Here is a 49,094-nt window from a genome sequence, read left to right as displayed (position 1 = left end):
TATGCGCTGCTGGTCGCGGAGACGATCAGGCACCCGATACCAACGAGCGACAAACCAAGGGCGAGCGTTGCTCGCACGCCATGCCGATCAACCAGACGACCGGCGAAAGGGGCAACTGCCGCCATGACCAGCAGTGCTGCCGCCGCCGATCCCGAAACGAAGCTGCGCGACCAGCCCAATTCCTGTGACCAGATCGGCATGACGAGGCCGAGCGTAGCGCGGGCTGAGAAGGCCAGCGAAAGGGCTAGAAAGCCGAAGGCGACGACCGTCCATTGCAGAATTGATGTGGGTGATGGCTTCGCGCTCATGAAATTCTCCGGATTGCTCGGAGGAACACTCCGTGAGCGCGCGCAGTCCGGCAAACGATGGTTCTACCTCTTATGTTTAGCTGTGCTAAACATGGTCATGGCCATACCGTTGACCTTGCTGGAAACCTTCGTCGCCGTTGCCCGATCAGGACGGATGCGTGAGGCTGCGCTCACGCTGTCGCTAACGCCGGGAGCGATCAGCCAGCGCGTACGCGAGTTGGAAGAGCTGGCAGGATACCGACTGTTTCTCCGAACATCGACAGGAGTGACGTTGAGCGACGCAGGGCAATCGCTGTTCGCCACGCTGGACGAGCCGTTCCGCCAGATCGAAGATGCACGGCGCAAACTGGAAAGACCATCGACCCGTCGCGTCAGGGTGAGCACGATGGCATCCTTCGCCGCCAACTGGCTGGTGCCGCGCTTGCCCCGCTTTACGAAGCTGCATCCCCATGTCGATATCGAGTTGGAAACGGACAGCCGCGTTGTCGATCTGAAACGCGAGCCGGTTGATATGGCGATCCGGCACGGGCTTGGAGATTACCCCGGTCTCGCCGCCGTGCCACTAATCGCGCCGGAGCTGATCGTCGTTGCCAGCCCGTCATTGCTCCATGGGCGTGCCGTGATCGAAACCCCGGCCGATTGCCTTGCGTTTCCGCTGCTGCATGACATGGACCGGGCTGACTGGCGGTTGTGGTTCGAGGCGCATGGAGTGAAGGTCTCCGCACAGCTCTCCGGCCCATCCTTCTCCGACGACCATCTGATAGTAAAAGCGGCCTCTACAGGGCAAGGGCTTGCGCTGGTGCGAGACACCTATGCGGACGACGATTTGCGCACCGGCCGTCTCGTGCGGCCCATCTCGATCCAGTGGCCGACAAACTTCGCCTACTACGCGGTCAGCACGGCCGAAGCATTGCAGCGATCGACAGTCACCCACTTTCGGAATTGGCTGGTTTCCGAAGCTGCCGCAGATTCGCAGAAATCCTAACTTTCCGACAGCCGAAAAATCTTTGCAACAGAGCCCCTCCGCGAAGATGCCGATCGCTTTTTTTAGCACGTCGCGCTCCATGCGCGTTCGATCGAGCTCACGCTTCAGCCGCGAGATCTCCGAGGCCTGGTCCCCCAGTGAGGGCATCGCCGAAGGCAGCGGCGCCACCCCCGGCGTCGCCGACCTCGCTCGCGGCGGGCCGCCATGAACCACCCGGCGCCAGGTCCGCAACATCGAGGGCGAAATGCCCAACTCCGTCGCCACCTGCATCAACGGCCGATCGCCGCGGTCGAGAAGCGCCACCGCCTCCCGTTTGAACTCGGGAGATAACTCCCGCCTCGTCTTCGTCATTCAACACCTCATCGCCTTCACAGGCTTATCAAAGGTGTCCACCAAAACGAGGAACCATCATTTCTTCTGTTGGCCTGAAAACGAAGAGAGGACGGCGCGGCGACGCCGTCCTCTCTCCCCCCGAGCCGGGGGAGGAGGAAGCTCGGGGATTGATCGACCGGAGGCAGGCTCGCTCCGGAAGGAGATCAGGACGTCCATCGCTCGACGAAGAGCTTGGACGGTCCGCCGGATCGCAGATCGAGCGATCCGGCCTCGAGGTCCTATGGAACTCGCGTCAGAGATCGTTCAGCACTTCGTCGACGCGGGTTTGAGCGGTGGCGAGGGCCTCGTCGGTCGACTTGTAGCCTTTGACGGCCGCTCCGACTTCCTCGCCGATGATGCTTTGAATGGCGAACTGCCGGCGGATTTCGGGTGGCAGCGGCTGGCCGGTCGTGGCGATCTTCGCGATGTTGTCGCGATACGGCAGCGACTTGAACTCCGCCATGTCGAACACCGCCTTGGCAGCCGGCAGGTGTCCCGTGCGGGCCCACTGGAAATCGTTCTCGTAGAGATATTTGAGGAGCTTGCCGATCGCGGCGGCCTGCTCGGGCGTGCGCTCCTTGTGCGGCAGGACCCAGCCGTGCCCGTCGACATAGGAGGCGTCGCGGCCGGGGAAGAGCTGCGGCACGGGATAGACGGTGTAGCCGCTCTCCAGCGGGGAGCCCTTCTTCTCGGATTCCGCGACGTAGTCGCCGATCAGCCAGGTGCCGTTCACCGCGATGCCGCCATCGCCATGGGGAAAGGCGGTGACGGCCGCCGTGTAGTCGATGTCGTCCGTCGTCAGGCCCTCGTCGCGCAGGCTCTTCATCAATTCGACGACGGCTTTGGCCTCCGGCGTGACGAGATTGGCCTTGGTCGCGCCGTCGAAGGCGCTGACATTCTGTTGCTGGAGCAACGTGTAGAAAAGCCGTGTGTAGTTCTCGACATTGGTCCCGAGACCCTGAATGAGATAGGGCTTCCCCGTCTTCTCCTTGAACTGTCTGGCCTGTGCGAGAAGCTCGTCGGTCGATCGCGGCAGGACCGGCGTTCCATCCGCGTTGACGAGCCCGGCCTGCTTCATGAGATTGAGATTGACGTGGAACAGGAGCGTCCAGTTGTCGAAGGGCAGACCGAAGAGCTGGCCGTCGCGGGTGACGCCGGCGCGGGACGCGTCGCTGAACTTGTCCGGGGTGACGCCTTCCTTGGCGAGAAATTCGTCGATCGGGTCGAGAAGACCGCGCGACTGGTAGTCCGAGATCACGGAATAATGCATGGACACCACGTCCGGCGCGGCATTCGAGGCGAGCTGGGCGTTGAGCTGGTCGTAGCCCGGCCATTCCACGGTCACGACCTCGACGTCGATGTCGGGATTGGATTTTTCGAAGGCGTTGACGAGCGACGTCATGATGCCGCATTCGCCGACGGCGGCGGTGACGTCCGTCGACGTTCCATACTCCGCCTCGCAGGCGCCGAAGAAGCGCTGGAGGTTGATCGTGGTCTGCGCCTGCGCGGCGCCGCCGATCGACATCGCGAGAACGGCAGTGGTGCTGAGCAACCAGTTACGCATGGAATATACCCTCCCTTTCAGGGCAGGATTGCCCCGGTTCGACCCGAAGCGGCCAAGTCCTCCCAGGCCGCTCGCGTGACTACTTGACGGCGCCGCCCGAAACGGCGGTGACGATATTGCGTTGGAAGACGAGGTAGACGATGAGGACCGGCAGGCTGGCGAAGACGGCCTGGGCAGCCAAGAAGCCGAGCCCCTCGCTCTGTGCGAAGTTGACCTGGGTCGAAGCGATGCCGATCGTCACCGTGTACATTTCCGGCTTGGTGGCGGAGATCAGCGGCCACCAATAGTCGTTCCATCCCTGGAGGAAGGTGAAGATCCCGAGCGTCGCCTGCGCCGGCAACGTCAGCGGCAGCATGATCTTCCAGAAGATCTTGAACGGCGATGCGTTGTCGAGCAGCGCCGCCTCGTCGATCTCCTTGGGGATCGCCCGGAAGAACTGCGTCATGAGGAAGACGCCGAAGGCGGAGGACATGCCCGGCAGCATGAGGCCGAGATAGGTGTTGTGCAGGCTCATCCAGTTGAACATCTGGTGGCGGGCGATGATCACAGCCTGCTCGGGCACGGCGAGGCCGAAAAGCACGATGACGAAGAGCGCCCGCCGGAACGGAAATTCCAGCCGCGCGAAGGCGTAGCCGGCAAGCGAGGACAGCGTGAGGACGCCGATCGTCTGTCCGACCGCCACCACGAAGCTGTTGAGGAGCCAGCCGAAGACGGCCGAGGAGCGAAGGATGTTGGCGAAGTTGACGACCGTGTAGGGCGCCTGGAAGACCGCTTCCGTTCCCAGCATCAGCTCGCCATTGTCCTTGATCGACAGGCCGACGAGCCAGAGCAGCGGCACCATCATCAGGATGGCCAGGACGATGGCGATGCCGAGCAAGGTGCGGTTCGGCGCCGTGACGGGAGAGGAGTCGGATAAGGGAGCCGACATCGAGGGAGCGGCCATCTCAGCTCTCCTGCTTTCGCATGGATACAACGTACTGAATCAGCGCCGCGCAGAGGATGATGAGGAAGAGGAACTGCGAGGCGGCCGCTCCCTTGCCGACGTCCCAGCGAACGAAGCCGGTCTCGTAGATGTACATGACGAGCGGACGCGAGGTGCCATTGGGCCCGCCCTTGGTCATCAGCTGCGCCTGGCCGAAAAGCTGGAACTGCAGCACGATCTGAATCACCGCGACGAGCATGATCGTGCGGGCGATCGACGGCAGCGTGATCTTGACCAGCACGCGCCACGGGCTGGCATTGTCCAAGGCGGCGGCCTCGTAGAGATCGTCCGGGATCTGCTGCAGAGCCGCCAGGAACAGCATCATCGGCAGGCCGAGGCACCACCAGACGGTCGCCACGCCGACGGCGAAGAGCGACCAGCCGCTCGTGGACAGGAAGTTCGCTGGCTCGATCCCGATCTGGCGCATGACCACCGCCAGAAGCCCGTCGCCCGGAATGAAGACGAAACGCCAGAGCAGCGTGACGATCGTGACCGACAGGACCGAGGAGGAAAAGAAGACGCCGCGCAGGAACGCGGTGAGGCGGGTCGTCCGGTTGAGCGCCAGGGCGAGAAAGAGGCCGAGCGCGACGAGGGCTGGAACACTCAGCGCGACGAAGACGATGGTGTTCCAGAGCGCCTGGAGGAAGATCGGGTCGGACAGGACGCGGGCGTAGTTGGCAAGGCCGACGAAGCGGCCGGGGCCGAACAGATCCACCTTGTGAAGACTCAGCCAGATGCTCCACCCCAGCGGAAACACCAGAAGCGCCGAGAAGACGAGGAGGTAGGGAAGGGTGAAGAGCCCGTTCGTCCAGCGGCTGCGGCTATAGCTTTCGGCCATCTCAACGACCATCCGCGTGATAGGCCAAGCCGGACGCATCGAAGATATGCACCGCCGAAGGGTCGAAGACCACCTCGACGCGGTCCCCACCCTTCACGGGGTTTCGTCCGTCGGTCTCCACCGTCAGCTTTTCGCCATTGGAGAGATTGCCGTAGAGCAATGTGCGATCGCCCAGCCGCTCGACGATATCGATGTCGAGCGCGATCCCGGGCTCGTCCTTCCCCGCGATCCGAACGTTTTCGGTGCGAATGCCGAGCACCGCGCCCTTGACGTCGAAGTCTTCGGGTAGATGGATGTCGGTGGCGATCGGGCCGATGCCGGCGAGGCGTGCGACGGTTCCCTTCGCGTCGGAAACCAGTTCGTCCACCGCGAGGACGTTCATAGGCGGCGAGCCGACGAAGGAGGCGACGAAACGGGTCGCGGGGCGATGGTAGATCTCCATCGGGGTGCCGACCTGTTCGATCCTGCGATCGTGCATGACGACGATCCGGTCGGCCAGCGTCATCGCCTCGACCTGGTCGTGCGTGACGAAGATCATCGTGCTGCGCAGCCGCTTGTGCAGCTGTGCGAGTTCCAGCCGCGTGCGACCGCGCAAGGCTGCGTCCAGATTGGACAAGGGCTCGTCGAACAGGAAGGCTTTCGGCTCCTTGACGATCGCCCGGCCGATCGCGACGCGCTGACGCTGGCCGCCGGAAAGCTTGGCCGGCTTGCGATCGAGGAGATGCGCGATCTCCAGCGTCTCGGCCGCATACCGGACGCGGCGGGCGATCTCCTCCCGCGGAACCTTCACGTTCTGAAGGCCGAAGGACATGTTTTCGGCGACCGTCATGTGCGGATAAAGAGCGTAGGACTGGAACACCATGGCGACGCCCCGCTGGCCGGGCGGTCGATCGTCGACGCGCGCGCCGTCGACCGCGATGGTGCCTTCGCTCACGTCCTCCAGCCCGGCGATCATCCGCAGCAGCGTCGACTTCCCGCACCCCGAGGGTCCGAGGAAGACGACGAACTCCCCGGCCGCGATGGACAGCGAGATGTCGTCGAGCACCGTCAGCGCCGCATAGCGCTTGGTGACGTTGGCGATTTCGATCGAAGCCGACATGGTCTCCCTTTCCTGCCGTATCTCGGCCTTTACGCGCCGAGCCGGATCATCCGGTAGCTCAGCGGCGCGATCGAGCCCTGGAGACGGCCGTCCGTCACGCCGACGCCCGTGCCGTCGGCGGGCTCCACCGGCTGTCCGTCGGGGCCGTTGACGGCGCGCAGATCGTGCCCGGCGATCACCTTGTCGGCGACGACCCGCCGCTCGCCGAACCCTTGCACCGAGAGGTCGAGATCGATCGTCTCCGTCGGGTGACGGTTGACGATGAAGAAGGTGAGCGCGCCGTCGCTGTCGCTCTCGACCGCCGCGACGTCGAGATAGGGAACCGTTTCGGCGAAGTCGGTCGCATAGGCCGGGACGTCGACGACGAGCCGCAGCGCTTTGCCGCGCCCGAACTTCGAGGCGTAGAGATAGGGATAGAAGGTCGTCTGACGCCAGGCCGGCCCGCCGGGGACGGTCATGATCGGGGCGATGACGTTCACGAGCTGCGCCAGGCAGGCGACCTTTACGACATCGCAGCGTCGGATGAACGTGTTGATGATGCAGCCGACCTGCAGCACGTCCTCGAAATTGTAGACGTCCTCCAGAAGCGCGGGTGCATGCGGCCAGCCGTCATGCCCTTCCAGGATGGTCTTGTCGGCTTCCTTCGAATGGTACCAGACGTTCCATTCATCGAAGCTGATGTAGATGTCCTTCTTGGAGCGCTTCTTGGCCTTAGTGTAGGTGATGACGCCGGCGACGGTCTGGATATAATCGTCGAGGCGGGCGTTCTGCGCGAGATACCGAGCCGTGTCTCCGGCATGATTCTCGAAATACATATGCAGGCTGATGTAATCGACGGAATCGTACGTGTAGTCGAGAACGGTGGCTTCCCAGGCGGGATAGGTCGGCATGTTCGGCGTCGAGGAACCGCAGACGACGAGCTCCAGCGAGTTGTCGAAGGCGCGCATGGCTTTGGCCGTTTCGAAGGCGATGCGGCCATATTCCTCGGCGGTCTTCTGGCCGATCTGCCAGGGTCCGTCCATCTCGTTGCCGAGGCACCACATCTTGACGTTCCAGGGCTCTTCGCGCCCGTTCGTGCGCCGCAGGTCCGACCAATGGGTGCCGCCGGGATGATTGACGTATTCGAGAAGGGCTCGGGCCTCATCGAGGCCGCGCGAGCCGAGGTTGACCGCCAGCATCATCTCCGTGTTCGCCGCCGTCGCCCAATCCGCGAATTCGTGGATGCCGACCTGGTTCGATTCCGCCGTGTGCCAGGCGAGATCGAGGCGCACCGGGCGGTCTTCCCGGGGGCCGATGCCGTCTTCCCAATTGTAGGCCGAGACGAAGTTCCCGCCGGGATATCGCACGATCGGCACCTCGAGTTCGCGCACGAGATCGATGACGTCCTGGCGCATGCCGTTGGCATTGGCCGTCGGGTGATCTGGCTCGTAGATGCCGGTGTAGACCGCCCGGCCGAGATGCTCCACGAACGAGCCGTAGAGGCGGGCGTCCACGGTTCCGATGACGTGAGCGCTGTCGGCGCTTCCGGTAGCCTGCATCTGTCACTCCCAAGACAATCCATTTTACGGATATATATCCGCTTTGTGGGTATGATACATGGCTATGGTTCGGCGTCAATGGAAGATCGCGTCAGGCGCTAATAGCGCACCCTGCGTCTCAGGTGGTCAGGCGCAGCACGATGTCCTGGTCGTAATTGCCGAAGCCGCGGCCGAAGATGTTGATGCCGCCGGGATGCTCGGCTTTTTCTTCCACCTCAATGCGAAGCCGGATCGACCGGTGCTCGAAGAGGGCGAGATCGCCGAGCCCGACATCGGAGACCTGGACGCCGTCCACGAAGGTGCCTTTTGCGCCGACGCGGAAGTCCTTGAGCACGCCGTACTGGCTGCCGCGCAGCTTCCACCAGTCGGGCGTGTACTTGCCGCGCCGATCGCCGAAGTCGCCGGGCGAGGTCCAGGCCGCGATCTTCGTGTCGTTGATCGAGAGCGTGATGTCGGAGGGCCAGTTGTCGGAGGTTCCGGGCACCTCCGACGAGAGCTCCAAGATCACCTCAAGCTCCTGAATCTCTTCGCCTAGGAGTCTGGCATTGTTCGGAAACTGGTAATCGACATGGCCCGTGGTGAACCAGAGCAGTCCGGCCTTCATGCGGTCGGGAGACAGGAACGTGTCGGGATTGTCGAGAAAGCCGATGATGCCGTCGCTGGAGCATAGCCCGCAAGGGGCGGAAACCTCGAAGCCGCTGTAGAGGCCGACCGGCATCGCCACCTCGATGGCCTTATCGGCGCGTCTGGCGGCGTTGGCGAAGGACAGGACGATCTCGTCGTGGATGGGATGGCAGATCTTCTGGCTTCCCTTTCGCGCCTTCTGCACTTCGGTCCGGATGAGCCCTGCCGCCTCCAGCATGTTCAGGTGGGTCGACGTGGTGGATTGCGGCAGGCCGAGCGTATCCGCGATCTCGTTGACGTTGAGCGAGCCGCGGGAATGCAGGAGTTCCAGCATGGACAGGCGCGCGGGCGCCGAGAGGCATCTGAGGACCTCCTGCCCATCCGCCGGCGTGATCATCAGAAACCTGCTGCTCATCGAGCCATCCTCACCGTTTCATACTCGTAAATCAGATATACAAGGCAGACGCGATAGTCACGGAAAGGCTTTCGTCTCGAACGGCCGAAGCGGCCGCCACCCGAGTAGCCGGTTCCAACTCGACATCGGGATCCCATCACATGCTGCGCGACGTCACCGGCGTCGTCGCAAATTCGGACGCTTGTCGGCGCGTTGGCCGTCGGTCCCAAAGGTCGCAAAATCCAGGTAAACCCTCAACGGTCCGCATCGGTGTTGAGCGGGTCAGCTGTCAGCCTTCTGAAGGTCAGCCGAAACGATGCTGAGGTCGCAGGATGATTGCGGCGACGGGATTTCGGGCGCGCGCATCCGCTTCAAAAGGCATGTCCGAGATCGGGAGGACGTCATACTTCCGGCAACCCGTTGCTCCTTTCGTATCCCCAAGACCCTCGAGCGGGTGTCTCGAGGTGTCGGTCGCACGTTGGGCAAAACGTTGCCTGCTCTTCCACCGGCCACAGCCTCATCCCGCGCCCTTTGAATCGTCAACCGGCTGACGGCGAACTCGCGGCGAGCGCGGAAATCGAGGTGCCCTCGCACATCTCCGCAAACAGCTCAACGGTAGCCCGCACGTCCATGTTCGATCCAAGGCTTTGATGGTGCAATCCTTTCGCATGAGTGGAAGGAGGCACGATGGGCCGGGTTCACCACGCAAACGCCGCGACGACTGCGGCAGTCCGTCGAGCGATACAGCATAGTCATGTCTGGACGGCGCCCGCTCATCAAGAGTTCTTTTCCAGTGCTGGGATGGTCGCGAGTACGGTCATGTACAGGGTCACCGCGATCGGTTCCGTGCTGCTCAAAATGCTGTCGAAATGGATGGGCCATGCCGCGATCGAGACAACGGCAATCTATGCCAACGTCTTGGGCGAGGAGCAGCGTTCTATCGCCGAGCGGATGTGGCGCTGACGCACGTTTAGCTCGGGAGCACTCGCCGCCTTTCCAGAATTATACGGACGACCCGTATAAGGGCCTTGCAAAAGTACGGTCAGTCCGTATTCTTCGCTGATGCAAACGGTTGTCGAGACACCTGCATACCTCTCTGCCGCAAAAGCATCCGGGGTCTCGGAAGAGCTTCGCATGGCGATCGTGAGTGCTGTTGGGGCGGACCCGCTGACGGGTGATGAGCTGCGGGGAACGGGCGGTTGCCGGAAATTCCGGTTTGCCGGTCGTGGAAGAGGCAAAAGTGGTGGGTTTCGCGTCGTCCACTTCTACACCGGACCCGATATTCCAGTCTTCCTGCTCACCGTTTTCGGCAAGGGTGAGAAGGACAACATAAGCGATGCCGAAGCCGCCGCCCTTTCGGCTCTGACGAAGCGTCTTGCAGACGCTTATCGGACCAAGGTCGTGAAGCTGGAGACAAAACGATGAGTGCTTTCGAGAAGATCGCCGCTGGGCTTGAAGAGGCGATTGCCTTCGCCGAAGGCAGCGTCAACCCCACCGAGTACGTCCTTCATATTCCCTCGACCATCGATGTGAAGGCTGTACGCAAGAGCCGACGCATGTCTCAGAGCGCCTTTGCTGCTCGCTATGGGTTTACGATCGGCCGTCTGCGGGATTGGGAGCAGGGGCGCTCAACACCCGACATGCCGTCACGCCTGCTGTTGAAGGTGATCGAGCAGGAACCCGAGGCGGTCGAACGCGCCGTTTCTGCGGCTTGAATGGCTGCCTGGATCAAGACGCATCACGAGCAGGGGTGGTTGTTACTATTTCACGCCAAAGAGTCCGATCAAAGAGACTCGAACGGTAGCCCTCGCCGACCGCGCGCTCCCATAGCGCCGTAGCGGACGGCGAGGGCGGGTCCGTCCTGGCACCAAGGCGCAGCCAAGTCTGCGACTGCTGCCGCCTGCCTCACCGCTCATACCCGCCACGCTCGCGATCCCGCTCGATCTGGCGCTCGCGGTCCAGTTCCTGTTCGGTCTTCGGCCGACTTGCTGCCCGTGCCTCAAGCGCTGCGATCCGCTCGGCCACGCTCACCTTGCGCACCGGTCCAGCGTCCTCGGTCCGCTCGTCACGCGCTGAAGGCATTGGCGAGATGGGCAGCTCATGCCGCTGGTGCCGCTCTCGCTCACGCTCCTGCTCGCGCTCCGGGTTCGCTCGGCGGGCGGCCCGCGCCTCCAGCGCCGCGATCCGTTCCGCAACGCTGACCTTGGTCACCGGCACGCCGTCCTCGCCCCTCTCGGCGCGCTGGAGGCCCGATCGCTGCGTTGACGGCTCCTGACGCCCCGAACCCGCATAGAACCCTGCCATGCGCTCCTGAAGGCTCTGGTGAGGCTGTGACTGAGCCTCGCGCCCGGTCTCCTCCCGGCCGCGCTCCACCAGGATCGCGTCCGCCCTCCCACCGTCCATCCCGCGCCGCTCGGCGAACACCGCCACGACGGCCGCCTGGCGCTCCGCCGGCGTCTTCAGGTAGTCCATCGTGGTTTCCTTGCCGCGCGCGATCGACAGCTGGTCCCGCAGGCTCTTCATGTCCCGGAAGTCGTCACGCCCCGCATAGAGCCGCGCCTCGTCCCGGTGCCGCGTCATCGCGACATAGGCGAGATGACTGTCCATGCCCGGCGTCGCCAGAACGAAGGCCCGGTCCACCGTGGCGCCTTGGCTCTTGTGAACCGTCGTCGCGTAGCCGTGGTCGAAGGATTGGTAGCGATCCGTCGGTATTGTCACCGTGCGAGGCGTCTCCACGTCTCGCCCGACGCCGTCGAGCCTTGTGCGTATCAGCCCTGGCTCGACGGCGGTCACCGTTCCCAGCATGCCGTTCTTCACCCCGAGCTCGCGATCGTTCTCCAGGAACAAGAGGCGGTCGCCCACCGCAAACCGTCGCTCGCCCTCGTTCGTCGGATAGCGCAGCTCGTCCGTCAGCGAGCCCCTCGACTGGATCTCGCCGCGGATGGCCTCGTTCAGCTGCCGCACGTCGCTGTTGCGATAGGTCAGCACCAGACGCGATCCCTCCGGGCGCTCAGTGCGGTCCTGCAGAACGTCACGCACCAGCTGGGTCCGCGCTGCCTCGCGGGTTCCCTCGAACCGCACTGCGCCCCGATCGTCGTAAGCCTGCAGCCCCGCTCCGATCCGGTGCCGGGCGAAGTCCTGTGAGGCCTCCCGCTGCCAGGGCTCGCGCTGCCGGCGGATCTCTTCCAGATCGGCAAACCCGGTGCGCTCCGCGATCGAGCGGAACGCCGCCCCGGCCCCGATCGGCTGCAGCTGCTGCGGGTCGCCCACCAGCACGAGCTTCGCCCCGGAGCGCTCGGCCTCCGCCACGAAGCGCGCCATCTGCTTCGACGACACCATGCCGGCCTCGTCGATCACCAGAATGTCGCCGCGCCCCAGCCGATCGCGATCTCGTCCCCAGCCGTGTTCGCACGAGGCCAGCGTGCGCGAGGGAATGCCGCTGGCGCCCTGCAGCTCTTCCGCCGCCTTGCCCGCCAGCGCCGCGCCATGGACGCGGTAGCCGGCGTCTTCCCACGCCTCTCGCGCCGAGTTCAGCATCGTCGACTTGCCCGTGCCGGCGCGCCCGATCACGGCGGCCAGACGCCCCTCGCCCGTCACGTGCCGGATCGCCTCGCGCTGCTCGTCGGCGAGCATCGGGCGCGCCGCCATCGCGCGCTCGACCGCGGCCCGGCCCACCCCGTATCCGCCGCTCACCGTGAGCTGCGCCGCGCCCTCCACCATCGAGCGCTCGATCGCCACCATCTCGCGCGTCGAGAACCGCGCCAGTTCCGACACGTTGCCCCGACCGTCCCGGACCTCGCCTTTCAGCTCCACCAGCTCAAGGCTCGCCATGACGGATGCGAAGGCGTTGCCGAACAGCGCGGGGTCGTCGATCGCCCGGTGCAGTGCCCGCGCCACGTCGTGCCGATCGAACACGCTCTTCTCGCCCGTGATCACCTCTAGAACGTGCTCGGGCCGTTCGCGAATGAGCGCGGCGTTGCGTTCCGCCGCCTCGCGCTCCAGCTGGACCCGGTCGATCGTCTTGCCCTGCCGCTCCATCTGCGTGGCATGCACGCCCATGTGACGCGAGGGCTCGATCTCCAGACCGCGATCGCGATGCGAGCGATGGTCGATCCGCTCCTCATGACCGGCACGCGCCAGATGCGTGTTCGCCTCTTGCTCCCACGCAAGGCGAACCTCGCGCAGCTGCATCGTCGATGTCGGATGCCCTTCCTGCAGAAGCGCCCGGTTCTCGCGCTCGATCATCGATTTCAGCCCGAACCCGTCGGGCCCGATCTCGCGCGTCGTCATCAGAATATGCGCATGGGCATTGCGAAGGTCGCTGTTGCCCTGCGGCTCGTGCAGCGCGAAGTCCACCGCGACGCCGTAGCGATCCGCAAGTCCCGCACTGAACGATCGCACCAGCGCGACACGCTGGTCTGCCGTCAGCTCATGCGGGATCGCCACCTCGAACTCTCTCGCCACCCGGGCGTCACAGCGCTTCTCGGCTTGCTCTGCCGCGTTCCACAAACGCGACCGGTCCAGCGCCCACGCCGCCTCGACGCTCTTGGGCAGGACGATCTCGGCATGAACGATGCCGCCCTTCATCCGGTAGTCGTGCACCAGGCCATCGCGCTCGTTGACCAGCAATGTCCCGGATCGATAGGCGGCGGCGGCCACGGCGCTACGTCCGCCCGTCCGGCTGATCGACTTCATCGAGCAATGATAGATGGCCAAGGCGGCGGTCCCGTTCGTCACTCCGCCATAGCACACCGATGTAGCAACGCTACTCGAAAGTGCGCCCTTACCATCCTGCTGGCGCAGTCTGCTCGCGGTCCGGGTGCCTCATCCTGAACGCCTGGGCGCGGCTTTGGATGCCAGACAAATAGGACATCGTACGATTGCGGTACGAACACGCTCTGCGCTAGGCGCCACCCGTCAGAGACGTGGAAAGGCAACGGAATGGCCAAACTCTCGATCGAGGCGCGCATTGCGCAGCTCGAAGCCCGCAAGCAGGCGTTGAAGGCGCGCCTCGGTAAGCAGGAACGTGCCATCGACACACGCCGCAAGATGTTGCTCGGCGCCATTTTGCTCGATGCCATTGAGCGCGGCCGATCCGGTCAGGGACGCCCCGAGGATCGCGAGCTCGCCGGGATGCTGGCGGACTGGGTGTCGCGCGAGCTGCCCGGCTTCCTGACACGGCCGATCGACCGCACGCTGTTTCCCGAGTTCATCAAGCCGGCAATGCCGGGTTCCGACGCGGAGACCGGACAATGAACCCGACCTTCTGGGGACGCCGCTTCAGTGTCGGGCCGCTCGTCACCGTCGCCATCGTCATCGTTGCGATCTGGTTTCCGCTCTCCTTCATCGGACGCACGAGCCCACGCTTCCTCTTCTGGGTCTCGTCACCGTTCCGGAAAGGTTTGGCCGATGCGATGAACGCCCTGGACTTCTCGATGCTCGGGCTCGTCGGGATCAGCGATCCGCAAGCCCTCTACGACTACTGGACTGCGGGACCGGGTCTGAACACCGCACTGGTCCTGCCCGCCCTCCTCATTGCGCTTCTACTCTGGCTTCTCGGCCTCGATATCGTTCAGATGCTGATCGGTGGATCGCCATCCGTTCCGCATGGCGCGGGGCGCTTTGCGTCGGCGCGCGAGGAAGCCTTTCATCGTCGGTACAAGCCGGGCGCCCTGAACGTCGGCGCCGGGCCGGGCTCGTCCTCCTACTGGTTCTCCGGACCCGAGCATCTTCTGACCGTCGCCCCGACCCGCTCCGGCAAGGGCGTCGGCGTCATCGTTCCGAACCTTCTGACCGCCGAGCGCAGCGTCCTCGTCATCGACCCCAAGGGCGAGAATGCCGAAGTGACCGCGCGCCACCGCCAGAGCTTCGGCCCCGTCCATGTGCTCGCGCCTTTTCGACAGGACGGCGTCGCCAGCGCGGGCTACAATCCGCTTGCCGGTCTCGACCCGAAGGACGATGCCTTCGTCGACGACGCCGCGACGCTCGCCGCCGCCCTCATCGTCTCCACCCCCAATGCCGACAATCCGCATTTCGACGAGGGCGCACGGGCGCTCCTGCGCGGCCTCCTCATGCTCGTCGTCGTCGCCGAGCCGCCCGAGCGGCGCAACCTCGTGACCCTGCGCGAGTACCTGACCTATCCGAGGGCCCGCTTCGACCACCTCCTGCAGATCATGGCGGAGACACGGGACGGCGCCGGCGCGATCACCTCCGTCGCCAACGTCTTCGCGGCCAAGAACGACAAGGAGCGTGCCGCCATTCTCTCCACCGCACAGGAGCAGACCAACTTCCTCGAAAGCCCCGCCATCCAGCGCTCCATCACCCGCTCGGATTTCGAGTTCGCCAGCCTCAAGACCGGCATCGCCACTGTCTATCTCGTCCTGCCGCAGGAGCGCATGGAGAGCCACGGACGCTGGATCCGCCTTCTCGTCACACGGGCGCTTCAGGACATCCAGCGCACAAAAGTCAAACCAGCCAAACCGGCGGCGCCGATCCTCTTCGTCCTCGACGAGTTCGCTGCGCTCGGCGACATGCCGGCGATCAAGACCGCGATCGGCCTCATGGCCGGCTATGGTCTCCAGATCTGGGCCTTCCTGCAGAACTGGGGCCAGCTCGAGGAGGTCTACGGCAAGGGCGCCCACACCTTCGCCGCCAATGCCGGCGTCTTCCAGGCCTTCAGGGTCAACGACACCGTCACCGCCCGCTACGTCTCCGACCTCTCCGGAGACACCGCCCGCCATCAGCCGGCAGACCAGGGCAAACCCGTCGGCGGCAAGCTCCTGACGCCCGAGGAGGTCATGCACCTCGGCGACGACCGCATGTTCCTCAAGTTCAAGGGAACCCGGCCCATCCTCGCCGGCAAACGGCCCTACTTCCAGGATCGCAAACTCCGCAAGATCGCCGATCCATCCAGCTTGCACGCCGGATAGGACGCAGCCGACCTCGCAGCCTCAGAGTGGAGCGTCACCGGCGTCGGGCTTCAGCATACCCCGGGGCCGCCCCGCAATCTCGGCCAGACCCCGGTCGCACCTGCTACGCTCGCCCCTCTCGTTGCCGATACCTTCGACGAACGCTGGAGGTCGGCTAGCGACACTCGCACTTCATGGCGAACGCAGCGGTAAGGAGGAGCGTCATGGCAGTTCCAGCGATGATCCGTATGGCGGTGGTGGCTGGCGCTTGCTTCACTAACCCCGAGCGCACCCGCAACGCGAGCGGGGAAAGCGAATTTTCGACCCGACCAAGCCGTTCTCAGCCCCTCCGAACCGCCACCGCAATCGATGAAACAGTATGATTACCTCTGTTTCATTTTAGGTGTTTTCAGTGACAGACCAGCCTTTTCGACATTAAGGAGGAACCTCTGGCGCTGCGACATCTTGTCAACCCAAAGCGTCTTCGTTCCCCGAGCGACCTATGGATGGCAGCGCATGTCGGATCTCGCCAAAGCCCTTTCTGACAGGGCTCTTCAAGCCAGCGTTCAACGCGCTCTGGATGGTCGACCGCGCTATCAGATCGACCACAGCATTCCGAATGCTTTGCAGGAAAAGCTCGATGCGCTCGATCGCGCCGTCGCGGCTCGAGCCGTGCTCTGGCCTCGAACCTGAACACTTTCTGTAGGTTCCGTTTCAGGTTTCTCGCTTCGGTTTCTTCCGGTTGCGCTTCTCCGTCCTGATGGAAGACGGCCTCGTCGTCGGCAGAACGCGCCGACAGCGCGGTCTCATGCATTTTCGAGACCTTTTCGGGATCAGCGTCGACATGTGTGATCACCGCGAGGAAGGCGCCCCGAACGATCTGCTTCTTGCTCGCTGTGGGATGACCGCCGATATTTTGACGTCTGCCGATGCCATCAATCGCCATCTCGGCGCGAGGCTCCAGCAGCTGCGCCGGCAGCACCGGCTCTCGTTGCAAGCCTGTGGCAACATTCTCGACGTCTCCTATCAGCAGATCCAGAAGTACGAAACGGGCGCCAATCGCCTGTCCGTCGCCTCGCTGGTTCGTCTGGCGCGCTGGTTCGACATTTCGCCGGCATCATTCTTCGAAGGGCTCGATCCCGCCCCTTCATCCGGCGACCCCGACGTTTCCCTACGGTCTCCTCAGGAAAGAGACCGATTGCCGGACGTTCAACTGACGCGGTCCATCGAGCGTCTCAACCCGCTGTCGCGTCATCGCCTCCATGCTCTCATTCTGGCGATCGAGCAGGACCAGACGCGGCGACCAGCGAAAGACCCGGCTTCCTCGTCAGCCGATCGCCATGCCTGACAGCGCGAGGCCCACGGCGCCTCACCGCCAGCGCCGGATCAGCATGACCGCCTACACCGGTCTTTTGCTCAGGATCCGCGTCATGACCAACCGCTATCAGCCCAACGAAGCCCCATGCCCCGCGCCGCTCGAGCTCCTCGCACGGCTCCTGCGCGTGAGCGACGAGCAAGCCGCGGAAACGATCGGGAGCCTGCCCGAACGCCAGCGCGCCGAACTCGCCGTCTTCTGCTACGGTCGTGCCCACATGCGCGATCTCGGCCTCCAGATCGCAGCCCTCTGCAGCGAAGCCATGATGACGCGGACCGCAGGCCAGATCGGCAACGCGGTCTTCCACCAGGCCAGACAAATCCGTACCGCCACGAAGGCCGTGGGAGAGCCCTATCGGCGAACCGTCACGCTGGCGCGTTGCGCCTGATCAACGCTCGAGCCGTCCGGTGCCACGGCCGGTTCGGCGCCCTGCTCAAGCGCCACAACTTGTAATAATAATCAATGCTTATAATATATATTGTATATCGAATTTGCGGTATATATTATTTCTTACGGTTGAGACCAAATTTTTGCACGTGAAGGCAAGCATTTAGGCCAACTTCAATTGCATCAAAGGGCAACAGGTGGTGATGATGTCGTCACGACCGGCTCGCGGATCGGCGAGCCGGTCGAACAGGAGCATCCCCAAGTGCAAACCGTGCCAGACAGGATTCAGCAACATCCGTCCGAAGCGTATTTCCTGCTCGACAGGCTCCGTCGGCAGCGCATAACCGCTGTGTTCGAAGCCGATGCCGCCGACGAACTCATTGCATGGGGATATGCCAGACGCTCGGAGGGCGGCCTCGACATCACAGCCGCCGGATTGCTCAACAGGCAGACGTCGTAACGGGAGGACACGCTCTGGCTCCCGTGCCGGTCCCTGTCGCACGGGTGAAGCGCCCTGATCCCGATGAGGGCGCAGGCGCATGACGCTCGCTCTCGCCAGGGCCGTCGCCAGGCTCCTCGTTCTCCTCTGGCCGCTCTACGCTTTGCTGGCCACCCGCTGGCTCGGGGACGCCCTGTGGTTCTCGGCGGCCTCCACCAATGCGGTTCTTGCCGCCTTCTGGCAGACAGCGCCCGGCTTCGGGCGGGCGCTCGGACCTCTCGTCACACTCGCACTTGCCGTCATCCTCTGCCGGACCGCCGTCACCGGCCGAACCGTGGTGACGCTCGCCAGTCTCACCCTCGCCGGGTCGGTGCTCTGGTCTCTGGGGGCCGAGATCGCCCGGCTGCAGCCCTATCTTGGCGTCTCTTCGCTCCGCGACATCGTCTTCGCCTTCGATCGGGGACCCATCCTCGCAGCACTGGCTGCCGCCTTTGCCATCCACGCTGCCAACCGCATCCTCGACGGACGGTCGGTCTGGATCGGTCCCCTCGTCAAACGCTCCAGCTCGGGCACCCACGGCCAGGCCGACTGGCTCGGCATGGACCAGGCAAGCGATCTTCTCGGCAGCGGCGACATCATCCTCGGCGAAGCCTACAGCGTCGACGGCACCAAGCTCGGTGCCACGCGCTTCGACCCGTCCGACCGAAGCACCTGGGGGGAAGGCGGCCAGCATCCCCTGCTGCGCACCGACGGGCTCCTCGACAGCGGTCACGTCCTCGCCTGCATCGGCTCCGGCGGCGGCAAGACCGCCAGCCTCGTCATCCCCACCGCCGCCAGCTGGCAGGCCGGCCTCGTCGTCCTCGACATCAAGGGCGAGGTCCATGACCGCGTCGCCCGGCTGCGGGCCTCGAGAGGGCGACGCGTCGTACGCTTGAGCCCTGGCGATGCCAGCAGCGCCAGCTTCAACGCTCTCGACTGGATCGATCCCTCCACCGATCGCGCCCTCATCGACATCCGCCGCGTCGTCAGCTGGCTGATGGGCGAGACACCCACCGAGAAAGCCTCCAGCAACCAGTATTTCCGGGACACATCGGCCGCCCTCATCGCTGCGGTCCTCGCCGACGTCATTTTCGATGAGACCCTTGCCGACGAGGACCGGACGCTCACGACCGTCCGCCGCTTCCTCACCCTGCCCCGGCCACTCCTCCTCGACCACCTCGCCGACATCCACGCCAAGGGACCGACCTACGGCTTCGGCTTCCCGGCCCAGATTGCCGGCAACCTCAAGGGCATCACCGAGAAGCAGTTCGACGGCTTCTACGGCCAGGCCGGCACCGCCACCGCCTGGCTCTCCGTCCCGAGCCTGGCCGCGATCGTCAGCGCCGGCACGCCGACGACCTTCCGGACCCGCGCGCTGCGTTCAGGCAAGCTCGACGTCTTCCTCTGCATCGATCTCGGTACCCTCAACGACTTTCCCGAGCTTGCCCGTCTCGTCATCGGCTCGCTCCTCAACGAGCTGTATCTCGCCAAGGGTCAAGTCGCCGGGCGTACCCTCTTCCTCGTCGATGAGGCCGCCCGCCTTGGCTACATGCGCATGCTCGAGGAAGCCCGCGACGCCGGGCGCGGCTTCAAGATCAACCTGATGCTGATGTTCCAGACGCTCGGGCAGATGGACGTCTACGGAAAGTCGGGCGTGCGTCAGTGGATGGATGTCGCCGCGATCAAGGTCTTCTCCTCGATCGGCGATCCCGACAGCGCGGAAGCCATCTCCCGGCAATGCGGCGAGTTCACCGCGCTCAGCCACGGCACCAGCACCTCGTCGGGCTCCTCGCACAGGCGCGACGAACTCTTCGGCAGCGCAAGTCGCAGTGCCGGCTCCTCCACTGGCGAGGTCGCTCGCCGCCTGATCCGTCCCGAGGAGATCCTGACGCTGCGCGGCGACGAGCAGCTCATCCTCGTCAAGGGACAGAAGCCGATCCGCTGCGGCAAGGCCTTCTGGTTCCGCCGTCCCGGGATGAAGGCCACCCTCGACACCAGCTCGTTCGAACGAGGCCGTACATGAGCCCACCCCTGATCCCGAACCGTATCCAATGGTCCCGCCGGCGCAAGCCGGTGATCGCGGCGCTACTTGGAACGGTGGCGCTTGTCGCGGGAGCCATTACCCTGACCTTCGGGAACGGCAGCGGTGGAAACGGCACGGATCGCCTCTCCGCAGCCGAGGCGGCACAGCGTGAGAGCACCTTCGCCGGGATGATCGCGCTGCCTCTCGTGGCGTCCGGCGAGCGCGACGCTGCCATCGACACCATGGCCTTGCCACCGAAGGCACAGGCCAGCCTCAAGGCGGACCTCGAGGCCGGGCGCAGCGCTCTGGCATGGATCGAGGTCTGGGACGACCAGGCCGCGGACGGCGACCGGATCCGCATCTCGGCGGGCGGCTTCGATCTCGATCTCGATCTCTACAAGGCTCCCCACCGCATCGGTATTCCCGTCACCGGCCCCAGCCCGGGCCTTGCGATCACCGGCCTGCACGATGGCGGCGGCGGCATCACTGTCGGCATCCAGACCCTCAAAGGCACCGTGCTGACACCCGTCATCCGGCCCGGACAGGTCTTGCCCATCGGGCTGCGATGACCGGACGTGTTCCGCTTCGACAGCTCGCCGCGCTCGCCGGGATCATCCTCCTCGCCGTCTGGCTGTTTCCGGCGCTGGGGCTCGTGCTCGTCGTCATGACAGGCGCCCTCGTCCTCGCCGCCCTCCTCGGCCTTGCCCACGAGCACGGCCTCACCGCTCCCCTCGCCCGGAGACTGCCCATGGCCAACGACATCCTCGACCGGTTCACCAATCGCCAGGCGCTGGAAAGCCTCGTCGGGGCGGCCCAGACGTCCGAACTCATCGATGCCGCCGCCCTCGCCGAGACGTTGAGAGCGAAGGTCATCGGTCAGGATCAGGTCATCACCGACGTCACCCTCACCATCCGCCGGCGCCTCGCCATGGAACGCCGCGAGAAGCCGGTCGGCGTCTTCTGCTTCGCCGGTCCTCCCGGCGTCGGCAAGACAGAGCTCGGCAAGCAGCTGGCGAGTGCCCTCGGTCGCGGCTTCCAGTTCCATGACATGTCGACCTGCTCACGGCCCGAAGGTGCCGCCACCCTCTTCGGCTCGCCGAAGGGCTACATGGGATCCGACAGCTACGGCCAGCTGACCGCAGGACTTCGCGATCAGCCCGCCAGCCTCGTTCTCCTCGACGAGTTCGAGAAGGCCAGCCCAGAAATCATGCGGCGCTTTCTCACCGCCTGGAACGACGGCTTCGTCACCGAAGGCTCGGACGGGCGCAAGATCGCCACCAGTCGCGCCATCTTCGTTCTCACCACCAACGCCGCCTCCGACCGGATTAGTGACCTTGCCCGCGAGATCACCGATGCCGACCAGCTGGCCGCCGCCTCGAAGGCCGCGCTGCGCGAAGCCGGGTTTCCGCCGGAGGTCCTGTCGCGCATCGACCAGGTCTTCTCCTTCCGTCCGCTCGTCGGTCTCGACGTGGCCCGTGTCGCCATCGTCCAGATCGTGCGGCTCGTCGAGGATTACGGGCTCACCGTCGCGGACGGCGTCGGGGAGGAGGGCATCGATGCCGAACTCCTCTTCGACGCCATGCAGCGCAACGATGAGACGCCCTCGACCGGCGGTGTGCGTGACATCGTGCGCGCCATCGAGCGACAGATCTCCGAAGTTTTGATCGAGGCGCGCGCTGCCGGCGCCGGCAAGGTCCGCCTGACAGGGAGGCGATCGGACAGCGGTGACCTCATCGCCGGCGTCGAGCGCGTCGGCTGATGGGACTGCTCCGGCTCTGGCGCGAGGCGCCGCTCTGGCGACACGCCGTGCTGAGAGCCGGTCTGGGCACCGTGCTCCTCGCCATCGCGCCCTCGACCTGCTCGGCGCCGCCGACGACGACCGCGAACACCGCTGCCACGGGAGCGACGCCACCACCCGGCAGCGGCAGCTACACGTCTCCTAGAGCCCAGACCGCGGCACCGGCAGGATCTGCAACGCCGGCGGCGTCCTCGCCAGCGCCCGGCACCGCGCCGCCCAGGCCCGCCGCCGGTCTGACGCTGATCCCCTCGCCCTCGGCTCCCAAGCCCTTCGTGCCGCCCGTCATCGGCCCGAACACGGCGATCGGGCCCGCCACCATCACCGCGCCGCGGGCCACCCCGACGCCCGGCTTCGGAACGATCCGGCCCGCGTCGCCCCGCACCCTTCCCGACGCCATCCCGCCCAGGACCCTGCCATGATTCGCACCACAGCCCTCCCCCTTGCAGCCCTCATCACCATGGTCGGCGGCCTTTCGGGTGCGAGCGCACAAAACCCCACGCCGGTGCCGGCAGCGGGGCAGACAGCGCCTGCCTCCACACCCTCGCCGGACGCCCGGATCGAGGCCGTCGAGACGCGGATGAACGCCATCGACGGCAAGCTCGACCAGCTGCTCGGCGTTCTCACCGCGCCCAAAGATAAAGCGCCGGCACCGGCCCCCACACCAGCAACCTCGTCCGCTTCCGCTGCCTCGGCCTCCGGTTCGGATCCGGCTTCAGGCTCCGTCGCATCCGGAACCAGCTCCGCTCCTCCCGCCGATGGCGCCACCATCACGCCGGCAACCGTCACGCAAGCTGCCGCCACGAAGCTGCAGCCCGGCTGGGTCGCGCGGACCTACCCGATGGCCCATCGATCCCTGGAGAAGACCGGCGACGTCCTCAGCGCCTTCGTGCTTCCCGAAAGCACCTTCCATCTCGACGACCACGTCTCCCATTCCCTGTTCCCCAGATCCACGAAGGTCGCCTATGAACTCACCGGGTTCCTTGACGTGAAGGAAGCCGGCGATCACTCGCTCGGCCTCATCGTCGATGAAGCCAGGTCCGGCAGTTGTGCCGCCAAGGCCTCGATCGAGAACCAGGTCGTGTTCGAGGACGCCGACATGAATGGTGCCGATAAGGGTTTCGATCCCGTCATTGGCATCGCTCGGCTCGACCGCGGGCTCTACGAGGTCCGGATCTGGATCGCCTGCTCCTACAACGAGCCCAAGCCGATGCGGGTGCGGGTGATTTCCAGATCGCCGTCCATGTCAGCGCCCGAGGTTCTCGCGCCCGGCGCCATCGGTCACAGGGAACTCTAGTACCGCGATCGGACCGTCTCCGCTCCAGAGCGCCTGGACGAGCGCCGATTATTGCACATCGGCTGCGATCCTGCTACTGGAGCAGAAACGATACGGGGAGGATCATCGCATTGCCGGGCCGGAAAGCGTCGATGGCGAGGAACTTGCCGCACGCCTGACCCTGGGCCTCCGGCAGGCCGATCACCTACCGCTCCGAGCCGCTCTACCTGTTCAATCGAGACGTGGAAGCTGCGTTGGAGTCAGGCATGAGACGGACCATCGCCTCGAAGTTCCGCTACTTCCGCGACCATCCAGACGATGCGGATCGCATTCTGGCAGGCTCGTGGGATCCGGTGACGCTTCCCGGCTTGAAGTCGACGACCATCGGGGCTTGGGCTCGTCAGCGGCGCGAGGCGTTCCGCTGACAGCGGGACGGAACGAGCCCCCTGCCAGAAGGCGAACGGCAGCTTTCGCCGTTGGCCTTCCTGATCGTGGACCGGCAGAAAACTACCCGATCTTGTCGTTTTGCACCTGTTGAACTCGCTCTCCAGTTGAAACATAACATAAGCAAAGTGTTTCATACGCTTGGTTGACGCCCCAACGCTTGGACACCGCCCGTCCGGGTTTGCCCCTCGATTTGACAATGACAGCTGGCTACGCAAAGTGACCATGTCAGTTCTATGACGCACGGAGTGCACCCGATGCCGGATATCTATGCCATTGCAGTTTCGGTGACCGAACTGGCCCAGCCTGGGATCAAGCCCAAGGATCTTATTGAAGCGGTTCGTGAACGTCATCCCGCAGCGAGCAAGAAGCAGATCGTCCGGGGCGCCTTCATGGCAGTGATCACCCAGGTGGAAGCCGAACCCGGGAAAGCTGCGCGAATGCATGAGGCCGCGATCTCGGGTGTGTTCGATGACAGCGAACCCCGCTCTTCCGGCAAGGGCATGAAATACAACAAGAAGACGCCAAAATCGGAAAAATGAAACAGAATTGATAATTCTGTTTCAAAAACTGGTTCTCGTCGTCGATAGTCCTGTTTCAGCTTTCCTTTCGCTGGAGGTACACTCCGGTCATGCAACAGCCTCCTGTCCTAAGCTCCCATCGCTTAAAACTACGCAGCCTGCACGAGACCGATCATAAGGCGCTGCTCGATCTGGCTCGCGATGACGAGGTCACACGCTATCTTCATGAGGGGCCGACACCCTCCCTGATAGAGGTGGCGAACCGTGTGGTTGGTGCCAACCAGCAATGGAAATTTCGTGGATACGGCATGATGGCCGCCGAAGATTCAGAAGGTTTTGTAGGGCGTTTAGGGGCTTACCACCCGGCAGATGCTCCGGATCCCTTGCTGGTTTATGCATTTTCCCGCCAAGCTTGGGGGAAAGGGTACGCCACAGAGGCCGTCAGCCTGTTTTTGAATTGGATGGAGATGACGCATCCTTCGGTTCGCCTGGTGGCTCATGTGAACCCCAAGAATGAAGCGTCGGCCCGTGTCCTGTCGAAGCTCGGAGGTTCTCCAATCGGCACGACGGTTCGAGCAGACAGCCATCTTGATGTTTGGGCTCTTACAAAAAATTTATGAAACACTTTGGCTGTAAAGTGTTTCAAGGCTCTGAGCGAAAGTGTGGCAGCAATCTGGGACATCAGACAACGAGTGAAGCTTGCCAACCCTGTTCCGTTAGATCCGATTGACGGTCGGAAAACGCGGGATCGAAGCCTGCTTCCCATGGAAAGACACCTTCTCGGTCAGGCCATACCACTTGCAGACAAGGGAACTCATCGCCACGGTAAAACCAGCGACTCCAGCCCAGATGATCCGCATAGAACCGCTTGGCTATGGGAAATATGCAGGCCGGCAAGTTGGCAAAAACCCGATCCGTTTTTTTGCCAAACGAGAGCGCTGCCTGAGCCTGGGCGTCACGGTACAAATCCCAGAAAACAGTATGTGCTGCTTCTCCCATCATGCCGAACATGATGAACTCGGGCTGGCTGGTGGTAACCCAGAATCCCGTGCTGTAGGAGAAGCCTGGTCCCTCTCTGTCGCCTGAAACCTCTGTTCGAATAAAGCCGTGCTCGCGCACCTCTGCAACGAACGCCATTTCGGACGTGTCGAGGGTCTTAGCAGGAACGTCGAGCACGGTCCGCATGGTCTAGCCTTACTGTAGAATGATAGCGGTATGAGCCGTTTTCAGCGATCCTCAAATCTCGCGAATGGCTCCGAGCTGAAGCCATACCCAATCGGGATTTCGATCGTCATCGGCGTAAACACTGATTGCCACCCGCCCGGATGGAACTGGTACATTGAGGTAGCGAAAACCGCTGCTGTCCGTCAGCGTAACAACGCCGCTTGATGCATCGATGGATCCGCTAAACAACTTTCTTCCGTCGGCTTCGCAGGCTTGGTCCGAAACCGTGACACAGGATGCGCCATCGACAAAAGACATTACCCAAAAGGTTAGGCAGTTACGGGTCACGGTGACGAAGGATGCTCCCGTGTCTTCCGGGATCAAAATATCAGATGCATCGTCAGTCAGGAAAAGGACGGGATGGGCCGTTTCCACCTGCATCTGAAATTTTGCCATATGCTTTCCACCACCAAAACGTTGAGTTCATGCAAGGCATGATGAGGATCACTGCAGAGGAGGTAAAGGCGGGTCCAGCCATCGAGATTGAGCCTACGAACGGCAACCTCTGCCGCAAAACCCAGGAAAAGCAGGCTAACGGTTTCGAATGAACGACCTGATCGACCCCGCCGGCCACCGTCTCTATCTCACTGCCTCCGAGCGCGCGTCCTTCCTCGCCGCCGCTACCAAGGCCGACCGCGAGGTCCGCACCTTCTGCGAGGTCCTGCACACCACAGGCTGTCGAATATCCGAGGCGCTAGCGTTGACCGTCCGGCGCGTCGATCTCGACGCCCAAGCCCTCGTCTTCGAGACCTTGAAGAAGCGCCGCCTTGGCGTCTTCCGTGCCGTGCCGGTGCCGGCGCCCCTCCTCGGACACGCTCGATCTCGTCCACGGCCTGCGCGAGGCCCGCAAGAAGCAGGGAGACCCCCTCCTGTGGGAGTGGAGCCGCACCACAGCCTGGCGCGACGTAAAGGGCGTCATGCGCGTTGCCGGCATCGAGGGACCGCAGGCAACGCCAAAGGGCCTGCGCCACGGCTACGGGGTTGCGGCGATCGGCGCGGCCGTGCCGCTCAACATGCTGTCGAAATGGATGGGCCATGCCGCGATCGAGACGACGGCGATCTACGCCAACGCCTTGGGCGAGGAGCAGCGCTCCATCGCAGAGCGCATGTGGCAATGATTGCGCTTGCAAAATATGCAAGCATTTTCTAATTTTCTGACATGAACAGCAGGCAGAAGAAGACCCTTGCCGTCGTCTTCAAAGACCCGGTTCCGGGCACCCTCGAATGGGTCGATATCGAAGGGCTGCTCGTCGCCGTTGGATGCCAGATCATCGAGGGCAACGGCTCTCGTGTCCGGTTCGAGAAGGACGGAGAGCTGGAGAGCTTCCATCGTCCGCATCCGGCCAAGGAAGCGAAGCGATATCAGGTTCGCGCCGCCCGCGCGTTCCTGATCAGACTTGGGATCGAGCCATGAGCAACGTGATCACCTACAAGACCTATTCGGCCCGCGTCGAATACGACGACGAGGACGGCATCCTGTTTGGCCAGATCGCCGGTATCCGCGATGGCGTCGGCTTTCACGCCGGCAGCGTCGAAGAACTGCGCACGGCGTTCCACGAGGCCGTGGACGACTATCTCGAAACTTGCGCCAGGATCGGCAAGGAGCCCCAGAAGCCCTATTCCGGCAAGGTGATGTTCCGAGTCAGCCCGGAGATCCACCGCAAGGCCGCGATCGCGGCCGAGTTGGCCGGCAAGAGCCTCAATCAGTGGGCCGAGGACGCCTTGACGAAAGCCGTGCACGAAGTCCGGCCATGAGCGAGCAGACCTTCACCAGCGTTTGGGACGCGATCGATTCGACGCCGCAGGAAGCCGAGAACATGAAGCTGCGCTCGTCGCTGATGATGGCGCTGGAGCAGCACATTCGCGCTCAGGCCTGTGGCCAGATCGACACGGCCAGTCCGCCGACCTGGGCACGCTGCGACAGCCGGCTTTATCGGCTCGGGCAGTCCAAGGCGGACTATTCCAAGGGGCTTGAACGGTAGCCCTCGCCGTCCGCGCGCTCCCCATAGCGCCGTAGCGGACGGCGAGGGCGGGTCCAATCCCGGCAACCGCCGTCTCCGTCCCGGCGATCTGGGAAAGGCCTCTTCACTACGGCGCGTTGGAAAGCGCGTTCAGAGGCATTTCTCAGCCCGCCTCATGCCGAGCCCCGGCCCTCCTACATGCCCATTCGCTCGGAAGCCCCGCAGCGCCGCGAAGCCGGCACTGGTTATCGACTCTCGAAAGCGTATCGTGGAGTGACGGTTCAACCGCCGTCGTGCCTGGCAGACCAGGGATGTCAGAATGTTCGATCTCACGACGCGGCTGCCATCTGTCGCCGAGCTTTAACGGTCCCCCGTCATTCTGGAGGCGACGAGTGGAGAGGGAGCGGATGTCGAACCAGGTGGTGATCGGGGTTCTCGCGTATGGTCTTACGATCAACGTCCTCGCCTACGCCGTGATGGTGCTCGACAAAGCCAATGCCAGGAACGGCACGCGACGGATCCCCGAGGCGACGCTCCTCAATCTGGCGTTTTTGGGCGGCAGTATCGGAACCGTCATCGCGCAACAGACCATGCGTCATAAGACGCGCAAGGAGCCGTTCCGCTCAAAGCTGGTCGGCATCCTCGTGCTCCAGATCGTGGTGCTCATCACAGTGACGGTCGCGCTGATCGTGGCGGGTTCCACCGAGGCGCTGTGGAAGCGTCTCACCTCGTGAGACCCCTGGCGGTCGCCTGGGATGAGAGCGTCATCATCCCGTCCTCCGCCGATCGACGAGGCAACGGCCTGGAAGAGCGGACAAGCGAAAGCGATCACGTGGTGTGAACCGATGACGAAGCGGACGAGGATCGCACTGGAGGGCCGCTGAGCGGCGTCAGGCCTTTGGCACGACCCTTGCACCTATCCCTCTCGAAAGCCTTTCACGGGGCGCGAAGCGCCCTGTGACCGCAAATCCGAGCGTAGCGGAGGAAGAGATGATTTGGGTTTGGTTTTTGGATGACAGAAGTGTCACCCCTTGTCTTGAGGGGTCGAAGACCGCCTCGAAGGGCCGGAACTCGGCCTTCGGCGTCTCGGCCAGCCAACGGGCGAGCCCCCTCGCCTCCTCGTAGAACGGAGCGACGAGGGCGGTGAGCTTCACGGTGAGGCCGAGATGCATGCCGCGGCCTGAACGCAGGATCTCGAGCTCGACATAGCCGAAGCGCACGAGGTCGACGAGGTAGCGCCGGATGGTGCGCGTCGAGCGGGCCATGATGTTGCCGGCGGTGCCCTTGGTGATCGACGTGACGCGGCCTTTGCCGCAACGCGCCCGCAGCACCTGGAGGAAGGCCTTGGCGTTCGGCGTCAGGCGATCGTCGCGCGCCGCCGTGGTCGCCATGGATTGCGCGTACTGGCGGCTGTCGTTCGGCGAGGGGCGCTCATGGCGCGGCCGTGCGATGGGGGGCCGCGGCGCGCCGTCCCTGCCCTGTCTGGCTGCGCCGGATGACGGCTTCGCCGGCACGGCGCCGATCGCGGCCGAGCGGCGCTGCGCCTCGGCGACCGAAATCAGCCCGGCGCGCTGCTCGCGCCAGATCTCGGCCCGGGCCGCGAAGTCCGGGTGCGGAGCCTCGGACACGCCTTGCACCAGAGTAAAGAGGTCCGTTCCGGCGTCCACGCCTGTTTCCAGGGCGCGCGTCGGCACGAGCACGCGTCGAGGCGTGCGGGATCGTTCGTCCGTCATGGTCCCTTCCTTGCGCGAGGCAAAGCAAGGCCGTGGCGGGAAGCCGCGTTTTCACTTGACGATGAAGGGAGTCGGGGCTAGACCTGTGGACAGCGACGAACACAGATGAAGGCTCCGGCGGCTCCCGCTTCGGGGCCTTTTTCTTTGCGCTATCGCGTCTCCCGATGAATGATAGACATGGGCCTCATGCCTCCTGCGTCTTTAGGAGGTCGGCATCGGCCTCGGTGAGCAGATCGAGATCGGCTTTCGCGATGAGAACGCGGATCACGTCCGAGCGTGACTGTACGCCCAGACGCTCCTTCACCTCGTCGAGCGCGGCGATCTCGCTTTCGTGGAGAACCGTTTCCGTGGACCGCAGACCGACCGCACGACGACGCGCGCGTATCGCGGCAACGGCCTTTGTGGTGGTTCTTCGCAGCATCGGACAGACTCGATTCTAGTAGGTTACTAGAAAGGGTTACGTCACCCCCTTGGCGAAGACCACCCCTAGCGCCCGGCGGCACTATGCGCGACACCGGCCCGGCGGGGATTGAAGAGGCGCGACATGGGGCGGCGGCGCCGCGATGGAGACCGCTCGAGCCCTGCTAAAACGTTGATTTCGCTGGGGCTGACGCCGGGCTGACCTGCGGGGGCGGCAGAGGCTTATCCCGCCCTTACTCTTTGACGGCTTATGCGATAAAAGTCGGACGACACCCGTCAGAAGGACTACTTCCCCCCCATGAACGCCTCAGCCGTCCCGATTCTCTCTGAAGACCCGGCCGAGAAGGTCGTGCGTCACGGCGCGATTCTCTCGGCCGAGTTGCTGGCACGCCGCCAGCAGATGTATCCGCCGGATGCGCGCAAGACCCTTCGGTTCTTAATGACCCACGAGGTGTCGAAGCTGACGTCGATCCCGGAATCGACGTTGCGGACCTTGTCGATCGAGGGCAAGGGCCCCGCCCCCGCGCGGCTCGACAACAACCACCGGGCCTACACGCTGGCCCAAGTCAACGAACTGCGCGCCTTCGCCGCCCAGACTAAGCCTTCGGAAGCGCTGCGTTTTTTGCCGCGCCGGCGCGATGGCGACCGGCTGCAGATCCTGTCGATCGCCAATTTCAAGGGCGGCAGCGCCAAGACCACCACGAGCGCGCATCTGGCCCATTATCTCGCGCTCGCCGGCTTTCGCGTTCTGGCGATCGATCTCGACCCGCAGGCTTCGCTCTCGGCCATGTTCGGCTTCCAGCCAGAAATGGACGTCGGGCACAACGAGACGATTTATGCCGCGTTGCGCTACGACGAGGAGCGCCGCCCCATCCGAGAGATCGTTCGCGAAACATACTTTACCGGCATCGACCTGATCCCCGGCAACATCGAGGTGATGGAGTACGAGCACGAGACTCCTCGCGCCCTGGCCGGCGGATCCGACGGCATGGACGGCATGTTCTTCGAGAGGCTGCGGCTCGCCATCGGCGAGGTCGAGGACGATTACGACGTCGTCCTTCTGGACACCCCGCCCTCGCTCGGCTTCCTCACCCTCGGCGCGATCTACGCCTCCACCGGTCTTATCGTCACCGTGCACCCCGCCATGCTGGACGTCATGTCCATGAGCCAGTTTCTGCTGATGATGGGCGATCTCATCGGCGTGGTGCGGGAGGCCGGTGCCCATCTCAACCAAGACTTCCTGCGCTATCTCATCACGCGCCACGACCCGAACGACCAGAGCCAGGTCCACGTCGTGGCCATGCTGCGCGGGCTGTTCGGCGAGGACGTGCTGATCCCCACCGCCGTGGAGAGCGCCGCGATCGAGACGGCAGGGCTGGCCAAGCGCACTCTCTACGAGTTGGAGCCCGGCCATGTCGGCGCGAGCACGGTGAAGCGCGCGCGCGAGTCCATGGACGCGGTGAACCAGCGTATTCTGGAACTGATCTGTCAGGGATGGGGCCGAGCATGAGCAAGGGACCGCGCAAGTCCATTCTGGCCAATTTCGCCTCCTTCGCCGCCGAGGCGAAAGCGCAGGCCGGCGAGGCGGCGAACGCGGGTGGCGACGCCCTTGCCCCTGCCCCCGCCGCCGGCGGCGCGCCATCCGCCGCGCGTCCCGCCACGCCACCGGCGGGCGGTATGGTGCAGCGCGTCGGCGCCTCGGTGATCGGCGCGACGCAGCGCTCGATCGCCGAGTTGCGCGAGGAGCGCGATCAGCTGCGGGCGCTCGTGGACGCCGGCGGCGCGCGCGAGATCGACGCGTCGCTCGTTGACCCCTCCCATTTCCGCGACCGGATGCCGGATGACGACGACGCGGATTTCGAGGGGTTTCGCGCCCGCTTCGCACAGGAGGGGCAGAAGGTGCCCGCCGAAGTACGCGTGCATCCCGACGTGCCCGGCCGCTTCCAGCTCGTTTTCGGCCATCGGCGCTGGCGGGCCGCGCGCGAGCTGGGCGTGCCACTACGTGCCATCGTCGTTGCTAAGAGCGATGTTGAGGTCGCGGTTTCACAGGGCATTGAAAATGCCGAACGTCAAGATCTGACGTGGATTGAACGCGCGCGATTTGCCGCCACATTGGAGCAGGCTGGGCTGAAAGCGCGCGAGATTCGTGCGGCTCTCGGCATTGATGATCCAGAGCTAGCGCGTTTTCGCTTGGTGCTACGCTCCTTGCCCAAAGAAGTGATTGAGGCCATCGGCCGTGCGCCCAAAGCGGGACGACCCCGATGGGTCGAGATGGCCAAGCTAGCCGAAGAATTTCCGGCGCGTGTGGCTTTGGTCTCTCAAACCCTGGCGGACGTCAGAGATGCGTCATCGGATGGGCGGGTCCAGGTCGCTCTCTCCGTCCTGCGTGGGCAACCGGAACCAAGTGACGAACCACTTGAGATACGTGCTGCCGATGGCCAGCTTTTGGCGCAGGTCCGTCTAACGCGAGGGACGATGCAACTGACGGCGGTGCGCTCCGTGGCCTCGGAGTGGGGCGTTTTCTTACGGGAAGAGGTGCCGCATATCGCGGAACGCTTTGAGATTTGGAAGGCAAAACGCCAGGAAGAGTGAGGTCTAGAACCTTGGCAGTTGCCAAGGTTTAGGGATGCGGCGATGCGGTGGAATCCCTCGAGGTTCGGGCACCTGTCGCGAGATCGGCCTATGTTGGTAGCTTAGGAGCGGGCATTGATATTCGCTCGTACTAAAAACAGGAGATGAACTGGGACCTCCCCTCGCCTTCGGTCAAGGAATGAGGTTCAAGAGCAACGCGCCTCGCATGCACAGGAACATGCGAATCTATCGCCAGCAAAGGGATCGAAATCGCTTCCCTGTCGCCCAAAACGCCGTGCGTGAAGTCGGTCAGCTTGAATAGTCAAATCTAATGGCGGTGTCGTCCTCTTGTGGAGGGTGTCGTGCGGCTACGCGATCCTAATGATCGAGCACAATGGCACTTGGCGCGCCCGGCTCCCTACGCGAGTCCACTAGCACCGACGAATGGCTTCCTGCTGGCACAATCGCGACATAGTCGAATCCTGCCCCCTTGATCTACTCCTCAGCCAGCCACGACGCGAGACACGTCCGAGGCATAGGTAAGCTTCGTTCTTCCGTTCGGAATGCGAATAATTATAGAATCTTGCTGATGTAGGGATGGTCTGCGCGACGCCTTGGACTGCTGCGACCGCGAGAGCATCGGCTTCGTCGCCACCACCGAAGGCATCAAGGGCGAGCACGTCGAGGCCCTCATGCTCCTCGTCGTGGAGGGCCGCTTCGGCCGCGTGAACCGCCTGCCACAGACGATCGAGTGGCTCACCGACAACGGCTCGGGCACCATCGCCGGCGAAACCAAGCGCCTGGCATGCAATATCGGGCCAGAGCCCAGAACCACGCCAGAGTTGAGCCCGCAATCCAACGGCATGGCCGAAGCCTTTGTCCGAACGATCAAGCGCGACTACGTCCGCGTCTCGTCCCTTCCGCATGCTCGAACCGTCATCGACACACGGCCGGTCTGGTTCAAACACGACAACACCGTTCACCCGTACAAGGCGCTCGACTATCTGTCACCGCGTGAATTCATCGCGTCCCGACAATCCCTCTGATCCTGTCCGATCATTCGGGGGCAACAACACAACCCGTTCTCGCGCATCAGCCGGGCGGTGCGCCGCCGCCCGATCGCCAAGCCATTGCCGCGCAGTTCATGCACCATGCGCGGGCTGCCATAGGTCCCGTTCGAAACGGCAAACGCTGAGCGGACATGCGCCAGCAGCACCATGTCGTCGCGCTGGCGTTGGCAGGCCGGACGATCCTGCCAGGCGAAATATCCGCTTGAGCTGACGCCAAGGACTTTGCACAGGCGATGGATGGGGAACTCTTTCTTCGCCGCGTCGATGAAACGAAACCTCATCGACTTCCCTCCTTGGCGAAAAAAAAAGTTGCGGCCTGCTTCAGGATCTAGCGCTCTTGCCGCAAGATCTCGTTCTCGCGTCGCAATCGGTTCACCTCGACGGCCAAGTCCTCCTGACGTTCAGGAGGCGGCGCTTCCAGATCGCGCTCCCGGCGCTTGTCGAGCCAACGGCGCAACGTCGAAAGCCCTATGCCGAGATCCTCGGCGATCTCACGCTGCGTTCGACCGCTCGTCTCCACCAGACGAACGGCCTCCGCCTCAAACTTCTTGCCAAACCGGCGCTGCGGCTTGCCCATGGAATGCTCCTCTTTCCTGCAGAAGAGCTCTCCACTTTCCCGGCTCTTGCGCATGTTGTGTGGTTTCACGGTGCCAAGAGCAGCCGTCGGCGGAGCAGATCGAGACTTGCGCGGCCATACATCGAACGCTTCAGCAGCTTGAGCTTGTTGACCTGGCCTTCGACTTGGGCGTTGCTCCATCCTGTCCGCAGGGCCGCCTGGACTGCAGCACCGTCCTGTTCGAGCCCGGCGGCGAACGTTTCGAGCGGGCGGATGCCGCACCCCTTCGCGTCGAGCAGCCATGTTTCAAAGACGGAGACAGCGTCTCGGGACCGGGTGCCGACGCGGCGGACAAGATCGACGAAGCTGCGAACGAGGGGGATGAGAATGGCGGCATCGTGATCCTGATCAAGCTGCTGGACGATAGCCGCTTCTTCAGCCGATCGCGTCGCAGGCGCTTTGACGATCAGCCATGCGAGCTGCTTGGGCGATGGAAGGGACGAAGGTTGCCAGGAACGCCACTGTGGAGGGACTGCGTCGGATCGGAGCGGCGCATGCTTTGAAGGAGCCGTTCGATGGTCCTGAAGCCAGCGGTGGATCTGGCCGACAGATCCGATGTAGCCATGCGCACGGCATTCGCGCCAGAGCTGCAGGCCGTTCTCACAGCCTTGCGCCAGCCGCGCCTGGAGCATCGAAAGGTACGGGTCGATGATGCTGGTTCCCGGTGGCTGCACGGCGCGCTCTGGAAAGGCTTCGGCATAGGCAAACTTACGCACGGTTGTCGGAGACAGGCCTGTGGCACGGCTGATCGCCATCACCGTCTCGCCGGCGAGATGGCGACGCCGAACGTCGTCATATTGAGCCATGCGCCGGACTCGGCTGTCGGCTGCAACGGTTTCGTCCGCTTGGGTGCGCCTGAACGTTTTGATGCGGCTCGCCTTTGCCGTCTCCGGGAAAGGCAGCATCGGCAGTCGCCGCAGACGCGCATGGGCTCCGGCGGTCCAGCGCTCGACCATCTGCCGCACGTTGTAAAGAAGGTGCCAGCGGTCGGCGACCTGAACGGCGCTCGGAGCGCCCGTCGTGATGGCGCGGCGATACTCTGTCGAACGATCGCGTGCGACGACTTTGATCTCAGGCCTTTGACGAAGCCAGTCGATCACCGGTTCTGCCGTTCGGTCGGGCAAGAGGTCGATCGGCCGATGGCGCTCGAGATCCACGATGATCGTTCCGTAGCGCAACCGCTTCCTCATGGCCCAATCATCCACGCCGATCACCGCCGGTACCGGCATGGCCGGCTGAGGCAGCCGGCGAACCAGCCGCAGGATCGTGTCGCCGCTGACGGGCATCGCGAGTTGGCTCGCGAGGCGGCCCCCTGCAGCGCCGCCGAGAGCAATTCCGATCTTCGCCTGAGCCTGTGCGAGACGCTTGGTCCTTTGCGCCGACGGCGCAATCAGCATCGGCAGTCGCTCTGCGAAAGTTCGTCGTTGGCAGCCGTCGTTCGCACAGGCATACCGCCGAACACGAACGTCGAGCCGGACCTACCGACCGGCAACGGGCAAATCGGCTGGATGACGGTCATAGTAGCCGTGCACGATCGTTGATCGTCGTTGACACTCCGGGCATCGCTCGCCCTCATGGCGTCCCTGCAACGAAATGGTCAGCCCCGACTTCCCTTCCCGCCAGACTCCTTCGCCAAGGCAGCCAGGCATTATGGATATCTCCGACATACTTCCTCCACCGCGTCATCTGCGGTGTTAGAAAGAGTCCCGGCGCCCAAAAACCACACAACATGCGCAAGAGCCACTTTCCCGAGGCAAGTCCACTCGTCCTCGGCCTTCTCGTCGCCCTCGCGTTGACCGGGCTTGGCGTTCCCACCGTCGTCATCGGTCTTCTGGCTTTGGCTGCGCCTGCCTCCGACACGATGGATGTCGTAGGCGACGAGCGGCCGTTTACGGTTCGCCGCATCTTGGCGAACTGGACGTCGTGGCGGACGTTAAAGAAAGCTGAGGTGAATGCCGATCTACGGCTTTCTGACCACGTAGCCGAATGCGGTCGTTGCTCCAATCCATCCCTAAGCCCTAACACCTGCCGGGTTGAGAGTGGATCATACGTTTATACGGTCCCCGCGGTTGTTCGATCAGCCATGATCTCCTGCCATGATTCGTAGGCGGCAAGCACCGTCTCCATTTGAGCAGTGTGCCCGGCGACGAAGTCCGCACCGTAGATCGTCTCGTCTGGATACTCGGTGATCAGCGTCACTGGCGCGATATGGCGCTCATCCACCGAGGACAGGCAGGGGACGCCGTTGACGATGCGAAACCCGGTCTCGCCGGCGTGGATCTCGTAGAGCGCGATCTGGCGGCGATTGGTGTCGAGAAGGCCGGGCAGGGCACCGAGACGGCGCGTCACTTGGTGAAGCAGCCGCTCCGCCGGTTCGGCCCAGTCCTCGTGATGGCGCAGCACCAGGAAGAAGCCCTTGGGAAGCGTCCACATGCCGAAGCCGCGTGGCACGTAGCCAGAGAGGGGCCGGGTCCATTCGTGCGAGGGGTAGCCGTGCAGGTTCACGTGGAGCCGGGCGCCGGTCGCGCTCTGCGCCTCGAGATGAATCTCCTTCTCGCCGAGATGCGCCCCGGCCGTTTCGCGTGTGCGGTATTCGAGATCGTCGCCGAGCGCGGTGTAGCGGGCCGCGTGATGCATGTGACGGGGATTGATGCGGCGAAGGCGCTGGCTGAGCGCGTAGCCGTCGGGGTTCTCGAGCGGCGAGGCGACGAAATGCGCGCCGGGCCGCCGCGCCAGCCGCTCGGCAGCCCGCAGGGCACCGACGATGCCGCTCGGTTCGTTCGGATGTTGCCCCCCGCTGATCATCACCGGCGCGTCGCCGCCGACGACATGACGTGCGAAGACGAGGCGCCCGGCGCGCGAGCGTGCCCCCAGGCCTTTGCCGCCGAACGAGGCGAGAACGGCAGAGATCTGGCGGGCGGCGGGCGGTTCAGCCGCTCGGTCGAGATCCTGGTCCGGTCCGTCCGCGAAGGCCGTGGTCAGCGGGCGGGTTTCGACGCGGATGCAGACCTCGCCGTCGCCCGCCACGATCTCGGGCACGATCTGTCCGGGGCGCAGGCCCCGGTCCCCGAGCGGGCGTCCGGATTTCTGCTGGAAGAGTTCGAGAAGGCTGAAATAGAACTCCTCGTGAAGCGCCTCGCGAAGGCTGACCGTCTCGTCGCCGACGGGCAGGGGCATGTCGGCAGCAGGATAGGCGACGCGGATGTTGAGCTCCTCGAAATAGGGCTCGTCCCGGCCCCAGTCCTGCGCGGCGATCGCTCCGAGCGCGTCGTGTAACAGGCGCTCGTAGTCGGTCTCCAGTCGCCGGCCTTCGGCGTCGCCGACCTCGCGGACCCAGCCCGTCGGCGAAACGTTGGTCTCTCCCACGATGTCCATGTGAACGCGGTTCGGCGCCGGGATCGTCAGCGACTCTTCCACGCCGCCGCGCATCAGCGCGACGTCGTAGCGGAACGCCGCGTCCGCGCGCGCAACGAAGGCGATCGGCCGATCGCCGACCAGCGCCGCGAGCGGATAGGCTTCCAGCCGGAAGCGGTTGGCTGGTGCCTGCGGATGCACGGGATAGCGAACCTCGATCGCGGTGACACCCGCCAGATCGATGTCTTCGAGGAAGGCGAAGAGCAGCGGCTTGTAGGCGCTGCGGATGCGTGCCGAAACGTCCTTGTGGCGGAGACGACGTTCCGCATCGCGGCGGTGTTCGGGATCGTCGAAGGTCCAGGCCTCGAAGGCGGCGCCGGAAACGGCGTGTTCCACCAGCATGTCGAGGCTGCGTTCGAAACGCTTGGCGAAGATCTGGGTCATCGGGTCAGCGCGTCCTGCCGGTCGGGTCGAGGCTGTCGCGCAGCCAGTCGCCGAGAAGATTGAGCCCAAGCACGGTGAGGAGGATCGCGAGGCCCGGAAATACCGACACCCACCAGGCGAGCTGGAGGTAGGTGCGCCCGTCAGCCAGCATGCCGCCCCAGCTCGGAATGGTCGGATCGACGCCGAGGCCGAGGAAGGTGAGCGAGGATTCGAGCAGGATGTTGGTGGCGATGTTCAGCGTCATCAGGACGATCACCGGCCCCGCAAGATTGGGCAGGAGATGATGTAGGATGATGTTGCGGTCGCTGACGCCGATGGCGCGGGCCGACAGCACGAACTCGCGCTCGCGCAGCGACAGGACTGAGCCCCGCACGAGACGCGCATACTGCACCCATTGGGAGGCGATGAGCAGCAGGATGGTGTTCGTCAGGCTGCCGCCGACGATGGCAATGAAGGTGATCGCCAGTAGGATGAAGGGCATGGCGAGTTGCACGTCGGCAAAGCGCATCACCACCATGTCCCAGATGCCGCGGTAATAGCCGGCGATCAGCCCCATGAAGACGCCAACCACCACGGAGCCGGCGACCGAGAGCAGGCCGACGGTGAGCGAGATCTTGCCGCCCTGCACGACGCGCGCGAGAACGTCGCGGCCGAGCGGATCGGTGCCGAGCGGAAAGGCAGGGTTGCCGAAGGGTGCCACGAGCCGCGCCGTCAGGTTGATCTTCGATCCAGCGTCCGGAAAGATCAGGTCCGAGAACAGGACGGCGAGGCAGATGCCAGCCGTCAACAGCGCGCCGAGGATGAATTCGAGATTGGCGAAGCGTCGGGTGAGGCTGGTCATCGGGAGCTACTCCGTGCGCACGCGCGGATCGACGAGGCCGTAGGCGATGTCGACGAGAAGGTTGACGGCGACGATGAGCAGCGCCAGCACCGTGATCACCCCCTGCAACAGGGGATAGTCTCGGGCGGCGACGGCATCGAAGGCGAGGGTGCCGAGCCCCGGCCAGTTGAACACGCGCTCCACCACGACGATGCCGCCGAGAAGGCCGCCGAACTGGATGCCGAAATAGGTGATCAGCGGGATCGCGCAGTTGCGCAGCGCGTGTTTGTAGAGAACCTTGGCTTCGCTGAGCCCCTTGGCGCGGGCGACCATCACATACTGCGAGTGCAGCGTTTCCAGCATGGTGGTGCGCACGAGGCGCACGTTCGTCGCCGTCAGGATGAGGCCCATGGTGAAGGCCGGCATGACGTAGGATTGCCACGTGCCCATGCCGCTTGGGGGCAGCCAGCCGAGCGTGATGGCGAAGAGCAGCACCAGCATCGTGGCGAGCCAGAAGTTCGGAAACGACAGGCCGATCAACGAGAAGATGCGGATCATCTGGTCGCTCCAGCGGCCGCGTGAGGTGGCCGCCTTGATGCCGAGCGGAATGGACACCACGATCGACAGGGCGATGGACAGGAAGGCGAGGAGCAGTGTCGGCCCGATCGCCTGCGCGAGTAGCGCCGAGACGGGCGTGCCGCCCGCGAAGCTGCGGCCGAAGTCCAGCGTCAGCACACCCCCGAGGAACAAAAGATACTGGGTGAGGAAGGGCTTGTCGACGCCGAGCGCCGTGCGGATGCGCGCGAGATCCTCTTCCGTCATCGACCCGCCGCCCTGGAACATCGTCACTGCGGGATCGCCGGTGAGACGTATCGCGAAGGAGACGAGCAGGGTAACGGCGATCACGACGAAGATCGCCTGAAGCACGCGTTTGATGAGGAAGCCGGCCAAGTGATCGTTCTCCGGAAGCGGGCGCGCGCGCGAGCGGCTCGCGGCCGTCGGTTCGGTCGAGGTCGTGGCGGGAGGCCACCCCGGAAGGGGCCTCCCGCCGGATGCTCTTCAGTCGACAGAGACGGTGTCGAACTTCGTGCGGTTGTCGGGCGCCGGCACGAAGCCCTTGACGCGCTTGTTGACCCCGTAGATGGCGTTCGAATTGTAGAGCGGCATTTCGAGCGCGCGATCGGCGACGGACACCGCGATCTCCCGCAGGATCCGCTCGCGCTCGGTGCGATCGGTCAGCGAGCGCTGCGATTCCAAGAGCTTGTCGAGCGCCGGATCACTCTCATACGGGTTCCACTTCTCGCCCGAGTGATACATCGAGTAGGCGGTGTTATCGTAGTCGAAGGTCCAGCCACCCCAGCTCTGCTGGAACATCGCGCCGGTCTTGCCCTGCGGGATGATGTCGTTGAGAAGGACGTTGGTTTCGTAGGGCTGGATGGAGGCGGTGATGCCGACCATCTGCAGGTAGCTTGCGATCACCTGCGCCACTTCGTTCATCGTCTGGTCGTTGCCACGCACGTCGATCTGGACGCGTGTGCCCTCCGACACGCCGGCATCGGCCAGGAGCTTCTTGGCCGCTTCCGGATCGTAGGGCAGGGGCTTCAGGGCGGGATCGTCGCCGAAGGAGAGCGCGCTCTGGAACGAGGCGATCTCGCTCGCCTGACCGGCGAGGATCTGCTGCACGATGGTGGTGCGATCCACCGCCATGATCAGCGCCTTGCGCACCTTCGCGTCCTTGGTGACGCCGTCGCGCGTGTTGAAGCGCAGCGCCGTGACCGTCGGTCCGGGAACCGAGACGAGTTCGAGATTGGCGTCGCCGCGGATGATTTCGACCATGCCGACCGGGATCGTCGGCGGCAGCACGATATCGACGCGGCCCGCCTGCAGTTCGGCGACGGCGGTCGAGGGTTCCGCGATGAAGCGGTATTCGAGCTCCGACAGCTTCGGTGCGCCGCCCCAGTAGTCGGGGTTGGCTGCGAGCTTGATGTCGACCTTGGGCGCGTAAGACACGAACTTGAACGGGCCGGTGCCGACCGGGTTCGTGTTGAAATGGTCCTCCCCCTGCTCTGCGATGTATTTCGGCGGCACGATCATCGCGCCGTAGCCGGCCAGCTTGGTGAGCAGCACCGGGTCAGGCGACTTCAGCTTCATGTCCACGGTGTGATCGTCGATGATCTCGACGGTGTCGATGGCCGTGTAGTTGGAGCGTTGGGGGCCCTTGGAACCCTGTTCGCCGAGCAGGCGCTCGAACGTGAACTTGACCGCCGCGGCATTGAACGGCTCGCCATTGTGGAACGTCACGCCTTCCCGCAGCTTGAAGCGGATGCGCTTGCCCTCGTCGAGAACCTCCCAGGATTCGGCAAGACCGGGAACGAGCTTGAGGTCCGGCCCGCGATAGGTAAGGCCGTCGAAGACGTTGGTGGCGACGGCCGCCCAGTTCACCAGGAACGTGTCGACGGGATCCCAGCTGCCGGGATCCTGCGGCGAGGAGACGGTCAGCTTGCCCGCGGCCAGCGCCGGTGCGGTACCGAGGGCGAGGCCCGCCACGGACAGGCCCAGAAGAGCCGCGCGGATTTTCGTCGTTCTCATCACTGCGTGTTCCCTCTTGAGGTTGGTTCGGTGGATCGTGTCAGGCGCCTTGCGCCACGAAGTGCCCCGGCGTGATTTCACGGCGCGCCAGGATTGCCGGCTCGTTGCCGACGGCGCGCACGGGACTGGGGATCTCGCCTTCGATCATCGCCGAGCTGCGCGCCCGAGCGGGATCGGCGACGGGAACGGCGGAGAGGAGCTTGCGGGTATAGGCGTGCCCCGGCGTCTCGAAGACCTGACGACGGCTGCCGAGTTCCATGATCTGGCCGAGATAGAGAACCGCCACACGGTGGCTCATCTTTTCGACCACGGCCATGTCGTGGCTGATGAACAGGTAGGCGAGGCCGCGCTCGGCCTGGAGGTCCATGAATAGGTTGATGATCTGCGCCTGGATCGACACGTCGAGCGCCGACAGGGCTTCGTCCGCGATGATCAGCTTGGGGTCGCAGGCCAGCGCCCGTGCGATGCAGACGCGCTGGCGCTGGCCGCCGGAAAACTCGTGCGGGTAGCGTTTGGCGTGTTCGGGAAGGAGCCCGACCCGTTCGAGCAGGCCGTGGACGCGCGTCTCGATCTCGCGGCTCGAATGAAGAAGCCCATGCGTGCGGATCGGCTCGGCGATCGAGAAGCCAACCGACTTGCGTGGGTCGAGCGAGGCGAACGGATCCTGGAAGATGTATTGGACGTCCTGCCGCAGGCGGTGACGCTCGGCGGCACTCATCGCGCTCAGCGGCCGGCCGGCGAAGGAAATCCGACCCGACGTCGCCGCCTGCAACTGCTGGACGGCGCGGCCGATGGTGGACTTTCCCGAGCCCGACTCTCCGACCAGCGCCAGCGTCTCGCCGGGATGGATGTCGAAGGACACGTCTTCCACCGCGTGGACGCGGTGCGTGACGCCGCCCCAGAACGTCTTCTTCACGTCGAAGCGAACCACCAGATCCTTGACCGACAAGAGCGGCGCGTCGCCGTATCGCGCCGTGTCCTGGATGCGCTCCGAGCCGATGAGCGTCGGTTCGCCGTCCTGGAGAACGGTCAGCGGCATGCGCTTGGGCAGGTCCTCGCCCGTCATGCTACCGAGCGTCGGCACGGCGGCCAGCAGCGTGCAGGTGTAGGGATGGCGCGGCGCGGCGAAGATCTCGCGAACCGGGCCCTCCTCGACCTTCTTCCCCTTCCACATCACGACGACGTCGTCAGCCATCTCGGCGACGACGCCCATGTCGTGGGTGATGAAGATCATCGCCATGCCGAGTTCCCGCTGCAGATCCCGCATGATGGTGAGGATCTGCGCCTGGATCGTCACGTCGAGCGCCGTGGTCGGCTCGTCGGCGATGAGAAGGCGGGGGCGGCAGGCGAGCGCCATGGCGATCATGACGCGCTGGCGCATGCCGCCGGACAGCTGGTGCGGGAAGCGCCCGAGGAGTTCGGCGGAATCGGGCAGGCGCACCATGTCGAGAAGGCGTCGTCCCTCCGTGAGCGCCGCGCTCTTCGTCATGCCCTCATGCAGGGTCAGCACCTCGCCGATCTGGTCGCCGATCGTGTAGACCGGGTTGAGCGAGGTCATCGGTTCCTGGAAGATCATGGCGATCTCCTTGCCGCGAAGCCCGCGCATCTGCTTCTGCGACTGTTGCAGGAGGTCGATCTCGCCCGATGGACGATCGAACAGGATGCGGCCCGTGGGGAACTTGGCTCCCGCCATGTCGGCCAGCCGCATCACGGACATGGAGGTGACGGACTTTCCCGAACCGGACTCGCCGACCACCGCGACGGTCTTGCCGGCGGGCACCGTGAAGGAGAGATCGTCGACCACGGTCGAGGTGCCGAACCGGACGCCGAGGTTTTCGACCGTCAGGATCGGCCGGCCCGCGTTCGCTCGCTCGGTCATGCCATCGTTCCCACTTCGGTCCCTGCCTCCGCGGCAGGGGCGTGCGTCTGCGATATGCGCGCGATCACCGCGCCACCCGCCTGCGACGATCCGGCTTCCGCAAGACGCCGGACGACACCGGCGATCGGGGCGCTGACCGCCGTCTCCATCTTCATGACATCCATCATCGCCAGAACCTCGCCTTCCCGCACGAGGGCGCCGTCCTCGACCTTCCAATGGGCGAGAACGCCGGGCGTGGGAACGCGGACGGCGCCTCGATCGGGCTCCTCCTGCGGGGGCACAGCGCGCGTTTGCGCCGATGCCTGGCCAAGACGCTGGAGAAGGGCGTCGGGAATCCCGATCTCGACGCGCTTGCCGTCGATCTCGACATGAACGCGCATCAAGCCTTCCGACGCCGGCGCGGGGCGGGCGGCGGCTTCCAGCGTTTCCGCGAAGTCCGTTTCGATCCATCGCGTGTGGACGCGGATCTCGTCGCCGGCGAAGTCGGGATGGCCCAGAACGGCGCGATGGAACGGCAGGACCGAGGGCACGCCCTCGATGTGGAATTCCCCCAGCGCGCGGCGGGCGCGGGCGATCGCCTGACCTCGCGTCGACCCCCAGACGATCAGCTTGGCAACCAACGAATCGAACATCGGCGGGACGATCGCACGGCCTTCAATGCCCGAATCCAGCCGGACGCCGGGCCCGGACGGCGGGGCGAACCGCGTGACCTCCCCCGCGGCCGGCAGGAAGCCGCGCGCCGCGTCCTCCATGTTGATGCGGAACTCGATCGCATGGCCACGTGGCACAGGTGTCTGCGTGATGGAGAGCGCCAGACCCTCCGCGATGCGGAACTGTTCCACGACGAGATCGAGCCCGGTGGTCTCCTCCGTCACAGGATGCTCGACCTGAAGCCGTGTGTTCACTTCGAGGAAGGACACGACGCCGTCGACGCTCACGAGAAATTCCACCGTGCCTGCGCCGACATAGCCAACCTCGGCGCAGATCGCGCGGGCCGCCTCGTGGATGGCCTGCCGCTGATCCGGTGTCAGACCCGAGGCTGGCGCCTCCTCAACGAGCTTCTGGTTGCGCCGCTGCAGCGAGCAGTCGCGGGTTCCCACCACCACGACTTGGCCGAAGCGGTCGGCGAGGATCTGTGCCTCGACGTGGCGCGGACGGTCGAGGAACTGCTCGACGAAGCATTCGCCCCGGCCGAAGGCGGCCTGCGCCTCGCGGGTGGCGGACGAGAACTGATCCTCGACCTCGTCGAGCCTGCGGGCGATCTTGAGGCCACGCCCGCCGCCGCCATGCGCGGCCTTGATGGCGATCGGCAGACCGAAGGTCCGTGCGAAGGCGAGCGCTTCGGCGGCGCTCGAGATCGCGCCGTCGCTGCCGGCGACGAGCGGCGCGCCGACCTTGCGGGCGATGCGCCGCGCCTCGAGCTTGTCGCCGAGCGCCTCGATGACGTCCGGGCCGGGGCCGATCCAGACGAGGCCTGCTGCGATCACCGCCCTCGCGAAGTCCGCACGCTCCGACAGGAAGCCGTAGCCCGGATGCACCGCATCCGCGCCGCTGCGTCGCGCGGCGGCGATCAGCTTCTCGATGTCGAGATAGGTGTCCGCCGCGCTCACGCCGTTCAGCGCATGCGCCGCGTCGGCCATGGACACGAAGAGCGCATCGGCATCGGCATCGGCGTAGACAGCGACGGAGGCGAGCCCGTAGTCCCGGCAGGCCCGGATGATCCGCACCGCGATCTCGCCGCGGTTGGCGATCAGGACGGTCTTCATCACATCATCCTTCGCGAGAGACGGGGCTCGAAGGGCTGGATCGCCTGGAAGCGGATCCGCGCCCCGATGGGGATCTGGGCCGCCAGATCGAGATGGTGGTCGGCGACGCCTGCGATGACCGGGTAGCCCCCGGTCAGAGGATGGTCGGCCAGGAACAGGACCGGAAGGCCGCTCGGGGGCACCTGGATCGCGCCGTGGACGGTGGCCTCGCTCGGCAGTTCGGCGGCGATCCGGCGGGCGAGGGGCGTGCCGTCCAGGCGGATGCCGATCCGGCTCGACTGAGGTGTGACGGCCCAGGCTTGGCCGAGGAATTGGCGGACCGCCTCCTCGGTGAACCAGTCGGTGCGCGGCCCCATGGCGACGTCGAGGACCACGACGTCTCCCGCTCGCGGCAGGGCCGAGACCGGGCGTCGATCGAGCGCCACCGCCGCGCCTCCCGTTCGCGACAGGATGGGAACGACGTCGCCCGGTCGCAGGGCAGCCGGGCCGATCTGCGCCAGCGTATCGGCCGACGCGCTGCCGAGGACCGGCGTCACGCCGAAACCACCGCGCAGGGCGAGGTAGGAGCGCATGCCGGTCTCGGGAAAGCCGAGCGACACGACGTCACCATCGTCGAGCGCGAGCGGCGTCTCGGCGACGGCCTCGAGCCGGAGACCGTTCGCGCCGACGACCGAGATCGGCATCGGCGCCCCCGCAAGGCCCATGACGCCGCGCCCGTGCATGCGAAAGCCGAAGCCCCCGAGCGTGATCTCCAGCACCGCGGTCTCGACGGGATTGCCGACGAGACGGTTGGCGGCACGGCAACTCGCCCGGTCGGCGGCTCCCGATCGCCCGATGCCCTGGTCGGAAAGTCCCGGTCGGCCGAGATCCTGGAAAAGGACGGGCGTGGCGAGTGTCAGAATTTCGAGCGCGTTCGGCGCATCCACAGGTGCGACCGCATCGACCGGTCGGGGTGTCGCCATCTCGTAAGGCTTGTCCCCTGCGATGCTACGGAACCGGACGCGATGGCCGGGCTGGAGCAGGGATGCTGGGTGGCGCTCGATATCGAACAGGACGAGCGTCGTCCTACCGATCAGCTGCCAGCCGCCTGGGCTTGTCTTGGGATAGATGCCGCTGAACTCTCCAGCGAGCCCCACCGCGCCCGCGGGAACCTGCGTTCGGGGCGAGACTCGGCGCGCCACGTTCAGGCGCGGATCGCCGCCGGCGAGATAGGCGAAACCCGGTGCGAAGCCGGTGAACGCCACGACGTAGTCGGCCGCCTCGTGTCGATGCACGACCTCTTCCACGCCAAGGCCCAGCAGATCCGCTACCTTGCCGAGATCCTCTCCGTCGTAGACAACGGGAATCTCGACAAGAGGCCCTGCGGCGGCGTTTGGGCGCTGGCCGATGCGGCCACCGAGCGCTTCCGTCAGCGCGTTCTGTGAGAGAGCGAAGGGATCGAACGTGACGAGAAGCGTGCGGGCCGCCGGGATGATCTCCCGGACGCCCGCAACGGGATCGCGCGTCAGGGCATCGAACAGGGCGAGCGTCTCGTCGAGATCCGCCAGTTCCACGAGCAGCCCGCCGCGTCCCATCGGCAAGAGGCGTAGAGCGGTTTCGCCAGGCGTGTCGGGGAGGGCAGATCGCACCGCCGTTCAGGCTTCGGACGAAAAGGATCGGACGGCGAAGCCGGACTCTTCGAGCCGGGCGCGCACCCGGCGCGCCATCGACACGGCGCCCGGCGTGTCGCCATGGACGCAGATCGACTGCGCCTCGACGCGCGCCGGCGTTCCGTCGATCGTCTCGATCGTGCCATCCCGCATCCAGCGCACCATGCGCTCAGCCACGAGGTCCGGGTCGTGGAGAACCGCACCCGCCTGCCGCCGGGAGACGAGATGGCCGTCCGAGGTATAGGCGCGATCGGCGAAGGCCTCTGCGGCGACGGCGAGGCCGGCGGCCCGGGCCTGCGCCACCAGGGGCGAACCGGCCAGCGCCATCAGCGCCAGCGCCGGGTCCACCGCCCGGATGGCGGCGATCACGTCCCCGGCCTGACGCGGGTCGGTCGCGATCGTGTTGTAGAGCGCGCCATGCGGCTTGACGTAGGTGACGCGAGTGCCGGCAGCCGTCGCCAGTCCCTGCAGAGCGCCGATCTGGTAGATCACGTCGCCGACGAGTTCCTGGCTCGACAGGTCCATGTTGCGCCGGCCGAAGCCGGCGAGATCGCGGTATCCGACATGAGCCCCCACCGCGACGCCGCGCGTCTTAGCCGTTCGCAGGGTCTCGAGGATGCCGGCGGGATCGCCCGCATGGAAGCCGCAGGCGACGTTGGCGCTGGTGACGATGTCGAGCATCGCCGCGTCGTCGCCAATGGTCCAGGCGCCGAAGCTTTCGCCGAGATCGCTGTTGAGGTCGATGGCTTGCATTCGCCTACCCGCTCCACGTTCACCGGCGAGGCTAGCGACGGAGAACAACTCTGTCCAGCTTGTTGAACAATCCTGCTTGCGTTGACATCGACCGGAAGACGAGCAAGGACGGTTGGTTCGTGATCCTTGCCGTCGATCCTGCAGCCAATGGCAGAGGAGATCGGGGAGGCCGGCTGACGGCGGGTCGAGGATGGAGGAATGGTGTGACGGCGGATCGATCGAACCGCAGGGCGAGCGCGACGCCCGAACTTGTGGACATTGTCGATCGCCCCGCAGGGGGATCGACGGACCCTTTGCGCTCGCTCGCCGAAACCGTGGCCGCCCGGCTTCGCGAGCGTGTGGTTTCGGGTGTCCTGAAGCCGGGGAGCCATCTGTCAGAACAGGCGCTCAGCGATGAGTTGGAGGTTTCACGCAACACGCTGCGCGAGGTCTTCCGCATCCTGGCCGGGGAGGGCCTTTTGCGCCACGAGGTCCATCGCGGCGTCTTCGTATCGACGCCGGGCGTCGAGGCGATCATCGATCTCTACAAGCTGCGCCGCTTTTTGGAGTGCTCCACCCTGGCGCAGGCTCAGCCGCGCCATCCCGGTACGAAGGCCATGCGGGCTGCGGTCGTGGACGCCCTCCGCTGCCGGGATGCCGAAAACTGGCTGGGCGTCGGCAGCGCCGACATCGCCTTCCATGCCGCCATCGTGGATCTCGCCGACAGCCCTCGCCTGTCGTCCTTCTACGCGCAGATCGCCTTGGAATTGCGTCTGGTCTTCGGACTGCTGCCGGACCCAGAATTCCTCCATGGCCCTTTCATCAACGAGAACCTCGCGATCGTGGCGCGGCTCGAATCCGGCGACCCGGCCGGCGCGAGCAAGATGCTGGAGGCCTATCTCAACCGCGCGGAACGACTGATTCTCAATGCCTACACGCGCGCCACGCGTTCCAAGCTGCCCAGTGACGGATCTCGGAGTGAGGTCTAGCGGACCGAGACGGTATGGCATCCAACCTTGCCGCCAACTAACATTGCAGTTGCATAGTCGGTTGAGTTCTGAATCGATGGTGAGCCATGAGGAGGAGGTCATGGTGATTGGTGGCATCGATCGAAGAGACGCTGGAGCTCTGGGCGTCGTCGTTGCGAGAAGCAAAGGGGCGGATGCGACCGCTGTTTCGTCAGGAGCGCGTGGCGGTATCAGCGGGGCAGTTCCTGGACGGGCTGCTAGTCGAGGAGCGACGCAAGACCGGCTGGATGCGAGCGGAGGCTGCCGGCGACCGTAGGCCGTGGCGACAACAGGCGGTCCTCGGGCGCGGTTGCTGGGACGCCGATGCCTTGCGCGACATCGAGCAGGATTATGTCGTCGAGCACCCGAGATCGCCAAGGATCTCAGTCCCGCCGCATGACGCCGCTTGTCGGCCGGTACGGGCACGAAGGGCGAGCGGCTTCATGACTGGGCCTATCTGAAACTGGCCGACCTCAATGGGGACGAAGGTGACGAACGCCCCCCGGTCTCTGAACGCGTGGCCTCTTGATCCGGCGCCACCTCGCGGACGGAGAGCTTGCCTTCTTCACCACTTGGTGTCCCGCCCGTACGCCGATGGAAACGCTGGTCCGGATCGAGGGGCACCGATGGACGATCGAGGACAGCTTCGAGACCGCCAAGAACGAGCTCGATCTTGACCACAACGAAACGCGTTCCTGGCATGGCTGGCACCGACACGTCTCGCTCGTCATGCTGGCCTTCGCCATGCTCGCCGCTATCCGCCAGAAAGCCAACGGGGCCGATCCGATAAAAAGGGGGCTCGCCAGCAAGGTTATGGCCCGCCGCTAATCCGCTGGTCGGTGCAGGAGATCCGCCGTATCGCTTCACGTCTGGCGCGAAGACGCATCCAGCCTGCCGATGTCATCGCATGGTGCCTCTGGCGACGAGCCTATCAAGCAGCAGCTCGACAAGCCCACATCGAAAGAAAAACGCAACTGTAATGCTTAAGCCTTGAACCGCTCGCAGGCTGTCAGGCTCTCCACATAGGCGTTCATGCTGCCGCCATAGATTTCCTCTTCCAGGAAGCAGACCTCGTCGTCGTAGGCGTCCTCAGCGACCTCACGCCACCAGCATTTCTGCTTGCCGCCCATGCCGTCACTCCAGCGATACCCACGCGCCTTCAGGGCATCCTTGGCGTGGAAGGGCGAGCCGATGGCGTGGATGCGCAAACGCGTCTGCAGCGAGGACGCCAGCAACTGCTGAAAGGCTGCCGTTGCCTGCGTTCGCGCCGGATGCGAAAGAACCTCGAGGAGGGCATGGCAATCATCGACGGCGCGGTGGCCGTTGTGAAACGCGCCGCACTGACTCA

46 protein-coding genes and 6 pseudogenes are annotated in these 49,094 nt (G+C 64.7%); 28 read left to right on the top strand and 24 right to left on the bottom strand.

Annotation, left to right across the window (positions count from 1 at the left end):
• Positions 1-308 (bottom strand): MFS transporter (locus GGR04_RS21600; protein ID WP_183202370.1); only part of this gene is annotated, 308 nt, incomplete at its 3' end.
• Between GGR04_RS21600 and GGR04_RS21595 the strand changes: the two genes are divergently transcribed.
• Complete coding sequence (locus GGR04_RS21595) at positions 307-1,293, top strand: LysR substrate-binding domain-containing protein (RefSeq protein WP_210291919.1); 987 nt, start codon at positions 307-309, stop codon at positions 1,291-1,293. The two genes, GGR04_RS21600 and GGR04_RS21595, sit on opposite strands and share 2 nt — an antisense overlap.
• Positions 1,294-1,324: 31 nt before the next feature.
• On the opposite strand, the pseudogene GGR04_RS21590 reads toward GGR04_RS21595, so the two are convergent.
• The 7 genes and pseudogenes from GGR04_RS21590 to GGR04_RS21560 all read right to left on the bottom strand — a co-directional run.
• A pseudogene (locus tag GGR04_RS21590) lies at positions 1,325-1,644 on the bottom strand (transposase); the annotation flags it as partial.
• Between the two features lie 274 nt (positions 1,645-1,918).
• The gene (locus tag GGR04_RS21585; RefSeq protein WP_183202368.1) at positions 1,919-3,229 is read right to left on the bottom strand and encodes an extracellular solute-binding protein; all 1,311 of its coding nucleotides are present in this window, start codon (positions 3,227-3,229) and stop codon (positions 1,919-1,921) included.
• A 79-nt stretch (positions 3,230-3,308) separates the two neighbouring features.
• Positions 3,309-4,157 (bottom strand): carbohydrate ABC transporter permease, encoded by an 849-nt coding sequence (locus GGR04_RS21580; protein ID WP_183202377.1) that lies wholly within the window; start codon positions 4,155-4,157, stop codon positions 3,309-3,311.
• A 16-nt stretch (positions 4,158-4,173) separates the two neighbouring features.
• A complete protein-coding gene (locus GGR04_RS21575; RefSeq protein WP_183202366.1) occupies positions 4,174-5,049 on the bottom strand; it encodes a carbohydrate ABC transporter permease in 876 nt (291 codons plus the stop codon).
• A gap of 1 nt (position 5,050) precedes the next feature.
• A complete protein-coding gene (locus GGR04_RS21570; RefSeq protein WP_183202364.1) occupies positions 5,051-6,148 on the bottom strand; it encodes an ABC transporter ATP-binding protein in 1,098 nt (365 codons plus the stop codon).
• 29 nt (positions 6,149-6,177) lie between these two features.
• Positions 6,178-7,686, bottom strand: coding sequence for an arabinosylfuranosidase ArfA (gene arfA / locus GGR04_RS21565; RefSeq protein ID WP_183202362.1), 1,509 nt, complete (start codon positions 7,684-7,686; stop codon positions 6,178-6,180).
• A gap of 118 nt (positions 7,687-7,804) precedes the next feature.
• Positions 7,805-8,725, bottom strand: coding sequence for an ArsR/SmtB family transcription factor (locus tag GGR04_RS21560; protein ID WP_183202360.1), 921 nt, complete (start codon positions 8,723-8,725; stop codon positions 7,805-7,807).
• Between the two features lie 666 nt (positions 8,726-9,391).
• Here GGR04_RS21560 and GGR04_RS23750 point away from each other — a divergent pair.
• The 3 genes from GGR04_RS23750 to GGR04_RS21545 all read left to right on the top strand — a co-directional run bounded on the left by GGR04_RS23750 (position 9,392) and on the right by GGR04_RS21545 (position 10,419).
• On the top strand, positions 9,392-9,667 hold the full coding sequence (locus GGR04_RS23750) for a hypothetical protein (RefSeq protein WP_210291918.1): 276 nt from the start codon (positions 9,392-9,394) through the stop codon (positions 9,665-9,667).
• A 171-nt stretch (positions 9,668-9,838) separates the two neighbouring features.
• On the top strand, positions 9,839-10,129 hold the full coding sequence (locus GGR04_RS21550; RefSeq protein ID WP_312857505.1) for a type II toxin-antitoxin system RelE/ParE family toxin: 291 nt from the start codon (positions 9,839-9,841) through the stop codon (positions 10,127-10,129).
• The gene (locus tag GGR04_RS21545; protein WP_183202355.1) at positions 10,126-10,419 is read left to right on the top strand and encodes a helix-turn-helix domain-containing protein; all 294 of its coding nucleotides are present in this window, start codon (positions 10,126-10,128) and stop codon (positions 10,417-10,419) included. The genes GGR04_RS21550 and GGR04_RS21545 overlap by 4 nt, the downstream gene beginning before the upstream one ends.
• 190 nt (positions 10,420-10,609) lie before the next feature.
• Here GGR04_RS21545 and traA read toward each other — a convergent pair whose 3' ends face one another.
• Positions 10,610-13,420: a Ti-type conjugative transfer relaxase TraA gene (traA, locus tag GGR04_RS21540; protein ID WP_183202353.1), complete on the bottom strand. Its 2,811-nt coding sequence runs from the start codon at positions 13,418-13,420 to the stop codon at positions 10,610-10,612.
• 225 nt (positions 13,421-13,645) lie between these two features.
• Here traA and GGR04_RS21535 point away from each other — a divergent pair, with 225 nt between their 5' ends.
• From GGR04_RS21535 to GGR04_RS21470, 14 genes are all read left to right on the top strand, one after another.
• Positions 13,646-13,960 (top strand): mobilization protein, encoded by a 315-nt coding sequence (locus GGR04_RS21535; RefSeq protein ID WP_183202351.1) that lies wholly within the window; start codon positions 13,646-13,648, stop codon positions 13,958-13,960.
• Positions 13,957-15,633, top strand: a complete 1,677-nt coding sequence (locus tag GGR04_RS21530; RefSeq protein WP_183202349.1) for a type IV secretory system conjugative DNA transfer family protein — start codon at positions 13,957-13,959, stop codon at positions 15,631-15,633. Before GGR04_RS21535 ends, GGR04_RS21530 begins: the two co-directional genes overlap by 4 nt.
• Before the next feature lie 495 nt (positions 15,634-16,128).
• Entirely contained in the window at positions 16,129-16,305 is a 177-nt protein-coding gene (locus GGR04_RS21525; RefSeq protein ID WP_183202347.1) for a hypothetical protein, read from the top strand.
• A gap of 49 nt (positions 16,306-16,354) precedes the next feature.
• The gene (locus GGR04_RS21520; protein WP_183202345.1) at positions 16,355-16,960 is read left to right on the top strand and encodes a helix-turn-helix domain-containing protein; all 606 of its coding nucleotides are present in this window, start codon (positions 16,355-16,357) and stop codon (positions 16,958-16,960) included.
• Between the two features lie 82 nt (positions 16,961-17,042).
• The gene (locus GGR04_RS21515) at positions 17,043-17,375 is read left to right on the top strand and encodes a hypothetical protein (RefSeq protein ID WP_183202344.1); all 333 of its coding nucleotides are present in this window, start codon (positions 17,043-17,045) and stop codon (positions 17,373-17,375) included.
• A 177-nt stretch (positions 17,376-17,552) separates the two neighbouring features.
• Complete coding sequence (locus GGR04_RS21510) at positions 17,553-17,834, top strand: hypothetical protein (protein ID WP_183202343.1); 282 nt, start codon at positions 17,553-17,555, stop codon at positions 17,832-17,834.
• Between the two features lie 79 nt (positions 17,835-17,913).
• A complete protein-coding gene (locus GGR04_RS21505; RefSeq protein ID WP_183202342.1) occupies positions 17,914-19,875 on the top strand; it encodes a type IV secretory system conjugative DNA transfer family protein in 1,962 nt (653 codons plus the stop codon).
• On the top strand, positions 19,872-20,444 hold the full coding sequence (locus GGR04_RS21500; protein WP_183202341.1) for a hypothetical protein: 573 nt from the start codon (positions 19,872-19,874) through the stop codon (positions 20,442-20,444). The genes GGR04_RS21505 and GGR04_RS21500 overlap by 4 nt, the downstream gene beginning before the upstream one ends.
• Complete coding sequence (locus tag GGR04_RS21495; protein ID WP_183202340.1) at positions 20,441-21,634, top strand: AAA family ATPase; 1,194 nt, start codon at positions 20,441-20,443, stop codon at positions 21,632-21,634. The genes GGR04_RS21500 and GGR04_RS21495 overlap by 4 nt, the downstream gene beginning before the upstream one ends.
• Positions 21,634-22,092, top strand: a complete 459-nt coding sequence (locus GGR04_RS21490; protein WP_183202339.1) for a hypothetical protein — start codon at positions 21,634-21,636, stop codon at positions 22,090-22,092. The genes GGR04_RS21495 and GGR04_RS21490 overlap by 1 nt, the downstream gene beginning before the upstream one ends.
• Before the next feature lie 158 nt (positions 22,093-22,250).
• Positions 22,251-22,967, top strand: a complete 717-nt coding sequence (locus tag GGR04_RS21485; protein ID WP_183202338.1) for a hypothetical protein — start codon at positions 22,251-22,253, stop codon at positions 22,965-22,967.
• A gap of 245 nt (positions 22,968-23,212) precedes the next feature.
• On the top strand, positions 23,213-23,371 hold the full coding sequence (locus tag GGR04_RS21480; protein WP_183202337.1) for a hypothetical protein: 159 nt from the start codon (positions 23,213-23,215) through the stop codon (positions 23,369-23,371).
• Between the two features lie 276 nt (positions 23,372-23,647).
• Complete coding sequence (locus GGR04_RS21475) at positions 23,648-23,932, top strand: hypothetical protein (protein ID WP_183202335.1); 285 nt, start codon at positions 23,648-23,650, stop codon at positions 23,930-23,932.
• 89 nt (positions 23,933-24,021) lie between these two features.
• Positions 24,022-24,531, top strand: a complete 510-nt coding sequence (locus GGR04_RS21470) for a GNAT family N-acetyltransferase (protein ID WP_183202333.1) — start codon at positions 24,022-24,024, stop codon at positions 24,529-24,531.
• Positions 24,532-24,592: 61 nt separating this feature from the next.
• Here the strand turns inward: GGR04_RS21470 and GGR04_RS21465 are convergent, their stop codons facing one another.
• Positions 24,593-25,096, bottom strand: a complete 504-nt coding sequence (locus GGR04_RS21465; RefSeq protein ID WP_183202331.1) for a DUF4262 domain-containing protein — start codon at positions 25,094-25,096, stop codon at positions 24,593-24,595.
• 51 nt (positions 25,097-25,147) lie between these two features.
• The gene (locus GGR04_RS21460) at positions 25,148-25,531 is read right to left on the bottom strand and encodes a hypothetical protein (protein ID WP_183202330.1); all 384 of its coding nucleotides are present in this window, start codon (positions 25,529-25,531) and stop codon (positions 25,148-25,150) included.
• Positions 25,532-25,902: 371 nt separating this feature from the next.
• Here GGR04_RS21460 and GGR04_RS24340 point away from each other — a divergent pair, with 371 nt between their 5' ends.
• From GGR04_RS24340 to GGR04_RS21435, 5 genes are all read left to right on the top strand, one after another.
• The gene (locus GGR04_RS24340; protein ID WP_281383150.1) at positions 25,903-26,253 is read left to right on the top strand and encodes a tyrosine-type recombinase/integrase; all 351 of its coding nucleotides are present in this window, start codon (positions 25,903-25,905) and stop codon (positions 26,251-26,253) included.
• 41 nt (positions 26,254-26,294) lie between these two features.
• A complete protein-coding gene (locus GGR04_RS21450; RefSeq protein WP_183202328.1) occupies positions 26,295-26,549 on the top strand; it encodes a type II toxin-antitoxin system HicA family toxin in 255 nt (84 codons plus the stop codon).
• The gene (locus GGR04_RS21445; RefSeq protein WP_183202325.1) at positions 26,546-26,890 is read left to right on the top strand and encodes a type II toxin-antitoxin system HicB family antitoxin; all 345 of its coding nucleotides are present in this window, start codon (positions 26,546-26,548) and stop codon (positions 26,888-26,890) included. The genes GGR04_RS21450 and GGR04_RS21445 overlap by 4 nt, the downstream gene beginning before the upstream one ends.
• Positions 26,887-27,117, top strand: coding sequence for a hypothetical protein (locus GGR04_RS23745; protein ID WP_210291917.1), 231 nt, complete (start codon positions 26,887-26,889; stop codon positions 27,115-27,117). The genes GGR04_RS21445 and GGR04_RS23745 overlap by 4 nt, the downstream gene beginning before the upstream one ends.
• A 386-nt stretch (positions 27,118-27,503) precedes the next feature.
• Positions 27,504-27,830 carry a DUF1294 domain-containing protein gene (locus tag GGR04_RS21435; protein ID WP_183202323.1) on the top strand — a complete coding sequence of 109 codons (327 nt, stop codon included), beginning with the start codon at positions 27,504-27,506 and terminating at the stop codon, positions 27,828-27,830.
• Positions 27,831-27,986: 156 nt separating this feature from the next.
• Here the strand turns inward: GGR04_RS21435 and GGR04_RS21430 are convergent, their stop codons facing one another.
• Both GGR04_RS21430 and GGR04_RS21425 read right to left on the bottom strand, forming a co-directional pair.
• Positions 27,987-28,796: a helix-turn-helix domain-containing protein gene (locus GGR04_RS21430; protein WP_312857504.1), complete on the bottom strand. Its 810-nt coding sequence runs from the start codon at positions 28,794-28,796 to the stop codon at positions 27,987-27,989.
• A 217-nt stretch (positions 28,797-29,013) separates the two neighbouring features.
• Positions 29,014-29,250, bottom strand: coding sequence for a ribbon-helix-helix protein, CopG family (locus GGR04_RS21425; RefSeq protein ID WP_183202322.1), 237 nt, complete (start codon positions 29,248-29,250; stop codon positions 29,014-29,016).
• A 297-nt stretch (positions 29,251-29,547) separates the two neighbouring features.
• Here GGR04_RS21425 and repA point away from each other — a divergent pair, with 297 nt between their 5' ends.
• From repA to GGR04_RS21410, 3 genes and pseudogenes are all read left to right on the top strand, one after another.
• A complete protein-coding gene (gene repA / locus GGR04_RS21420) occupies positions 29,548-30,759 on the top strand; it encodes a plasmid partitioning protein RepA (protein WP_183202321.1) in 1,212 nt (403 codons plus the stop codon).
• Positions 30,756-31,841, top strand: coding sequence for a plasmid partitioning protein RepB (gene repB, locus GGR04_RS21415; RefSeq protein WP_183202320.1), 1,086 nt, complete (start codon positions 30,756-30,758; stop codon positions 31,839-31,841). Before repA ends, repB begins: the two co-directional genes overlap by 4 nt.
• Before the next feature lie 590 nt (positions 31,842-32,431).
• Positions 32,432-32,866: pseudogene (locus GGR04_RS21410) on the top strand (integrase core domain-containing protein); the annotation flags it as partial.
• A gap of 29 nt (positions 32,867-32,895) precedes the next feature.
• Here the strand turns inward: GGR04_RS21410 and GGR04_RS21405 are convergent.
• From GGR04_RS21405 to GGR04_RS21360, 10 genes and pseudogenes are all read right to left on the bottom strand, one after another.
• Positions 32,896-33,467, bottom strand: a pseudogene (locus tag GGR04_RS21405) (transposase); the annotation flags it as partial.
• 65 nt (positions 33,468-33,532) lie between these two features.
• Positions 33,533-35,173: pseudogene (locus GGR04_RS21400) on the bottom strand (ISL3 family transposase).
• A gap of 385 nt (positions 35,174-35,558) precedes the next feature.
• Positions 35,559-37,304, bottom strand: coding sequence for a M14 family metallopeptidase (locus GGR04_RS21395; protein ID WP_183202318.1), 1,746 nt, complete (start codon positions 37,302-37,304; stop codon positions 35,559-35,561).
• 4 nt (positions 37,305-37,308) lie between these two features.
• The gene (locus GGR04_RS21390; protein ID WP_183202317.1) at positions 37,309-38,145 is read right to left on the bottom strand and encodes an ABC transporter permease; all 837 of its coding nucleotides are present in this window, start codon (positions 38,143-38,145) and stop codon (positions 37,309-37,311) included.
• A gap of 6 nt (positions 38,146-38,151) precedes the next feature.
• A complete protein-coding gene (locus GGR04_RS21385; protein ID WP_183202315.1) occupies positions 38,152-39,075 on the bottom strand; it encodes an ABC transporter permease in 924 nt (307 codons plus the stop codon).
• Between the two features lie 108 nt (positions 39,076-39,183).
• Entirely contained in the window at positions 39,184-40,713 is a 1,530-nt protein-coding gene (locus tag GGR04_RS21380) for an ABC transporter substrate-binding protein (protein WP_183202313.1), read from the bottom strand.
• Positions 40,714-40,753: 40 nt separating this feature from the next.
• Positions 40,754-42,592: an ABC transporter ATP-binding protein gene (locus GGR04_RS21375; RefSeq protein ID WP_183202311.1), complete on the bottom strand. Its 1,839-nt coding sequence runs from the start codon at positions 42,590-42,592 to the stop codon at positions 40,754-40,756.
• Positions 42,589-44,358 carry an acetyl/propionyl/methylcrotonyl-CoA carboxylase subunit alpha gene (locus GGR04_RS21370; protein WP_183202309.1) on the bottom strand — a complete coding sequence of 590 codons (1,770 nt, stop codon included), beginning with the start codon at positions 44,356-44,358 and terminating at the stop codon, positions 42,589-42,591. The genes GGR04_RS21375 and GGR04_RS21370 overlap by 4 nt, the downstream gene beginning before the upstream one ends.
• The gene (locus tag GGR04_RS21365) at positions 44,358-45,986 is read right to left on the bottom strand and encodes a 5-oxoprolinase subunit B/C family protein (protein WP_312857503.1); all 1,629 of its coding nucleotides are present in this window, start codon (positions 45,984-45,986) and stop codon (positions 44,358-44,360) included. Before GGR04_RS21365 ends, GGR04_RS21370 begins: the two co-directional genes overlap by 1 nt.
• Before the next feature lie 6 nt (positions 45,987-45,992).
• Entirely contained in the window at positions 45,993-46,760 is a 768-nt protein-coding gene (locus GGR04_RS21360; protein WP_183202307.1) for a LamB/YcsF family protein, read from the bottom strand.
• 119 nt (positions 46,761-46,879) lie between these two features.
• On the opposite strand from GGR04_RS21360, the gene GGR04_RS21355 reads away from it, so the two are divergent.
• Both GGR04_RS21355 and GGR04_RS21350 read left to right on the top strand, forming a co-directional pair.
• Positions 46,880-47,728 carry a GntR family transcriptional regulator gene (locus GGR04_RS21355; RefSeq protein ID WP_312857502.1) on the top strand — a complete coding sequence of 283 codons (849 nt, stop codon included), beginning with the start codon at positions 46,880-46,882 and terminating at the stop codon, positions 47,726-47,728.
• Positions 47,729-47,838: 110 nt separating this feature from the next.
• Positions 47,839-48,541 (top strand): annotated as a pseudogene (locus tag GGR04_RS21350) (transposase); the annotation flags it as partial.
• 188 nt (positions 48,542-48,729) lie between these two features.
• Here GGR04_RS21350 and GGR04_RS21345 read toward each other — a convergent pair.
• Positions 48,730-49,094 (bottom strand): annotated as a pseudogene (locus GGR04_RS21345) (3'-5' exonuclease); the annotation flags it as partial.

This window comes from Aureimonas pseudogalii, from assembly GCF_014196835.1.
In the GTDB taxonomy this organism is placed as follows: Bacteria; Pseudomonadota; Alphaproteobacteria; order Rhizobiales; family Rhizobiaceae; genus Aureimonas; species Aureimonas pseudogalii.
This window is presented reverse-complemented; position numbering and strand designations above follow the sequence as displayed.

What these genes read in the sequence shown, in the direction of transcription:
- GGR04_RS21595 (WP_210291919.1), top strand. Translation starts at nt 307, where the DNA reads ATGAAATTCTCCGGATTGCTCGGAGGAACACTCCGTGAGCGCGCGCAG.
- GGR04_RS21585 (WP_183202368.1), bottom strand. Translation starts at nt 3,229, where the DNA reads ATGCGTAACTGGTTGCTCAGCACCACTGCCGTTCTCGCGATGTCGATC.
- GGR04_RS21580 (WP_183202377.1), bottom strand. Translation starts at nt 4,157, where the DNA reads ATGTCGGCTCCCTTATCCGACTCCTCTCCCGTCACGGCGCCGAACCGC.
- GGR04_RS21575 (WP_183202366.1), bottom strand. Translation starts at nt 5,049, where the DNA reads ATGGCCGAAAGCTATAGCCGCAGCCGCTGGACGAACGGGCTCTTCACC.
- GGR04_RS21570 (WP_183202364.1), bottom strand. Translation starts at nt 6,148, where the DNA reads ATGTCGGCTTCGATCGAAATCGCCAACGTCACCAAGCGCTATGCGGCG.
- arfA (WP_183202362.1), bottom strand. Translation starts at nt 7,686, where the DNA reads ATGCAGGCTACCGGAAGCGCCGACAGCGCTCACGTCATCGGAACCGTG.
- GGR04_RS21560 (WP_183202360.1), bottom strand. Translation starts at nt 8,725, where the DNA reads ATGAGCAGCAGGTTTCTGATGATCACGCCGGCGGATGGGCAGGAGGTC.
- GGR04_RS23750 (WP_210291918.1), top strand. Translation starts at nt 9,392, where the DNA reads ATGGGCCGGGTTCACCACGCAAACGCCGCGACGACTGCGGCAGTCCGT.
- GGR04_RS21550 (WP_312857505.1), top strand. Translation starts at nt 9,839, where the DNA reads ATGGCGATCGTGAGTGCTGTTGGGGCGGACCCGCTGACGGGTGATGAG.
- GGR04_RS21545 (WP_183202355.1), top strand. Translation starts at nt 10,126, where the DNA reads ATGAGTGCTTTCGAGAAGATCGCCGCTGGGCTTGAAGAGGCGATTGCC.
- GGR04_RS21535 (WP_183202351.1), top strand. Translation starts at nt 13,646, where the DNA reads ATGGCCAAACTCTCGATCGAGGCGCGCATTGCGCAGCTCGAAGCCCGC.
- GGR04_RS21530 (WP_183202349.1), top strand. Translation starts at nt 13,957, where the DNA reads ATGAACCCGACCTTCTGGGGACGCCGCTTCAGTGTCGGGCCGCTCGTC.
- GGR04_RS21525 (WP_183202347.1), top strand. Translation starts at nt 16,129, where the DNA reads ATGTCGGATCTCGCCAAAGCCCTTTCTGACAGGGCTCTTCAAGCCAGC.
- GGR04_RS21515 (WP_183202344.1), top strand. Translation starts at nt 17,043, where the DNA reads ATGACCAACCGCTATCAGCCCAACGAAGCCCCATGCCCCGCGCCGCTC.
- GGR04_RS21505 (WP_183202342.1), top strand. Translation starts at nt 17,914, where the DNA reads ATGACGCTCGCTCTCGCCAGGGCCGTCGCCAGGCTCCTCGTTCTCCTC.
- GGR04_RS21500 (WP_183202341.1), top strand. Translation starts at nt 19,872, where the DNA reads ATGAGCCCACCCCTGATCCCGAACCGTATCCAATGGTCCCGCCGGCGC.
- GGR04_RS21495 (WP_183202340.1), top strand. Translation starts at nt 20,441, where the DNA reads ATGACCGGACGTGTTCCGCTTCGACAGCTCGCCGCGCTCGCCGGGATC.
- GGR04_RS21490 (WP_183202339.1), top strand. Translation starts at nt 21,634, where the DNA reads ATGGGACTGCTCCGGCTCTGGCGCGAGGCGCCGCTCTGGCGACACGCC.
- GGR04_RS21485 (WP_183202338.1), top strand. Translation starts at nt 22,251, where the DNA reads ATGAACGCCATCGACGGCAAGCTCGACCAGCTGCTCGGCGTTCTCACC.
- GGR04_RS21480 (WP_183202337.1), top strand. Translation starts at nt 23,213, where the DNA reads ATGAGACGGACCATCGCCTCGAAGTTCCGCTACTTCCGCGACCATCCA.
- GGR04_RS21475 (WP_183202335.1), top strand. Translation starts at nt 23,648, where the DNA reads ATGCCGGATATCTATGCCATTGCAGTTTCGGTGACCGAACTGGCCCAG.
- GGR04_RS21470 (WP_183202333.1), top strand. Translation starts at nt 24,022, where the DNA reads ATGCAACAGCCTCCTGTCCTAAGCTCCCATCGCTTAAAACTACGCAGC.
- GGR04_RS21465 (WP_183202331.1), bottom strand. Translation starts at nt 25,096, where the DNA reads ATGCGGACCGTGCTCGACGTTCCTGCTAAGACCCTCGACACGTCCGAA.
- GGR04_RS21460 (WP_183202330.1), bottom strand. Translation starts at nt 25,531, where the DNA reads ATGGCAAAATTTCAGATGCAGGTGGAAACGGCCCATCCCGTCCTTTTC.
- GGR04_RS21450 (WP_183202328.1), top strand. Translation starts at nt 26,295, where the DNA reads ATGAACAGCAGGCAGAAGAAGACCCTTGCCGTCGTCTTCAAAGACCCG.
- GGR04_RS21445 (WP_183202325.1), top strand. Translation starts at nt 26,546, where the DNA reads ATGAGCAACGTGATCACCTACAAGACCTATTCGGCCCGCGTCGAATAC.
- GGR04_RS23745 (WP_210291917.1), top strand. Translation starts at nt 26,887, where the DNA reads ATGAGCGAGCAGACCTTCACCAGCGTTTGGGACGCGATCGATTCGACG.
- GGR04_RS21435 (WP_183202323.1), top strand. Translation starts at nt 27,504, where the DNA reads ATGTCGAACCAGGTGGTGATCGGGGTTCTCGCGTATGGTCTTACGATC.
- GGR04_RS21425 (WP_183202322.1), bottom strand. Translation starts at nt 29,250, where the DNA reads ATGCTGCGAAGAACCACCACAAAGGCCGTTGCCGCGATACGCGCGCGT.
- repA (WP_183202321.1), top strand. Translation starts at nt 29,548, where the DNA reads ATGAACGCCTCAGCCGTCCCGATTCTCTCTGAAGACCCGGCCGAGAAG.
- repB (WP_183202320.1), top strand. Translation starts at nt 30,756, where the DNA reads ATGAGCAAGGGACCGCGCAAGTCCATTCTGGCCAATTTCGCCTCCTTC.
- GGR04_RS21395 (WP_183202318.1), bottom strand. Translation starts at nt 37,304, where the DNA reads ATGACCCAGATCTTCGCCAAGCGTTTCGAACGCAGCCTCGACATGCTG.
- GGR04_RS21390 (WP_183202317.1), bottom strand. Translation starts at nt 38,145, where the DNA reads ATGACCAGCCTCACCCGACGCTTCGCCAATCTCGAATTCATCCTCGGC.
- GGR04_RS21380 (WP_183202313.1), bottom strand. Translation starts at nt 40,713, where the DNA reads ATGAGAACGACGAAAATCCGCGCGGCTCTTCTGGGCCTGTCCGTGGCG.
- GGR04_RS21375 (WP_183202311.1), bottom strand. Translation starts at nt 42,592, where the DNA reads ATGACCGAGCGAGCGAACGCGGGCCGGCCGATCCTGACGGTCGAAAAC.
- GGR04_RS21370 (WP_183202309.1), bottom strand. Translation starts at nt 44,358, where the DNA reads ATGAAGACCGTCCTGATCGCCAACCGCGGCGAGATCGCGGTGCGGATC.
- GGR04_RS21360 (WP_183202307.1), bottom strand. Translation starts at nt 46,760, where the DNA reads ATGCAAGCCATCGACCTCAACAGCGATCTCGGCGAAAGCTTCGGCGCC.